The following is a 54,917-nucleotide window of genomic DNA, read 5'->3' as shown; positions in this document are numbered from 1 at the left end:
CGGCGCAGGTCCCGGCCGCGCCGGCGGTCAGCACCCTGTTCGCCCAACGTCCGGTGCGCTGCCGGCGTGTGTCTTCGCGCATCGATGTGCCTCCTGTCTCTGATGGCTGATCATTCGCCCGCGTCCGGTGACCGCGGGTCAGCTCGGACAGGCGGACCGCAGGGCCGCCCAGGTGTAGGTGCCGACGACGCCGTCGATCGACAGGCCGGAGTTGCAGATGCTGCGGTACTCCCGCTGGAACGCCAGGACGGCGTTGTAGGTGCCGTTCCCGAAGATTCCGTCGACGCCTCCCGCGCTGAGGAAGCCGCGGTAGTGGAGCTGGCACTGCACCTCGATCACGCGTGCCCCGGTGTCGCCCTTCTCGGTGAGGGCGGATCCGGAGTAATAGGTCTTGTTGCAGCTGTACACGGTCGCGGGCGCGGCCGTGGAGGCGGAGGCCGTGGACGCGGTGACGGCGAGCCCCGTCATGAGACCCGTCGCGAGGAGCGCGGCGGCGATGGACTTCTTGGCAGCCATGTGACCCTTCCTGGCTTTCGCTGATGAGCGGGGGATGCGGATGTTCATGTGCGCTGGTTTCCGAGGCACGGTGACCGACGGAGCAGGGGGTACGCGCAGCCTCCGCTGCCTGCGGCTGCCGTGGACCGGCCACACGAGCCTTTCGGAGCGGTACGACGGCTGCCACATCTGCCGGGTGTCCCGCGAAATCCCGGGACGTCTCAGCCCGTGACGTGCGGCGACGTAGGCCGTCATACGGTTTCTCGGGACGTCCCGCCGTGTTGTCCGGGCGTGACGGCGGTGGCCGGATTTCCGTCGGCGGCGCGCGGTTCCCGGGCAGAGGGGTCGCAGAGGCGGCCCTGCGTCCAAGAGACTGCTGTCCGGGGGGATGCGATGAGGTGGCGAGAACTTCCCGAGACCTTGGACCCTGACGGCCGGCGACTCGTGCAAGAACTAAGGCGGTTGAAGGACCACAGCGGTCTCACGCTCCACATGCTCCAGGCCAAGACGCCGTTCAGCGGTTCGTCGTGGGAGCGGTATCTCAACGGCAAGGCACTGCCACCCACCGCGGCGGTCGAAGCACTCGCCGGGCTGACGAAAGCGGAGGCCGCACCCTTACTGGCCCTGCAGGGCGCGGCACAGCGGTCTCGCGCCCGCACGGAGTGCCTCCCCGGAGAGCCCGCCGAGGAGTTGAGGGTCCGACGGGCGCCCGTTCCGCCCGACCAGCCGTCGGTTCCTTCCGCGAAGCCGGGGGAGGGCCGGAAGCATGAGCGGGAGCAGAGAGCGATACACGGCGTGGCCCTGTCCCTCGTCGGAGGCGCCCTGGTGCTGGCCGCTGTCGTTGCGGGGTGGTTGATCGCCGATCGCCCGGACTCGGCCGGGCCTCCTGCGGACAGTACGACGGGGGTGGGCAGGTACAGCTGCACGTACGTCCGAGAGGGAGAGCTGATGCTCGCAGGCAACAGCACCACCGACTCCCACACCGTGGGACTGAACAGCACGGGGCCGGACGTGGCGGAGGTGCAATGCCTCCTGCGCCGCCACCAGTTGTCGCCGGGTGATGTGGACGGCTACTTCGGGAAGCGGACGGAAGCACAGGTCAAGAAGCTGCAACAGCAGGACCGTGTTTTCCCCGACGGAATCGTCGGTGAGCGGACGTGGTCCTTGCTTCGCCACGTGGCATGACCGACTTCGGCAGCGGGAATGGAGGAGCGGCGATGAGACCCTCGCACAGGGGCAACCAGTGGAAGGCGCTGCCGCAGACGCTGCCCGCCGCATACCGGGATCTGGTCAATCTCCTGCGCCGACTCAAAGACCGCAGCAGTCTGACCCTGACGGAGCTGAGCCGGGCGATGGCCATCAGCACATCGTCCTGGGAACGCTATCTCAACGGCAAACAGTTCCCACCGCGGCAGGCCGTGCAGGCGCTGTGCGGGGCGACGCAAGCGAGTGAGGCGGACACACTGGCCCTCTGGGAGCGTGCCGACGCGGCATGGAACCGACGCGGAGGAGCCGAGATCGCAAGCGAGCCTCGGCCGGGCCGGAGAGCCGCTGACGGAGACGGACGGGCAACCGACGGGACGTCAAATGCCGCCCGTGGTCTGGGACATCGCATCCTGCTCGCCGCTTCGACTCTCATTACCGCGCGCCCGTGGGTCACGGCGACCGGAGTCCTCGTGCTGTGCGCGGCCATGGTCGTACCCGCCGCGGTCATTCACGCGTCCTACGGGACCGGCCCATCTGCCGCCACGCGGCCGCCCATCTGCCGCCTGCGCTCCTGCGAGGGCCGCGATCCTCTGACGACGGCCTGCGAGGACCCCGTGACCGTGCGCTCGGACACCATGGCGGACGGCACCCGACTGGAGATCCGCTTCAGCCCGAGCTGCCGGACCGGGTGGATACGCGGCTGGCCCACACACGGCGGTTTCCGCATCGCCGTCAGCGGCACCGACGGACCTCCGCAGGCCGTCACCGCGCCACCTGCCGCCCCCTCCACGGCGGGAGGGATGGTCACGACCCCCATGATCGCCGCCGCACACGCCACGGGACTGCGGTGCTGCTACTACCCCTCGGCCGGCCGACCCGGCCGAGAGTGTTTCACCGCGGCTTCCTGACCCAGCCGGCGTCGGTCATCCCTTCAGGAACGTCGTCACTCCCGCGACCAGACGCTCCACGTCCTCGGCGTCGTTGTAGGGCGACAGCCCCACGCGGAGGCCGCCGGTGTCTCCGAGGCCGAGGTGGCGGGAGGCTTCGAGCGCGTAGAAGGATCCCGCCGGCGCGTGCACGCCGAGCGTCCCGAGGAAGGGGTAGGCCTCCGCGGCGGGGCGGTCCCGGAAGGTGAGCAGGAGGGTGGGGGTCCGGTTCGCCGCCCGTGAATGGCAGTTCACCCCGTCGAGGGCGCACAGGGCCGACTCCGCGGCTTCACGGAGCGAGGTCTCGTGGCTCTCGATCGCCGCGTACGCCGACCGGAGCCGCTCCCGCCTGCTGCCCTCGCGGTCGGGAGCGATGTCCGCGATGAAGTCCACGGCCGCGGTGGTCCCGGCCAGTGCTTCGTACGGCAGGGTGCCGAGTTCGAAGCGCTCGGGGACGGCGTCGCTTGAGGGGGCGAGCTTGTCCGGACGCAGAGTGTCCAGGAGGGCGGGATCGGCCGCCAGGACGCCATGGTGGGGGCCGAAGAACTTGTAGGCGGAACACACCAGGAAGTCGGCGCCGAGGTGACGTACGTCGATGGTGTCGTGCGCGGCGAGGTGCACGGCGTCGACGTGGAACAGCGCGCCGGCGTCGTGGACGAGGGACGCGATCGCGGCGAGGTCGGGCCGGGTTCCGATCAGATTGGAGGCGCCGGTCACGGCGACGAGTCGGGTTCGCCGGGTGAGCAGTCCGCCCACGGCCTCCGGCGGCAGCTCACCCGTGGCCGGGTCGAACTCGGCGAAACGGACCACCGCACCGGCCCGTTCCGCGGCCTGCGTCCACGGCCGGATGTTTGCGTCGTGGTCGAGCCGGGAGACGACGACCTCGTCGCCCGGAGTCCACTGCGCGCTGAGGGTGCGTGCGAGGTCGTAGGTGAGCTGGGTGGCGCTGCGGCCGAAGACGATGCCGGCCGGATCGGCGCCCAGGAGATCGGCCATAGCGCGCCGGAAGTCGCCGACGATCCGCTCGGCGTTGATCTCGCCGAGAGCGACCGCGCCTCGCACCGACAGGGGCTCGGCGAGGGCGTCCGCGATGGCCTTGATGACGGGCGCCGGGGTCTGTGTGCCGCCGGGGCCGTCGAAGTGCGCGATGCCTGCTGTGAGGGCAGGGAACTGAGCGCGCAGGGCGCTGACGTCGTAGGTCACCGAGAATCCTCAGGTCGCGGGGCCGGGGCCCCTCCGGTCCAGCGCCGGGGGACCGCCGGTGCGGTGGCGCCCCGGCACGCTGGGAGCGGCCTGGGGCGATCATCGCAGAGGGATTCCCCCGGCGGCAGCCCTCCCCTCTCGGCATCACGACCGCGGCCGCGGTGACGGCGGACAGGCTGCTCGCGTTGTTCCGGAATGCGTAGGAGGCCGCGGGGGCGCCGCCGTGTCCGGATGCGTGGTGGACGCAGAGCGCGGCGAGCACGACGAGGATGCCGGTGACGCCGATGAGCAGGACCCGGTTGACACGGTCGGCGGTCCTGAGCCCGACGACGTTGATGAGGGTGGCGAGGGCCACGTTGATGACCAACCAGGCCCGTTCCGGCACGGCCGGGAACTGGGCGTGCAGGTAGATGGCCTGCAGGAGCCAGGCGACCATCGGCAGGAAAAGAGAGTCGAGCAGGAGGGCCCACCCGGCGAGGAATCCGACGCGGGAGTCGAGTTCCTTGCGGACCTCCCGATCGGCGCCGTCGACGGGACCGCCGTGCACATCGCGATCTGACGGCCGCGCCCCCACCAGGGCGCGCGGCAGCTCATGAGGATCACGAACTCATAGGATGACCGAATCGTCCCCTGGTCTCACCAAGCGGAAGAACAGCAGTCCTTGGGGCGGGGGCGGTAACGGCAGCAGCAACGACTGAGAGTGCGGTAATTCCTTGACCTCGCGCATAGCCCTCGTCGGTGCCGGCCGCATGGGGACACCTCTGTGTGGACGCTTCGTTTCGGCAGGTCACGTGGTGGCCGCTTGCGATCTGCGTCCCGAACGAGAGGCAGTGGTCCGTGCGTTGGGCGCGGAATGGGCGTCCTCCGTGGAGACCGCCGCTACCGGAGCGGATGCCCTGGTCACCGTGGTTCCTGGACCAGACGAGGCCGCGGCCGCCCTGCCGGATGCCGTGTTCGCCGCTCTGGCCCCCGGGGCGGTGTGGATCGACATGACGAGCAATGCTCCAGCCAGGGCCGGGGAGTTGCGGCAACGAGCCGGTGCACACGGCGTCGATGTGCTCGAAGCTCCCATGGGAGGCAGCCCGGCAGACGCCGAACAGGGGCGCCTGCGGCTGTTCGTGGGGGGTCCCGCCGACGTCCTCGACCGGTGCCGACCGCTGTTGGAGGCCGTGACGACGCCGGACCGCATCCGTCACATGGGCGGCCCGGGAACCGGCTACACCGCGAAACTCCTCATCAATCTCCTCTGGTTCGGACAGGCCGCGGCAACCGCCGAGGCACTGCTGCTCGGGCACCGAGCGGGCATCGACCTCACTGCTCTGCACGACACGCTGGCCGACAGCGCGGCAGGCAGCGACTTCATCCGCCGTGACCTGCCGTCCCTGTTCGCCGGGGACTACCTTCGCTCCTACGGGCTCGACCGTATACACGACCAGCTCAGGGTCATCACCGAGCAAGCCCATGACCTCGGCACCCCGCACGAGATGGCCGACACGGTATTGCGCATCCACCGCCAGGCCCTGGAACGCTTCGGCCCCGTGGACGGCGAACTCCTCGCCGTAGCGCTGCTGGAGGAGATCGCCGGTACCCTGCTGCGCCCCTGACCGGTCCGGGACAGGCCTCGGCCCTGGCGGCCGGGGCGCGGAGGCTGGCGTCCGGCCTCCAGACCACCCGGTCGCGACGATCGCGGCGGTCATCTTCACCCGTGCCGCGCGCGGCGCCGCGTGGCCGACGGCGGCGCCTCCCGGCCGGGCGGGCTACGCGAGCGTGGACATGGCTGTCTTCAACTCGCCGAACACCTCTCGCGCGTACTCGACGAGGGTCCGCGGATCCGCCGACGACGTCCACCGGTCGAAGGCGCCGTAGAAGGCACGCGAACCCAGTTCGGCCGCGAGAGCGGCGACGAGTTCCGAGACGCCGCGCGTGCGAAGCGCCTGCGTCATCGCCTCGGAGAGCGCGGCCCGCTTGGAGGCGGAGCGTTCCCGAAGTTCCGCGCTGCTCGCGATGACCGTCCGAAGCCGTCGTCCGATGTCCCGCCGGTCCTCTGTGAACGAGGAGGCGAGTTCGTCCAGCGCCAGGCCGACCATCTCAAGGGGCGTGGCCGATTCGGGCGCCTCGGCGATCGCGTCGCTCGTGATCCGGCCGTGGATCTCCTGCCCGGCGAACAGCACCTCGCGCTTGTCGGTGAAGTGCCGGAAGAACGTGGTCTTGGTCAGCCCACCGGCCCGCTCGGCGATCTCGTTGACCGTCGTCGCCTCGTATCCCTGCTCCGCGAACAGTTCGACCGCGGCGCGGACCAGCCGTTCCCGTGTGTTCGGTTCCCATCGAGCCATGAGAGTCATCTTAGGTGATGTGACTTGGTATCGTCACAGTGCTACGGTGACGATACCAAGTCACATCACTCTCCGGGGAGATTCTCATGCGTGTCTTCGTCACCGGCGCCAGCGGTCACATCGGCTCCGCCGTTGTCCCTGAGCTCATCCACGCAGGTCACGAGGTCGTCGGCCTCGCCCGTTCCGACGAGGCGGCCTCGGCCGTCACGGCGATGGGCGCCGAGGCCTGCCGCGGGAACCTCACCGACCTCGACGGCCTGCGCGCGGCCGCCCGCGACGCCGACGCGGTCGTCCACCTCGGCTTCCAGCACGAGGGCATCGCGTCCGGCCGCTTCGCCGAGGTCGCGGCGCAGGACGAAGAGGTCGTCCACGCGATCTGCGGCGAGCTCGTCGACACGGGCAAGGCCTTCCTCGGCATCGGCATGGGCCGCGTCGAGGACCTCGTGAACCACCCGAATCCCCGCGCCAAGGTCGCGCTGGCCATCCACGGGTACACCGAGCGCGGCGTACGCACCGTCCTGGTCGCGGTTCCCAACGTCACGCACAGCGAGCGCGACCGGAACGGGTTCATCCCGCAGTACCTCCGGATAGCCCGCCAGACCGGCGTCGCCGGCTACGTCGGTGACGGTTCCAACACCTGGGCCGCGGGCCACACCCTCGACGTCGCCCGCGTGTGGGCGCTGGCGGTGGAGAAGGCCCCGGCCGGTTCGCGGGTCACCGGGGCCACCGAGGCCGGCGTCCCGGTCCGTACGATCGCCGAGTCCGTCGCCCGCCACCTGGGCATCGAGGCGGTCGGCATGTCGGCCGAGCAGGCTTCCGAACACTTCAAGGCCTTCCCCTTCATCGGCATCGACGTCAAGATGCCGAACGAGGACACTCGCGAACTCCTCGGCTGGGAGCCGTCCCACCCCACGCTGCTCGCCGACCTCGACGCGGGCTTCTACTTCCAGCGCTGAGCCGCCGGGAGGCATGCCCCGGCGGCTGACCCGCGACAGCCGTCTGACCTCGCCATCGCCGATCTCCCGCTCAACTCGTCCGCCGTGGTGGCGGCCGGCACGGGTGAAACCAGTAACCGGACTGCAAGGCCAGCAGGCGGTGCAGGACGAGACGGCGTTCTGGAGATCTTGCGGGCATCGACTCGACGGGTCGAGTGGGCGCAACGTCTCGCTGAGCGTCGGAACGAAGGCAGCCGTCCTGGCGAGGACGAGCGCGACCCCCAAGGAATCGCACGGTGGCGCACTCGACCCGGCCCGTAAGCGTCCCCCACCTCGGCAGGGCTTTGCCGTGACGGGGTGGGGGCAGGATGGCGGCATGAGCGAGAAGCGCCCTTGGCATCGTGCAGAGTTCACCCAACCGCCCGTCCCCGACTTCGACTTCGAAGCCGCCTCCGACGAGGGGATCCGCTTGTACTGTCTCCGACGGTCGCGGGCCTATCTGGCACGTGCGGAGGCGGCGGACGCGGTGATCGGCAATGACGGCCCGCTGGAGATCGCGGCCCAGTACGCGATCATCGCCCAGGCATTCCGGGAGGATCCGGCCTAGAGACGCCTTGTCGAGCTCTGGTTCTCGTTGCGGCGGTCCGTCCGGCCGTGTTCCCGAAAGTAGGGCGTCGGAGACCGAGGGTCGTAGCTCCCGTCGGCGCCTGACGCCCGGCCGAGCGGGCAGTTGTGGAGGCGGGTGGGCTACATCTACATCAACGCCTACTTCGGCTCCTTCCACCTCGACAGCTTCGCGATCGGCTTCAGTACCTTCGAGCTGATCGTGCGCAGCCTGCGCCTGGCCACGCTGCCCACGTTCGAGGTACTGGCCCTGATCCTGTTGATGCCTGGTCTGTTGCGCCTGCTTGCTCTGCTCCCGGTCCAGGACCGGTATCTGCGCGGAGTGCGGCGCACCGGTCGTGCGATCGCCCGCGCGCACATCGCCGTTGCAGTGTCGGGCGTCCTGCTCATGTTGCTGTGGCGCTGGATCCAGCCCAACGCCTGGGTCGCGCCCTCGCTGGTGGCGGTCGGACTGCTGTTGGGGCGGACGCGGGCCGCGACACCCGTGCGAGCGGCACACGGTCCGGCGTGGGAGCGGACCGGGGCGCTCGTGGTCTCTGGCCTCTTCTTGATCTGGGCCGTCGCGCTGGTGGCCGGACAGTTGGGCCGGCAGGACGCCGGCGGCGACGCCGGCCAGCTCGTGCGGCGGGTCGCCGTGGTCGTCGTCAGTACCGACCGCCTCAGCATGGTCTCGCCCGGGGTCGTCTACGAGGATCTCGGACCGGCACGCGCTACCGCTACCGCTACCGCTACCGCTACCGCTACCGCTACCGCTACAGCGGACTACGCCTGCTGATAGAACGCGACCACCGCTACTACATGGTCTCGCTCGGCTGGCGCAGGGACATCGATCCCACGTTCGTCTTCAAGGACGACGACAGTGTGCGCATCGAACTTCGAGCGGGGACCCAGTCGCCCGGCTGAGGCCGCCTACGTGGGATCGTGCTCGCTCTCCGCTCTCCTCGGCAGTCACGGGTATGACGTTTTCTTCGCGTCTTGGGCGGGTCCCTGGATCGACGTCCCCTGCCTGACGCCAGACTTCGCGGCTGCACCGGAGCGGGCCTCAGCACGACGCTTTGGAGGCTGGGGGACGCATGCACAGGGGGATGCTTGGTAATGAACCTCGAAGAATTCGCAGCCCGCTGTCGATCCGGCATCCGCGCGCGGCTCGACTGGACGGGCCCGGCAGAGGCCTGCGCAGAGATCCGAGTGGAGTACTTTGCGGGGGATGAGGCAGAGACTGTCGGCGTCGGCAGAGGGGCACAGCCGCTCCGCCCGTGACGCGGTCGGCGTCCGATCTGGCCGGGGCGCGGTCATGCGGGATCGGCCCGCCGCGGGATCGCGCGCAGTCGGAAACCCACGCCCCGTTCCGTGGTGAGCAGGGCTGCCGCGCGTGGGCCCAGCTTGCGCCGGATCCGGTGGATGTGCAGATCGACGGAGCGGCTGCGGCTGCCCGCCCACTCTCCCAGCCCCGAGCGCAGGTCCTCCCGGGTGATGACCCGGCCGTTGCCGCGCAGCAGGGCCGTCAGGAGCCGGAACTCCAGCGGGGTGAGGGCGATCGGAGCGCCGTCCACCAGCATGCGCTGTCCGCCCGGGTCGAGGCTGATCGGGGACGGCGTGGACGCCACGTACGAGCCGGGCATCGTGCCGCCGGGCACCACCGGCAGGCCTGCGTCGCGCCACGCCTCGTAGCCGCCGATGATGTCGGTGGCCCGCATGAGGCCGAGGTCGTGCAGTCCCGCGGCGGCCATGCTCGACATGTAGCCCTGGGAGCACATGATGACCGCACGCACGGAGTGGTCGGCGGCCTCCTCGATGCGCCACGCGCTGCACGGGTCGAGCCGCCATTCCAGCACGTTGCGGTCCATGACGAGGGAGCCCGGTATCTCGCCTTCCGCCCGCCGCACCAGGTCCGCGCGGACGTCCACCAGCAGGGCCCCGGCGGCGAGTTCACCCGCCGCGTCCTCGGGGGTGAGCCGGTCGAGGCGGGCGCGGGCCCGGGCCAGCAGGTCGTCGATCGAGGAATGGGCCGGGGGACGGGATAACGGGATGCCGCTCCCGAGGTCAGAGCCCGGCAGGCCTTCGCGTCGGACGTGCGCGGGTGACTGCATCGGGGGCAACTCCTGAGTCGTGCCTCGGGGACGGCCGGTGGTCGTCGGAACCGGGGCGGCGACAGTCGGCCGCGGGGCGGGTGGAGTCGGTCATGCCGGAAGTCTACGAGCGCAATTTTGCGGGCGAGTTTCTCGATTCTGAAACAAGTCCCGCATTGTCCGGCGCCGTTCCACGCTGTTATCAATGACTCGTGACCGCTGACACGTTGCTGACCCGGAGGATCCACGTGGATCTCGCGCGCGTCGCCACGTGCGCCTGTACGCAGCGCTGACTCGTCCGGCCCCGCGCACCGCGCCGCTCCCGTGACGGGCCCAGGCCCTTCCGGCACCTCGCACCACACACCTCACCTCGCGCATCCCACCTCGCACTTCGCCCCGGCACCCAGTCTGCTCCGCCCACGTCCGCGTACAGCTCCCCACGGCTGTGCCGTGCCGTCGGTCATTCCCTGGAGAACCCATGCCTGCATCCGATGACGGCGCGCCGAGCCAGCACTGGCAGGACGTCCTGCCCGCCGGACCCTCCCGACGCGGCTTCCTCACCGTGACCGGAGGCGGCGCCTTGGCCGCCCTGCTCGCGGCCTGCGCCCCCGGCGGCACCGACGACTCGCCGGCCGGAGCGACGGCCGCCGCCACCGGCCCGGCCAGGCGCGGCGGCACACTGCGCGTGGGCACTCCGCCGCCGCCCACCGCCGTCGACCCGGTCACCGCGTACGACGGCACGGCCATCGCGCTCTACCAACTGGTCGCCGAGTACCTGATCTGGCTCGACAAGGACTTCAAGCTGGTGCCGCGGCTGGCCACCAAGTGGACCTCGGACGCGACCGGCCGCGAGTGGACCTTCACCCTGCGCGAGGGCGTCACCTTCTCCGACGGCACGAAACTCGACGCCGCCACCGTGCAGGCGTCGTTCGACCGGCTGCTCGACCCGAAGAGCAAGTCGGCGGCTCTGTCGGCCTTCGACACCGTCCTCAAGGCGGGTGGCGTGCGCGCCCGGGGCGAGTCGACGGTCGTCTTCACCCTGGAGCGGCCGTTCTCCGACTTCCCGTACCTGGTCTCCGCCGGCAACTACAACGCGGTGATCCTGAAGAAGGACTACGACGGGGACTTCACCCGGCACGGCATCGGCACCGGCCCCTTCACCCTGAAGTCCTACGACGTCTCCACGGGCGCCGTCCTCGCCCGCAACCCGGCCTACTGGGACAGCCCCAAGCCCTATCTCGACGGCGTGGACGTCAAGTTCTACGCCGACGACCAGGCCGACCTCGTCGCCCTGCGGTCCGGCGACATCGACGCCCAGTTCCTCAGCAGACCCGCCCTCGTCGAACCCCTCGCGGGCAGCGGGAGCATCGCCGTCGACAAGGTCAGAGGCACCGGCGTCACCGTGCTCACCCTCCGCGTGGACAAGGCGCCCTTCGACCGCAAGGAGGTGCGCCAGGCCGTCGCCTACGCCCTCGACCGGCCCGCCGTCCGCCAGGCCGCCGGCAGCGGACTCGGCGACCTCGGCAACGACCACCTGTTCGCGCCGCTGTTCCCCGCCGCCCCCACCGACATCGCCCAGCGCGCCCGGGACAAGGCCAAGGTCACCGAACTCCTCAGGTCGGCCGGCGTGCAGAACCTGCGCTTCACCCTCACCTTCGACCCGCCCAACAAGGACTACGCGGTCACCGTGCAGAGCCAGTTGAAGGAGGTAGGCATCACCGTCGACCTCGACCAGCGCTCCTCCAAGGAGTTCTACGGCGGCGACCAGACCAAGGACACCCCCTGGCTGTTCACCACCGCCAACCTGGTCGGCTGGGCGGGCCGGCCCGTGCCCAGCCAGTTCATCATCCCCATGGTGAAGACCGGCGGCGTCTGGAACGGCTCTCAATACTCCAACAAGGCCCTCGACGCGGCGGCCGATGCCTACGACGCGGCGACGACCGACACCGAGCGCCGCAAGCAGGCCGAGATCATCGCCCAGGCCCTGCACGAGGACGTGCCGATCGTCGTCGCGTTCTGGGGCGGCGCGGCCCGCGCCTACGACAGCGGCAGATTCCGGGGCGTCCAGGCGCACCCCAGCCAGTACGTCGACTTCAGCACCGTCTCCCGGATCTGACCGATGCCCCGATTCCTGCTGCGCCGCCTCGCGGCCGTCCCCCTGACCCTGCTGGCGGTCTCCCTGCTGGTCTTCCTCGCCACCCAGGTGCTGCCCGGCGACGTGGCCCGCACGGTCCTGGGCCGGGAGGCCACGGACGGATCGGTGCGCGCCCTCAACCACGAACTCGGCCTGGACCGGCCCCTGGTGATCCAGTACGGCAGCTGGCTCGGGCACTTCGCCACCGGCGACTGGGGGACGTCGTACACGCTGCACGTGCCGGTGCGCGAACTGCTCCTGGAACGGCTCGGACACTCCCTGTTCCTCGCGGTGTTCGCGTTCGCGCTGCTGGTCCCGGTCGCCCTCACCCTCGGCGTGATCGCGGGGCTGTACCACGGACGGGTCCTGGACCGGGTGATCACCTCCACGACCCTGGCGCTGGGCGCCACACCGGAGTTCGTGACCGGGGTCGTCCTGCTGGTCGTCTTCTCGGTCCAACTGCGCTGGCTGCCCGCGTCCGCGCAGACCCGGCCCGGCGCCGACGGCCTCGGCCAGACCCTGTGGCACCTGCTGCTGCCCGCGGTCTCCCTCGTCCTGGTCTGCACCGGCTACGTCGCCCGGCACGTGCGCGCCAGCACGGTGGCCGTCGTCGAGGGCTCCTACGTCCGCGCCGCCCGGCTGCGCGGCACCGGCGAGGCGCGGATCGTGCTGCGGCACGTGCTGCGCAACGCGACCGTGCCCGCCACCAGCGCCCTCGGCGTCCAGTTGCAGTACCTGCTCGGCGGCATCGTCGTGGTCGAACTGCTCTTCAACTACCCCGGAGCGGGAGCCCTGCTGCTCCAGTCGGCCCAGGACAAGGACCTGCCGACACTCCAGGCGAGCGCCCTCGTCCTGGGCGCGCTCTACATGCTGGTCGTGCTGCTCGGCGACCTCGTTCACCGGCTGCTGGACCCCCGGATACGGCTCGGAGGAGCGGCGTGAGCACCGTGTCGATCACCCTGCGGCCGCTGGGCCGCTCGGGCCGCCTTCCTCTGGCCTCCGCCGTGGGAGCCGCCGTGATCCTCCTGTGGGCCGCGGTCGCCCTGTTCTGGCCGCACCTGGTGCCCTACGCGCCGGACGTGCAGCGCCCGCAGGACCGGTTCCTGCCGCCGGGCGCCGGACACTGGCTGGGCACCGACCAGTTCGGCCGCGACGTGTTCTCCCGTACCCTCGCCGGGGCGCGCCCCGTCCTCGCGGTGGCACCGGCGGCGACCGCCCTGGCCGTCCTGGCCGGCACCGTGATCGGACTGGTCACCGCAGGGGTGGGCGGCTGGCTGGACGACGTGGTGATGCGGATCGTGGACGCCGTCGTGGTCTTCCCCGCCGTCATCGCCGCGGTGCTGTTCGTGGCCTTCCTCGGCCGGTCCACGACGGTCCTCGTCCTCGTCGTCGCGGCCGCTCTGACCACCCTGGTCGCGCGCAGTGTGCGGGCGGCGACCCTCGTGGAGCGGGGCAAGCCGTACGTCGAGGCCGCCCGGCTCCGCGGCGAGCCCCTGTGGTCGCTGCTGGGCCGCGAGATCCTGCCCAACGTCCGCTCCACGGTGTACGTCGAGGCGACCTCGCGGCTCGGCGACGCGGTGTTCGCGGCCGCCACCCTCTCCTTCCTCGGCCTCGGGCAGCCGCCCGGCTCACCGGAGTGGGGCGCGGCCGTCGCCGACAACCGGGTGTGGCTCGACAACGCGCCCTGGACCGTCCTCGCCCCCGCCCTGGCGATCGTCTCCCTGGTGGTCGGGGTCGCCCTGGTCGCCGACACCTCACGGCGGGCGGCGGGAGGTGCGGCCTCGTGAGCACCGACGAACAGGGGCTGGTGGTCGAGGGATTGAGCGTTGCGTACGACCGCGCCCAGGTTCTGCACGACGTGTCGTTCACCGTCGCGCCGGGCGAGATCTTCGGCCTGGTCGGCGAGTCGGGCTGCGGCAAGTCGACGCTGGCCTACGCGCTGGCCCGCCACTTCGCGCCCGGCGGACAGGTGCTCGGCGGCGGCGTGCGGCTGGACGGAACCGACGTCCTGGCGCTGCGCGGGCGGCGGTTGCGGGAGTGGCGGGCCTCCCGGCTCGCCTTCGTCCACCAGGACGCGGCGGGCTCCCTGGACCCGACCATGCGCGTCGGCCGACAACTCGCCGAGGTGCTGCGCGGCCGGGGCCTCACACGCCGGGAGCGCGGGCGACGCGCCGTCGACCTCCTGCGCACGGTCCGGCTGCCCGACCCGGAGCGCCTCGTGCACCGCTACCCGCACCAGTTGTCCGGCGGCCAGCAGCAGCGCGTCGTGATCGCCGCCGCCCTCGCCGTACAGCCCCGCCTGCTGATCCTGGACGAGCCGACGACCGGCCTCGACGCCTCCGTGGAGCACGAAGTGCTCGGCCTCCTGGCGGAGTTGCGAGGCAGGCTGAACGCGGCGGTGGTCTTCGTCAGCCACGACCTCGGCCTGATCGGCCGGATGTGCGACCGGGTCGGCGTGCTGTACGCGGGACGCCTGGTCGAGACCGGACGGGTCGGCGAGGTCTTGGCCGCCCCCGCCCACCCCTACACCGCCGGTCTGCTGGCGGCCGTCCCCGTCCTCGGGATCACCCGGAGCGAACGTCCGCTGCTGCCGCTGCCGGGCAGGCTGCCGCTGCCCGGCGATACCACCACCGGCTGCGCCTTCGCACCGCGCTGCGCACTGGCCGAGGACGCCTGCCGGACCGCCGAACCCCCGCTGGACACGGGGGCCGTGCCGGGCCGGACGGTGCGCTGCCTGTACCCGGGGCGGGCCGCCGTGACCGCCGTGGCGGCGGCGCTGCCCGGGCCGCCCGGGAGGCCTCGGGAGGCGGCCGCCCTCGTCGAAGTGCACGACCTGGTCCGGACGTTCGGGAGCACCGTCGCCGTCGACCACGTGGACCTGACCGTCCGGGAGGGCGAAGTCCTCGGCCTGGTCGGCGAGTCGGGCAGTGGCAAGACCACCCTCGCCCGTGCCGTCGCGGGCCTGGCCCCCGACGGGGAGGGCTCCCTGCGGCTGCGGGGCACCCCACTGCCCGCCCGGCTCGCCCGCCGCGCCCCGGATCAACGCCCGCGCATCCAGATGGTCTTCCAGAACCCGGACGCCTCCCTCAACCCCAGCCACACCGTCCGCACCATCCTGCGCAGAGCGCTCACCACCCTGGCTGCCCCCTCGGCCGCCTCCCTGGACGCCCTTCTGGACCGCGTCCGCCTCGACACCGACCTCCTGGACCGCAGTCCGGACCGCCTGTCCGGCGGGCAGAAGCAGCGCGTGTCGATCGCCCGCGGCTTTGCGGGCCGCCCCGACCTGGTCATCTGCGACGAGCCGGTGTCCGCGCTTGACGTCAGCGTGCAGGCGGCGGTACTGGAGGTGCTGGCCGGTCAGCGGGACCGCACCGGCACGTCGTACCTGTTCATCTCCCACGACCTCGCGGTCGTCGGCTACCTCGCCGACCGGATCGCCGTCATGTACCGAGGCGTGATCGTCGAGGAGGGACCCGCCGCCGACGTACTGCGCGGCCCGTCGCACCCGTACACGGCCCTGCTGGTCGAGGCGGCCGCGCGTCCGGTGGTGACCGGCACGCCCGACGCGCCGGACGGCGCTCCGGCGCGAGCGGGCGGCTGCCGCTTCGCCGACCGCTGCACCCGCCGGATCGCCGGCCTGTGCGCGGACGTGGCGCCACCGGAGCGCGACCTCGGCGCCGGCCACGTCGTGCGCTGCCACCTCGACCCGTCCGACCTGCCCGCCGGAATCCCCGCCACCGCCGCGCTCGGCGCGGCCGACCCGCTGTGACCCTTCTCCGCCCTGGGAGCCCCCATGACCACCAGCACCGACACCGGCACCGCCGCCGAGGAGTTCGCCGACCTGCCGAACGCCCCCGTCATCCAACGCCGTTGGATGACCGTGGTCACCGGCGGCCACGTCGGCGGCGTCTTCTGGCACCCGCAGAAGCCCGCCCTGGTCCTGCTCCACGACGCCGGTGCCAGCGCCCGCGCCTGGGACGACGTCCTGCTCGCCCTGGACCGACCGGCCGTCGCCCTGGACCTGCCCGGGCACGGCCGCTCCAGCAGGCGCGTCCGGGGCGACTACCGGCCCCGCCGGCTTGCCGCCACGCTGGAGGAGGCCGCCCGGTCGTTCGCGCCGACGGACGCGCCCCTCGTCGGGTTCGGCTTCGGCGCACTGGCCGCGCTCGCCCTCAAGGCCAAGTTCCCGCACAGCGCCGGACGGCTCGTCCTCGTCGACGCCCTGCCCGGCACGCTCTCCCCGGGACTGCGGCTGTGGCCCACGCCCAGTCCCGAGTTCGCCACCCGCGAGGAGGCGGCGGCCTGGCTGGAGGAGCGCGGCGCCGCCGACGCGGCCCGCACGGCCCGGCTGGAGACGGAGCGGGCCGAGGACGGCACCTGGTCCTGGCGCCACCACCTCGGCAGCCTGCCGCCCGACGCACCCACCGACCTCGACGACGAGACCCTCTGGGAACAACTCTCCTCCGTCCCCAGCCCGTTGCTCGTCCGCACCGAGGGCGGCCCGCTGGACGCGGGGGCCCTCGACCGGTTCCGCACCCGGGTACCCGACGGCGACGTCGTCACCGTCCACCCCGGCCCCGGGGCGCTCGCGGACGTCCTGCGCCCCCTGACGCACTGAACCCCGAACCCACGACCACAGGAGTCCCGCCATGTCCGACGACATCCCCGCCATCGACCTCGCCGCCGCCCTCGCCGACGACGCTCCCGAGGAACTGCTCGCCACCGTGCGCCGCGCGGCCGAGACCCTCGGCATCATCCAGGTGGTCAACCACGGCGTGCCCACCGAGGTGATCGCCGGCTTCAACGACGGCTTCCGCCGCGTCCTGGACCTGCCCCGCCCCGAGAAGGAACGCCTGGCCAGCCCCACCGGGCACCCCAACCGGGGCTGGCGCCAGTGGCCCGACGACTTCGGCCGCCTGGAACTCGAACGCTTCAACATCGCCCAGTACGACGACACGCAGGAAGCCGAGGCCGCCGGCCTCTCCCCGGAACACGCCACCCTCTACGAGCACGTCAACGTGTGGCCGCCGCAGGAGCCCGGCCTGCGCGAGGCGACCCACCGCTACCGGGACGCGTTCGTGGACGTCGCCCGCCGCGTCCTCGCCCTGTACGCGCGCGTGCTGGACCTGCCCGCGGACACCTTCCCGCTCGGCGACGACGTCCACACCACGCTCGTCGTCAACAACTACCCCAAGTGGCCCTACGACAGCGCCTCCGACGAGGAGAAGCTGCTCCTGCTCGAACACGCCGACAGCTCCACGGTCACCGTGCTGCACCAGGAGGGCGACTACGCCGGACTCCAGGGCCAGCGCCCCGACGGCACCTGGACGCCGGTCCCGATCCGGCCCGACGCCCTCCAGGTGTTCACCGGCACCCTGCTGACCAACTGGACGGACGGCCGCCTGCGGCCGGGTCGGCACCGCGTGGTGGCCGGCGGCTCGGTGACCCGCCGCTCCTCCGCCGTTTTCGTGCACCCGGGCCTGGACGCGGTCGTGGCGCCGCTGCCGGCCTTCGCCGACCCGGACGGATCCGACTTCGAGCCCGTGTCGGTGTGGGAGCGCGCGAACGGCAACGTGGAAGAGTACCTGCGGGTCTTCGGCCGCCCGGAGCAGCTCGCCGCCTGGCGGGAGAGCCGCCCCTACGTCGCCGAAGTCATCTCTTGAGCGAGCCGAAGGAGAACCGGTCATGACCACGTTCCCCACCGCCCCGGCCGTGCGCACCACCCCCGAGGGGCTCCTGTGGGAGCCCAGCGAGCGCTGGGTGCGCGGCCGCAAGGGCGAGGTGACGGTCGTCGACAGCCGTCACCCCGTCCTCGTCTGGGAGCCGGGCGTCCCCGTCCCGCTGTACGCCTTCCCGCGCGCGGAGGTGCGCGAGGACCTGCTCCGCCCGGCGAAGAACCCTCCGACGGGCACGCACACCGGGTCACAGGTCTTCTACGACCTCGAAGCCGACGGCGAACTGCTGGAGAACGCGGCCTGGACCTTCCCCGCCGAAGACCTCGCCGGTCATATCGCCTTCGAGTGGTTCCGGCGGGTCGGACGCGGTCTCGACCACTGGTACGAGGAGGAGGAAGAGATCTTCGTCCACCCCCGTGACCCGCACAAACGGGTGGACGCCCTCCCCAGCAGCCGCCACCTGGTGGTCGAGATCGACGGCACGGTCGTCGCCGACACCCACCGGCCGGTACTGCTCTTCGAGACCGGCCTGCCCACCCGCTACTACGTCCCGCGCGAGGACGTCCGCCTCGACCTGCTCGAAGCCACCGACCACCACACCGGCTGCCCCTACAAGGGCACCGCCTCGTACTGGTCGTGGCGCGGAACCGCCGACGTCCCGCCCAACCTGGTCTGGAGCTACCCGGAACCGCTGCCGGCGGTCGGCGCCGTCCGGGGACTCCTCGCCTTCTACAACGAGGCCGTCGACATCACCCTCGACGGCGAACGCATCGAACGCCCCGTCACCCACTTCACCCGCGCGCTGTCGGAGCGGCCGCCCACCTGACGGGCCCGGCCACGACGTCCGTGCCGGCGCCACCGGCCATACGCGGCGGCGCCGGCACGGTCCCGGTGGGGCCCGGTGGGGCCGTCAGTTCGCGGGGCGGGGGAGGACGGCGAGGGCGGTGCGGGCGATGTCCGTGAGGGTCTTCTCGTCGGTGCCGGCCTTGGCCAGTGCTTCGATGCCGCGCAGTACGGCGAGCACCAGTGCGGCCAGCTGCCCGGGGTCCGCGTCGGCGTCGAGGTCGCCGTTGCGCTGGCAGGCGGCGATGTCGTCCTCCAGCAGAGTGCGCAGCGTCTCGATGGCTGTGTGCGCGCGCCTGGCCACGACCTTGTCGTGTTCGGCCAGCTCGGCGGTGCCCTTGGCCAGCAGGCATCCGCGCTGGGCGGTGTCCGCGGCCGCGGCCGAGGTCACCGCGTGGATGTGGGCGGACAGCCGCGCGTACGCGTTCTCGTCATCGCCGCGCAGCTGCTGGGCCGTGGCGTCGACGACCGAGGTGCAGTAGTCGTCGAACACGCGGTGGAAGAGGTCCTGCTTGCCGCCGAACGCGCCGTACAGGCTGCCTTTGCCGAGACCCGTCGCCGCGGCGATGTCGTCGATGCGCGTGCCGGCGTACCCATGGGCCCAGAACTGTTCCCGCGCGGTCGCCAGTACCTGCTGTTCGTCGAATTTCCGAGGTCGTGCCATGTACGTCACTCTACGCTTTCTTGACCGGGTCGTCCATAACGGCTAGCGTTATGGACGAAGCAGTCAAGAACTATCGAGGAGTGGCGCGTCATGACGGAAGTACTCGCAGGCAAGGTGGCCGTGGTCACCGGGGCGAACAGCGGCATCGGACTGGCCACGGCGCAGCGCTTCGCCGCCGAAGGCGCGCACGTGGTCATCACCGGCCGGCGCCAGGACGCGCTGGACGCGGCCGCCGCCGAGATCGGCCACGACGTCACCGCCGTCCGCGGAGACATAGCCAGCCCGGCCGATCTCGACCGGCTCTTCTCGGTCATCGCCGAGCAGGGGCGCCGCATCGACGTGCTCTTCGCGAACGCGGGCGGCGGCGAATTCGCGACCCTGGAGGAGGTGACGGAGCAGCACTTCGACGACACGTTCAACATCAACGTCCGTGGGACGCTCTTCACCGTCCAGAAGGCGCTCCCGCTCCTCAACGACGGTGCCTCGGTGATCCTGACCGGTTCCACCGCCGCCACCACCGGCGCGGAGGCGTTCGGCGTCTACGCCGCCTCCAAGGCCGCGATCCGCTCCTTCTCCCGCACCTGGGCCAACGAGCTGCGCGGACGTGGCATCCGGGTCAACACCCTGGTGCCCGGACCGATCAAGACGCCCGGAATCACCGGCCTCGCGCCCAACGAGGAAGAGGCCAAGTCGCTCCGCGCCTTCTTCGCGCAGCAGGTCCCCCTCGGCCGCATGGGCGAGCCCGCCGAAGCGGCCGCCGCCGCTCTGTTCCTCGCCTCCGACCAGAGCAGCTTCGTCACCGGCGCCGAGCTGTACGTCGACGGTGGACTGAACCAGATCTGAGTGATCCGTTCCGCGGCGGGGGCCGGGAGAGCCCTCGCCGCGGGATCTCGTCCTTCATGGTCACGCCGCTGTGACCCCTGCCGCGCACGTCCGTCCACCGGCGCGGCACAGCCGCCGCGCGACGCCGTGGCCCGGGCCGCTCTCGGCCCCCGATCCTTCCAGGAGACAAGCAGCATGAGTGACCACTCCAGCACGGCATCGGTCGTCGGCCGACCGGAACCGCCACGAGCAGAAAGGCGCGCCACACCGTCGCCGCGGGGCGACTGGCCGGCCGTCGCCTCGGTCGCCCTGATGTCCTTCGTGCTGGTGCTCTCGGAGTTCCTGCCGATCGGGCTCCTGCCCGTCATCGGATCCAGCCTCCACGTCTCCGTCGGCACCGTGGGCCTGGTCGTCGTCGTACCCGGCCTGACGGCGGCCGTCACAGCGCCTCTGCTCACCATCGCCTCGGGAAGGCTCGACCGGCGCAAGGTCCTGATCGCACTCGCGGTCTCCTTCACGGCCTCCAACGTCGTGGCGGCACTGGCCCCCGACATGCCGGTGATGGCGGTGGCCAGAATCCTGCTCGGCATCGCCGTCGGCGGATTCTGGGCCATGGGTGCCGGCGTCGCCGCCCGGCTGGTGCCCGCCGAAGCGGTCCACCGCGCCAGTTCGCTGATCACCGCCGGCATCTCCGCCGGCACCGTGGTCAGCCTGCCGCTGGGCGCACTCGTCGGACACCTCGCCGGATGGCGGACCGCGTTCTTCATCGCCGCGGGCGCCGCCCTGCTCGCCCTCCTGGCTCTGGCATGGCGACTTCCCTCCCTGCCGCCCACCGGCGCGATACGCGTGGCCACGCTCACGTCGTCCCTGCGCGTTCCCGCCGCCCGCATCGCCCTGCTGGCCACCGCGCTGATGTTCCTCGGGCACTTCGCCGCCTACACCTACATCACCCCCTACCTGGAGGACCGGGCGCACTTCGGCTCCTCCGCGGTGACGCTGGTGCTCCTCGGATACGGCGTGGCAGGACTGGCCGGCAACTTCGCCGCCGGCGCGATCATCGGCCGCAGCCTGCGCGCGGTCTACGTCACCGCGGCCGTCCTGGTCGCCGCCACGGTCCTTCTGCTCAACACCGTGACGGGCGCCGCACCCGCCGTCGTCGTGCTCGTCATCCTCTGGGGTGCCGCCTTCGGCGCTGTGCCGCTGGCCCTGCAGACATGGATCCTGCACGCGACCCCCGACGCTCCCGAGAGCGGCCTGGCGCTCCTGGTCAGCGTGCTGCAGATCTCACTCGCCGCCGGTTCGCTGATCGGAGGCATGGTCGTCGACGGCTACGGCGCCTCGGCGGCCTTCGCCCTCGGTGGCACGCTCGCCCTGCTCAGCGCGGCCACCCGGATCCTCCCGCGCCCGTCCCGCCGCTGATCGCCGTCGAGGACGGCGTCAGACAGGCCGACGGCTGCCGGTGACCACCGCCGTCGTGACAGCCCGGCGTGATCGTGCGGTGGGGTCAACACGCCCCGAAGCCGTGTCCGTGGGACGTCGGCTCAGCCCGGGAAGCGACCGCTGGACCGCAGGGCCCAGCGGCGTTCGGCGTAGGCCAGGTCGTCGCGCCAGAGGCGACCTGCCGCGTGCCGGACCAGCGGAGCAAGCAGGGGACCGGCGTGGCGCGTGAGGGCGAAGCCCGGGCGTCCGGAGGTGGCCACGACGGCCTCGACCACGGCCGTGCGCGGGATGCCCGTCGCGTCGGGCCCCAGGGGCGTCGCATGCGTCTCGACGACAGAGCCCTCGCCCTCGCCGTCGGTGATCCGCATGACGACGGTCCGCGGTCCGGGTGCGGTGAACTCCGCCCGCACGGGCACCACGAGCCGTCCGGCGACCTTGAAGGACACGTCGACGACGAAGGCGTCCGGCACCGTCCGTCCGTCGGGCGGCCGGGGCGTGTCGACGACCGTGAGGTCGACGAAGGAGTACGGGTGGAACCAGGCGCCGTGCCACGGGTCGAGACGATTGGCCACCACGTCCTCCGGCTCACAGCGCCCGCTCCCCGTGTAGACGGCGACGAGCGCGTGGTCGGGGTCGGGACGGACCGGCACCGTCGGCAGGTCGGTGGGCTCCTCTCCGCCCACCTCGTCCAGGCGCACCCAGAGCAGCACGCCGTCGTCGTGCGCAGGCCAGGGCTCCCAGCCGGCGAACGAGGTGCCGTCCAGGGCCAGTCCGTGCCAGTGGCACACGAGAGTGCCGCAGCGCACCGGGCTGTCGCGCAGCGGCGCGCCCAGGTGAGGGCAGACCCCGGGGCCGGCCACCAGGGTGCCGCGCCGGTCGCGCCAGAGCACCACCTCGAGTCCCTGGACGGTACGGGCCACGGGCCGTTGGGCGCGCAGGTCGCGGGAGGCGCCGACGACGTACCAGTTGCCGCTCGGCCGGGCCTGCGCACGCTTGAGGGCGTCGGCGATCAGCGCGGGCCGTGCCTCGCGCCAGGTGGGGCGCTGACGCTCCCAGGCGACGGGGGCGCGCCGCAGGCGCAGGGGCAGACGGCCGCGCCTGGGCGGTCCGGCGGGTGTCACAGGCTCTCCTTGGCACGGGCGGGCGACGGCGCGACGGTGCCGGGGCTGACCGGCGGCCGTCGGCGGGCGGCGAGGCGGGCCGCCGTGACGCGGAGCAGGCCGCCGGCGGCGGTGAGGGCGCGTCGGCGGCGGGACACGACGGCACGGCGGTGCAGCACCGCCCAGCCGTCGGCGGCGACGGCGTCCAGGATGCCGCGGTAGAGGACGAACGCCGTACGGATACAGGGCCGGGTGACGGGGTCGAGCAGAGGAACGCCGGGGGCCGCGCGGTCGTAGGCGGCGCGGGTGACGGCCTCGAACGCGCGGAACGCGGCGACGACGCGGCTGTCGGTGCGGCCGGTGTCCCGGCAGTGGCGCAGCAGGTCGCGGTCGACGCCGTGGGCGGCCAGCAGGTCCCGCGGGACGTAGATCCGCCCCCGGTCGAGGTCCTCCCCGACGTCCCGCAGGAAGTTCGTCAGCTGGAAGGCGACGCCGAGTTCGGCCGCGTACGGCGCGGCCTCTTCCTGGGAGGCCACGGTGCCGAGCACGGGGAGCATCTGGAGGCCGATCACGGCCGCCGAACCGTGCATGTACGCGCGCAGGGCCGCGTAGTCGGCGTACTCGGTGACGGTCAGGTCGCCGCGCATGGATCCGAGGAAGTCGGTGAAGTGACGGTGGTCGATGCCGTAGCGGCGGCTGGTGTCGGCGAGGGCGAGGGTGACCGGCGCCGCGCCGGTGCCGCCCGCCAGGCCGAGGGCGAGGTCGTCGGCCAGCCGGTCCAGGGCGGCGGCCCGGCGTTCCGTCCCGGTGTCGGCGAGTCGGCGCAGGTCGCCGTCGCAGACGTCGACGATGTCGTCCGCGTGGCGCGCGAAGCCGTACAGGGCGTGCACGGCGGGGCGCCGCTCGGGCGGGAGCAGCCGGGTGGCGAGGAAGTAGGTGCGGCCATGGCGTGCGTTGAGCCGGCGGCAGTGGGTGTAGGCGTCACGCAGTCGCGGCTCCGTGATGCCGGCGGCGTCCAGTTCGCGGGCCGTCATCGTCGGGCTCCTCGCGTCGCAGGGGTGGACCGGACGGCGGTGGCGGCCCGTGCGCGCGGCCCGGTGATACGGGCGGCCGCCAGCTTTCCCGACAGCAGGACGGGGGGTACGCCGACGCCGGGGGTGGTGCCGCACCCGGCGAGGACGGCGTTGGCGGTGCCGCGTACCAGGTTGCGGGGGCGGAACGGCCCGGTCTGGCCGAAGGTGTGCGCGGCGGAGAACGGCGTCCCCGCCGCGTGTCCGAGCCCGCTCCAGTCGGCGGGGGTGACCAGGCATTCGGTGGCGATGGCCGAGGCGATGCCGGTCAGCCCTCTGCGGTCCAGTTCGCGCAGCAGGCTGTCGCGGTAGCGGGGAGCCAGGTCGGGCCAGTCGACGGCGGCGGGGCCGATGTCGGTGTTGGGGCAGGGCGCGAGGACGTAGTGCAGGTGACGGCCGGGCGGGGCGAGGCCGGGATCGGTCGCGGTGGGCCGGGTGATCAGCAGCGAGGGGTCGCTCATCAGCTCGCCGGTGCGGGTGAGCTGGCGGAAGGTGCCGCGCCAGGCGTGTCCGAAGGACAGGGTGTGGTGGGCCAGTTCGGGCCAGGTGCGGTCGCAGCCGGCGTGCAGGACGACGGCGGACGGTGCGTGCCGCAGGCGCAGGGGGCGGCGCGGGGCACGGCCCAGCAGACGGTACGTCACCGGCAGGTCGGGGGTGAGGACGACGGCGTCGCACGGGATGCGGTCGTCGGCGGTGAGGACGGCCGAGATCCGGTCGCCGGTCCGTTCCAGGCCGGTCACCCCCTGCCCGTACCGGAACTCCGCGCCCGCCTCGGCGGCGGCCTCGGCCATCGCCCGGGGCAGCGCGTACATGCCGCCGCGCGGGAAGTACACCCCCGCGATGGTGTCCATGAACGCGATCACGGCGTAGGCGGCCAGGGCTCGTTCGGGTGGGACGCCGGCGTAGAGAGCCTGGAAGGAGAAGACGCGGCGCAGTCGTTCGTCGTGCAGATGGCGTGCGATGCGTGCCTCCCAGCGGCCGAAGCCGCCGAGCGCGGCGAGCCGCAGCAGGTCGGGGGTGAGGAGCTGGAACGGGGAGTCGAAGTCGGCGTCGAGGAAGCGGCCGCGCTCGGTGCGGTACAGCTCGCCCAGCCAGTGCCGCAGCCGGTGGTAGCGGGCCGCTTCGGCGCCGCCGGCGAACCGTTCGATCTCCGCTTCCATGGCCGCCGCGTCGGTGTGCACGTCGAGGGTGCTGCCGTCGGCGAACCGGGCCCGGTAGGCGGGATGGAGGGGGATGAGGTCGACGCGGTCGCGCAGCGAGGTGCCGACGGCGGCGAACGCCTCGTCGGCGATGTCCGGCATGGTCAGCACGGTGGGGCCGGTGTCGATGAGGTAGCCGCCGAGTTCCAGGCGTCCGGCCCGGCCGCCCGGCCGCGGGTCGCGTTCGACGACGGTCACCCGGCGGCCCGCGCCGAGCAGGTGCAGGGTGGTGGAGAGGCCGGCCAGCCCGGCGCCGACGACCACGACGTGGTCGGTGGGTCCCGTCACCGTCCTGGTCACTTGGCCGCCTCCGATCCCGCCGCGGTGGCGGGGGAGGGGCCCGACAGGGGGCCGTCGGGGGGCGGGCCCGGCCGGGGGGTGCCGGTGCCGGTGATCTCTGCCAGCAGGGCGCGCAGCCGGTCCGCGGGCCGGGGTTCGAGGGTCGCCTCGGCGAGATGGCGCAGGGACTGCCGGGCCAGCCGCCCGATCTTGGACTCCACCAGGTCGCGGGCGCCGGTGGCCTCCAGCACGTTCCGCACGTCGGCCAGCTCACGTGGCGTCAGGTCCGCCCGGCCCACGGCGTGTTCGAGCACGCTGAGCGCGGCCCGGTCCTTGGCGGTGGTGGCTCGTGCCCGGGCCACCGCCAGGAGGTAGGTGGGTTTGCCCTCGCGCACGTCGCCGCCGCTCACCTTGCCGGTGGTGGCGGGGTCCGCGAAGACGTCGTCGAGATCGTCCCTGAGCTGGAAGGCCAGACCGGCCGAGCGTCCGGCGAGACACAGCGTCCCGGTGGTGGCCGGGTCGGCGCCGGCCAGCACCGCTCCGAGTTCCAGAGGACGTTCCACGGTGTAGAGGGCGCTCTTGAGGCAGGCGGCGCGCAGCGCGCGGCCGACGGTCAGGGCGGAGGTGGCCTGGCCTTGGACGTCGAGGTACTGCCCGGCGACCATCTCGGTGCGCAGCGTGCGCCAGACCTCGCCCAGACGGTGCGCGGTGCCCCGCGGGAGTCCGGGGTCCAGCACGAGCCGGCCGAGCTCGTCGTCCGCCCAGGCGAGCGCGAGGTCGCCGGCGAGCAGCGCCGCGGACACGCCGAGCCGCTGGGCGGCGGGCCCCGGCGCCGTGCCGGTGTACTGGGCGGTCACGTCGACGTGCAGCGCGGGTGCGCCACGACGGGTGGACGCCTCGTCCATCAGGTCGTCGTGGACCAAGGCACAGGTCTGGATGAGTTCGAGCGCGGCGGCCGTGCGCAGCGCCGCGCGGACCTGGACGGAGTCCTCGCCGCCGCAGGCGCGCATCGACCACCACACGAGCCGGGCGCGGAACCGGCGGCCGCCGCGCCGGGTGAAGCGGGCGACGCGCTCGGCGATGTCGTCGGCGAACACCGGGTCGAGCGCGCGGCAGTCCGCGAGGCGGCCGGTGAGCAGGTCCCGCAGCTCCCTGCCGACGGCGCCCGGCACGTCGGCGTCGACGGTGCCCGCGTCGTCCACGGTGCCCGAGTCGTCCACGGCGTCCGGATTCCTGGTCTCGACCGGGTCGGGAGGCGTGCGGGGTGCGGCTGCCGGGAGGCGGCCGAGCACCTGGGTGGAACGCATCGTGGATCCTCTCGCAGTCCGGAGAGCGGGACCGCTCGCCCCGGGCTCGCCTGTCCGTTCTCCTGTGTCGTCTTTCGTCTCTCGCTGTCACACATTCCGCTTCGTCGTGACACATTCCGCGCGGATCGCCGCGCCGGATGCGCCGTTCGGTGGACATGTCGACGCGGGGGGCGGCTGACGGCACGACACGCTCACGGCTGCATCCACGGGGGCGGTACGGCGGGAAGACTGGTCGGGTCAACGCGCCGGGGAAGGAGCCGCCGTGAGGGTCGAGTCGGACGTCGCGGTGGTCGGCGCGGGCGCCGCCGGCCTCTCGCTCGCCCTGCTGCTGGCCCGGCCCCCCGCGGGGGCGCGACCCGTGACGGCGGTGGTGCTGGCGGCACCGCCGGGACCGTTGCGCGCACCGCGCCGCACCTGGTGCTACTGGGAGGCCGGCGAAGGACCTTACGACGGGGCGCTGACGGCCTCCTGGCAGCGGCTGCGGGTGCGGCCGGGCGACGGGCGGCCGGTGACCGCCACGATCGAGCCCTGGCGGTACAAGATGCTCGGCTCGGACGCGTTCGAGGAACTGGCGGGCCGGGCACTGCGCGTGAGCCCGTGGGTGACGACGGTCGAGGCGGTCGTCGAGAGCGTCACGGCCGTACCGGACGGTGCCCTGGTGCGGGCCCGCCGGGCCGACGGCCGCGAGGTGGACGTCCTGGCCCGCTGGGTGTTCGACTCGCGTCCCCCGCCCCGGCTGCCACCGGCCCGCACGACGCTGCTCCAGCACTTCCGCGGCTGGTTCGTGCGCACCCGGCGGCCGGTGTTCGACCCCGCCACCGTCGAGTTGATGGACTTCCGCACCCCGCAGCCGGCGCACGGCCTCTCGTTCGGCTACGTCCTGCCGACCGGCCCGCACGAGGCACTCGTGGAGTACACGGAGTTCTCCCGGCACCTGCTGGACGCCGACGCGTACGACCGTGCGCTGCGCGACTACACGAGCCGGATCCTGCGGATCGGCGCGCACGAGGTCACCGCCTGCGAGCAGGGCGTGATCCCGATGACGGACGCGCGCTTCCCCCGGCGGGCCGCGGCGTCGGTGTTCCGGATCGGAGCTGCGGCCGGGGCCACCCGGCCCGCGACGGGCTACACCTTCAGCACGGTGCAGCGGCAGGCGGGCGCCGTCGCGGCCGCCCTGCACGCCGGGCGCCACCCGCTTCCGCCGCGCCCGCACTCGGGGCGCTCCCGGCTGATGGACGCCGCGCTGCTGCACGCCCTCGACCACGGCCGCGTCGACGGGCCCGCCTTCTTCACCCGCCTGTTCGGCCGAGTCTCCGCGCCCCGGCTGCTGCGGTTCCTCGACGGTCGCACCACCCTGCCGGAGGACCTGTCGATCGGCCTGCACGTGCCCGTCACCGCGATGCTCGGCTCGGTCCTCGCCCTGCCGTTCACCCCGCGCCGAAGCCTCCCACCGGCATGAAGTCCGCCCCGGACCGGTCCGACCGTACGCCCCCGCCCCGACGACCCCCACGGAGATGGCATGCCCGTGCTGCGTGACGCCGACCTGGCCAGCGCGTTCAACCACGCCGCCCGCAGTTACGACACGCTCGTGGCGGCCAACCCCGGCTACCACGCCCATCTGCGCCGCTCCGCCCGGCGGCTCGGTTTGCCCCCCGGTGGCCCGGCCTCGCGCGTCCTGGACCTGGGGTGCGGCACGGGTGCCTCCACGGCAGCGCTGGCCGCGGTGCTGCCGGGCGCGGACATCACCGCCGTCGACGCGTCCGCCGGCATGCTGCGGCGTGCGGCCGGTCGCCAGTGGCCACGGCCGGTGCGGTTCGTGCACGCGCCCGTGGAGGGGCTGGCCGAGGCGGGGGTGCACGGCCCCTTCGACGCGGTCTTCGCCGCCTACCTGCTGCGCAACACCGCCGACCCGGACGGGGTTCTGGCCGGCGCCTACCGGATGCTCGCCCCGGGCGGCCGGCTGGCGGTGCACGAGTACGCGCTGAGCGGGCGGGCGGCTCATCGCGCGGTGTGGAACGCGGTCTGCGGCGGACTGGTGCTGCCGGTCGCCACGCTGCTCGGTGACGGGCCGCTCTACCGGCATCTCTGGCGCAGCGTCGTCACCTTCGACACGGCGACCCAACTCGCGCACCGGGTACGGCGAGCCGGTTTCGAGCGGGTGCGGGTGCTGCCGCTGCCGGGCTGGCAGACCGGCATCACCCACACCGTGCTCGCCCGCCGTCCGTCGGCCGACCCGGAAGGGACGGGACGATGACCGCCCCGCGCGCTGGGGGCCGCACGCCTTTCCCCGGCCGGGACCGGCTGGCGAGACTGCTGCCCGCACCGCCCGGCGCCGCTCGCGCGGAGGGGACCGGCGCACCACGCGCGGCGGTCGTCGGCGGCGGCGTCGCCGGCCTGACGGCGGCCACCGCCCTGGCCGAACGCGGCATCCGGGTCACCCTGTACGAACGCGACCCCCAACTCGGCGGCCGGCTGGCCGGGTGGCGGACACGGCTGGCGGACGGGTCCCCGGCCACGATGAGCCGCGGCTTCCACGCCTTCTTCCGGCAGTACTACAACCTGCGGTCCCTGCTGCGACGCACCGACCCCGCCCTGTCCGGTCTGACCGCCCTGCCGGACTACCCGTTGCGGCACGGCAGCGGCCGCCGGGACAGCTTCCGCCACGTGCCGCGCACGCCCCCGTGGAGCGCGCTCGGGTTCGTGGCGCTGAGCGAGTCGTTCTCCGTGCGCGACCTGCCCCGGATCCGGCCGCGCGCCGCGCTGCCGCTGCTGGACGTGCGGGTCCCTGACGTGTACGAGCGACTGGACCACGTCAGCGCCCACGACCTGCTGGAGGCGATCCGTTTCCCCGAGGCCGCCCGGCATCTGGCGTTCGAGGTGTTCTCGCGCAGCTTCTTCGCCGATCCGCGCGGGCTGTCGGCCGCGGAGATGGCGCTGATGTTCCACGTCTACTTCCTCGGTTCGTCCGAGGGCCTGCTGTTCGACGTGCCCCGGGAGCCGTTTCCGCAGGCTCTGTGGGACCCCCTGGCCGCACGGCTCGACCGGCTCGGCGCCCAGGTGCGCACGGACACGGCGGTCGACGAGATCTCAGTGACGCCCGCGAGGGGTTTCACCGTGACCGCCGCGAGCGGCGCCGAGCCGTACGACGCCGTGGTCCTCGCCCTGGACCCGGCCGGGCTGCGTTCGCTGGTGGCCCGCTCGGCCGGGCTCGGCGACGCGCGATGGCGCGAGCGGATCGCGCGGCTGCGCAACGCGCCGCCCTTCCTGGTCTCCCGCCTCTGGCTGGACCGCCCGGTACGCGCGGACCGGCCGGGGTTCCTGGGGACCAGCGGGTACGGCGCCCTGGACAACGTGAGCGTGCTCAGCGCCTGGGAGGGCGAGGCCGCCCGCTGGGCCGCCCGCTCGGGCGGCTCGGTGCTCGAACTGCACGCGTACGCCCAGCCCGAGGACGCGGACCGGGAGACCGTCGGCAAGGAACTGCTCGGCGAACTGCACCGCCTGTATCCGGAGACCCGGCAGGCCCGGGTGGTCGACGCCCGCCACGAATGGCGGGCCGACTGCCCGCTGTTCCCGGTCGGCGGCCACGGCGACCGGCCGACGGTGAACACGTCCGTGCCCGGCCTGGTCGTCGCCGGCGACACCGTCCGCACCGGTCTGCCGGTCGCCCTGATGGAACGGGCAGCCACCAGCGGCTTCCTCGCCGCCAACACCCTGCTCGGCCGCTGGGGACTGCGCGGCCACGACCTGTGGACGGTACCCGGCCAGGGCCGCTCCGCCGGACTGCGGCTGGCGGCACGCCGGTTCGGCGCCGCGCCCGGAGCCGACGGGCAGCGGAACCCGGGCCGCGGAGGCGCGGAAGCGACACGTCGGTAGGCGGGCCCGCTGGCCGCACCTGGACCGCCTGCCCGACGGCGGGTTCGTCGTGGCCGCGTCCCGCGTCCGCGGGCACGGGGACGCGCACCAGCTCCAGGTCTCGACCCGCTCGCCTGACGCAAGCGCGACGCCGGAGCGACCGCCGTGGCGGCCTGCCGCGGGCCGTCCCTACTTTCCCGCGGTCCGCTGCGGGCGCAACGAGGCGAACGCGGCGCGGAGTTCCTGCGTGAAGACGCCCGGGACCTCCCAGGCCGCGAAGTGCCCGCCGCTGCCGGCCCTGTGGTAGTAGAAGAGGTCGTGGTAGGCGCGGGACGCCCAGCTGTGCGGGGCCTGGTAGATCTCGCCGGGGAACACCGTGATGGCGGCCGGGATGGAGACCGAGACGGCGTTGAAGTTGTTGGCGTTGTTCTCCCAGTAGAGCCGGGAGGATGAGACCGCGGTGTCGGTCACCCAGTAGAGGGTGATGTCGTCGAGCATCTCGTCCCTGGTCAGCACGCGTTCCGGGTGGCCGTCGCTGTACGTCCACGCCGCGAACTTGTCGTACATCCAGGCGGCCAGTCCGGCGGGGGAGTCCGTCAGCCCGTATCCCTCGGTCTGGGGCCGGGTGACCATCATGGCCGAGTAGCCGGATCCGGTCTTGTAGAAGGCGGCGAGCTTGTCGTACGCGGCCTTCTCGTCGGCGTCGAGACCGGTCGGCGCCGGGTAGCCGCACTGGAGCCGCGGCGCGATGTCCGGGGGGACGGTGGCCGGGAAGTTGACGTGGATGCCGAGCAGCCCCGGGGGCTTCTGGACGGCCATCTTGTCCGAGATCACGGCGCCCCAGTCGCCGCCCTGGGAGACGTAGTGCTCGTATCCCAGACGCTCCATCAGCACGGCCCAGGCGCGAGCGATGCGGTCGGGGTTCCAGCCGGTGGTCGTCGGCCGCTCCGAGAAGCCGTAGCCGGGCATGGACGGGATGACGAGGTGGAAGGCGTCCTCGGCTCGGCCTCCGTGGGCCGTCGGGTCGCTGAGCGGCTCGATGACCTTCAGGAACTCCAGGATGGAGCCGGGCCAGCCGTGGGTCAGGATGATCGGGAGGGCGTTCGCGTGGCGGGAGCGGACGTGGATGAACTGGATGTCGAGTCCGTCGATCTCCGTGACGTACATCGGCAGGGAGTTGAGGGTGTCCTCGACGTTCCGCCAGTCGTATGTCGTGGCCCAGTACCGGGTGAGGTCCTTCATCGTCGCCAACTGGACGCCCTGGGACCGGTCGTGGACCGTCTCGCGGTCGGGCCAGCGGGTCGCCCGTATCCGGCGGTGCAGCTCGGTCAGGTCCTGCTCCGGAACGTGCACGCGAAAGGGCCGGACGCTCTGTCTCTCGCTCGCGGAGGCCGGTTTGGCCGGTCGCTCCCAGGCCCGCATGCCGGCCGCTCCGGCCGTGGCCCCGGTCGCCGCGACGGTCATGGCCGTGGCGGACGTGGAGAGGAACGTCCGGCGGGAGTGCGAGCGCGGGAGTGCGGGCATCACGGATCTCCTTGCTGCGTGTCCGGGGACCGGAGTCGCGGCGCGGGGTGCGCGGAGGGGCGTCTGATCGACCCGCGCCTGGCGACTGGGCTGTTTCCGGTCTGCGAAGTCCGCTTCCGGCGCGCCGGCTGCTGCACGGTGGGAGAGCCGGCGTGGGCCGGGACCCTCGAAGCCGAGTGACTACTAAGAGTAACGATATATCGCCGAGTGTGAGTGTGCAACTCGAATGGAGTCGGCCCTGACCGTCCCGGCTGTCGCGTGACCTGCCATGACCTCGCCCCTTACCCGTCTCAATGGCCGAGACGGGTGTTTGACATTAGGCGATCTTATGGCGGATAAAGTACTTGCTTTGGCCACGTTATGACTTTCCGTGGCGGTCCAGCCCTGCTAGCCGAATGAGTACCGACGTGTCCGACTCCTCCGCCTCCCCGGCCCCCGTCGACCCGCGACAGGAGTGGGACGCCTGGTGTGCCGGGCGCCGTCGGGCGCTCACCTCGCCGACCGGCAACCTCGCCCTCGTCGAGACCCGCTGGCTCCCGGCCGGGGAGAAGCCCGACGCCGACGCCGCCCGCGCAGGGCAGCCGGCCGGCGTGACGGTCACCACGTTGAGCCGCACCGACCTCGTCACCGGCGAGCCCGAGCACGGCCTGCGTTTCTGGGACGCCGACGCGCCCGCCATCGGTCACTTCGAGGGCGTCGACACCTTCCCGTACGACCCCGCCTGGGTCCTGGAAGCCGCCTACACCCCCGTCCCGGGCGCCCGCCGGATCGCCTTCGAGCACATCCGGGACAACGGCGGCAGCCGCGACCTCGTCGTCCCCGGCGACATCACGCTCACCGTCGACGGCCGCGCCTACACCCTCAGCGCCTTCGACGACGACGGCACCCTGCTGCTCGTCTTCGGCGACCCGACCAACGGTGACACCACCTACGGCGCCGGCCGCTTCCTGTTCGTCGAGCGCACCGCCGACGAGAGCCGGGTCGTCCTCGACTTCAACCGGGCCTTCGTGCCGCCCTGCGGCTTCTCCGATCAGTACAACTGTCCGATGCCGCCGCGGCAGAACCGCTTCCACCTGCCCGTCGAGGCCGGCGAGAAGCGCCCCGTCTTCCGCGACGGCTTCGCCGCACAGCACTGATCGTCCGCAGCCCCCTCCCGTATCCCGCAGCACGAAAGCGCACCCACGCCATGAGACTGAACAAGCCCGCCCTGTACGCCGCCGCGACCACCGCGACCCTCGCACTCGTCCTCACCGCCTGCGGCGGCTCGGCGACCAGCGCCTCCGGCGGCACCTGGGACAAGAACGCCACCGTCAACATCGGCTCCCTGTACGAGCCGCAGAACCTCGACAACACCGCGGGCGGCGGCCAGGGCGTCACCGAGGCCCTCAACGGCAACGTCTACGAGGGACTCTTCCGGCTCACCGACGACGGCAAGGTCGACAAGCTCCTCGCGAAGGACTACAAGGCCAGCGCCGACGGCCTCACCTACACCTTCACCCTGCGCAGCGGCGTGAAGTTCCACAGCGGCAGGGAACTCACCAGCGCCGACGTCAAGTACAGCCTGGAGAAGGTCCTCGCGGACGACTCGCAGTCCGCCCGCAAGAGCAACCTCGAAGTCGTCAAGGACATCGCCACCCCCGACGCGCACACCGTCAAGGTCACGCTGTCCCAGCGGTCGATCTCCTTCGTCTACAACCTCTCCTACGTCTGGATCATCAACTCCCAGGCGAAGAACCTGAAGACCAGCGAGGACGGCACCGGCCCCTACACCCTCGGCAAGTGGACCCGCGGCTCCGCGCTGAGCCTGAACCGGTTCACCGGCTACTGGGGCGACAAGGCCGCCAACAAGCAGGTCGTCTTCCACTACTTCAAGGACGCCACCGCCCTCAACAACGCCCTGCTGACCAACGCCGTCGACGTGGTCACCGGCGAACAGTCGCCGGACGCCCTCGACCAGTTCAAGAGCAACCAGAGCTACAAGGTCAACGACGGCAACTCCACCACCAAGCTGCTGCTCGCCTTCAACGACAAGGCCAAGCCCTTCACGAACGTGAAGGTGCGGCAGGCCGTCTCCGCCGCCATCGACGACAAGAAGCTCCTGGAGTCCGTCTGGGGCGGCTACGGCAAGCTCATCGGCTCGATGGTGCCGCCCACCGACCCCTGGTACGAGGACCTCACCAAGGTCAACGCCTACGACGTCACCAAGGCCAAGCAGCTGCTCGCCGAGGCCGGTTACGCCAAGGGCTTCTCCTTCACCCTCGACACCCCCAACTACGACCCGCACCCCACGGCCGCGACCTTCATCAAGGCGCAGCTCGCCAAGGTCGGCATCGACGTCAAGATCAACACGATCACGCCCGACGAGTGGTACACCAAGGTCTACAAGAACCACGACTTCACGGCGACGCTCCAGGAGCACGTCAACGACCGTGACCTGGTCTGGTACGGCAACCCCGACTTCTACTGGGGCTACGACAACAAGCAGGTCACGAAGTGGGTCGCGCAGGCCGAGGAGGCCACCTCGACCGCGCAGCAGACCGACCTGCTGAAGAAGGTCAACCGCCAGACCGCCGAGGACGCGGCCAGTGACTGGCTCTACCTGTACCCGCAGATCGTGGTCGCGAGCTCCAAGCTCTCCGGCTACCCGCTCAACGGCCTGAACTCCCAGTTCTACGCCTACGACATCAAGAAGAAGGACTGATGGGGCGCTACCTCCTCAGACGCCTCGCCTTCCTCGTGGTGTCGCTGGTGATGGCGAGCGTGGTGCTGTTCGTCCTGCTGCGCCTGCTGCCCGGCGACCCGGCCAACGCGCTCACCTCGGTGGGCGCCAGCCCGGAGCAGATCGCCGCGGCCCGCCACTCGATCGGCTCCGACCGCCCGCTGCCCGAACAGTTCACCCACTGGCTCGGGCAGCTGGCGAGCGGCGACCTCGGCACCTCCTTCGTCAGCTCGCTGCCGGTCGGACCCGAGGTGACCGCTCGCCTGAACGTCACCGTCCCGCTGACGCTGGCCGCGTTCGTCCTGGCCGTCCTCGTCGCCGTACCCGTCGGCTTCGTCGCCGCCCACAAGCGGCACACCTGGTACGGAGCCCTGCTCAGCGGGGTCTCCCAACTGGGCATGGCGGTACCGGTGTTCTGGCTCGGCATGATCCTCATCGCGGTGTTCGCACTGAACGCGGGCTGGCTGCCCTCCGGCGGCTTCCCGCAGGACGGCTGGGCCGCGCCCGCCGACGCCGTCCGCTCCCTGGTCCTGCCGGTCGTGACCATCGCCCTGGTGATGAGCGCCTCCCTGATCCGCTACGTCCGCTCGGCCACCCTCGACGTCCTCGGCAGCGACCACCTGCGCACCGCCCGCGCCCTCGGCGCGTCCTTCCCGGCCGCCATGTGGCGGCACGGGCTGCGCAACGCCTCCGTACCGGTGATCTCCGTGCTCGGCATCGAACTCGCCTCCACCCTGCTCGGCGCGGTCGTCGTGGAGTCCGTGTACGCGCTGCCCGGCCTCGGCTCGCTGCTCGCCACCGGCATCGCCCAGCACGACTACCCGGTGATCCAGGGCGTGCTGTTCGTCTCCACCCTCGCCGTCCTGCTGATCGGGTTCGTCGCCGACCTCGTGCAGCGGATCGTCGACCCGCGGCTGCGCGGCCGGCTGTCGGGAGGAGCCCGATGACCACGACCGACGTCCTGGACAAGGCACCGCCGGCCGGGCCCGTCCGCGGCCGCCGCCGCTCGGCGACACTGCTCGCCGGCTGCACCCTCACCGCGCTGGTCGCGCTGCTCGCGCTCGTCTCGCTGGTCTGGCTGCCGTACGCCACCGACGACACCTCCGGCGGCCGGCTAGCGGGTCCGGGCGACGGACATCTGCTCGGCACCGACAAGCTGGGCCGGGACCTGTTCACCCAGCTGATGACCGGCTCGCGGATCGCCGTCGAGGCCGGTCTCGGCTCGGTGCTGATCGCCGCGCTGATCGGCGTCACGCTCGGAGTGCTCGCCGCGTTCGCGCAAGGATGGCTCGACGACACCCTCGCCGCCTTCCTCGACATCCTGATCGCCTTCCCGACGCTGCTCCTCGCCATGCTCGTCGTCGCCGCCCGCTCGGCCACCCTCGGCTCCGCCGTCCTCGCCATCGGCCTGGCCCAGAGCGCCGTCGTCGCCCGGCTGGTGCGCATCCTGGTCAAGCGGGTCCTCGCGCAGGACTACATCACCGCCGCCCGCACCTCGGGAACCTCCTGGCCCCGCACCGTCGCCGGGCACGTGCTGCCCAACATCTGGCCCACCCTCGTGGTCAACCTGGCCCTCCAGTTCGGCCTCGCCGTGCTGGCCGAGGCCGGCCTGTCCTACCTCGGTCTCGGCGCACCGCCGCCCAACGCCTCCTGGGGCCGCATGCTCCAGGAGGCCCAGGCCACCTTCACCACCGCCCCGGCCGGAGCACTGGCCCCCGGCATCCTGCTGGTCCTGCTGGTCGTCGGCGTCAACCTGATCGCCGACGGGCTCCGCGACACCCTCGACCCGGCGACCCGACAGAGGCGGTCATGACCCTCCTCGACGTAGACGGCCTGACCGTGCGCACCTCCGACGGGCGCACCCTGGTGGACGACGTCTCCTTTGGGATCGACGCGGGCGAACGGCTCGGCCTGATCGGCGAGTCCGGCTCCGGCAAGTCCCTGACCACCCTCGCCCTGCTGGGTCTGCTGCCCGACGGGATGCGCGCCGAGGGGAGCGTGACGCTGGCCGGCACACAGGTCGTCGGCGCCACCGAGAAGCAGCTCACCGCCGTCCGCGGACGCCGGGCGGCCGTGGTCTTCCAGGAGCCGCTGACCGCGCTCGATCCCCTGATGCGGGTGGGCCGTCAGATCGCCGAGCCGCTCGCCCGCCGCACCGGCCTCAAGGGCAGACAGCTGCGAGACGCCGTGGGGGAGGCCCTGGACCGCGTCCGGCTGCCCGAACCGGGCCGGATCGCCCGCGCCTTCCCGCACGAGATCTCCGGCGGCCAGCGCCAGCGGGTCGCCCTCGCCATGGCCCTCGCCTGCGAGCCCGACCTGCTCATCGCCGACGAACCCACCACCGCCCTCGACGTGTCCGTGCAGGCCGAGGTGCTCGACCTGCTCGACACGCTGGTGCGCGAGCGCGGGATGGCCGTGCTGTTCGTCAGCCACGACCTCGCCGTCGTCGCGAAGATCACCGACCGGGCCCTCGTCCTCAAGGACGGCAGGGCCGTCGAGGAGGGGCCGGTCCTCGACGTGATCGGCACGCCGACCGCCGAGTACACCCGGACGCTCGTCGCCGGTGCCCGCAAGCTGGAGGCCGCCCTGGACCTGAGGAGCGCCCGATGACCCCCGTCCTCGAACTCGACGACGTGGCCGTCCGCTACCGCGGCGCCGCCACCGACGTCGTCCAGGGCGTGTCCCTCGCCGTCGAACCGGGACAGTCGCTCGCACTGGTCGGCGAGTCCGGCGCAGGCAAGACCACCCTGCTGCGTCTCCTGCTCGGCCTCGCCCGCCCCACCCGCGGCACGGTCCGCTTCGACGGCGAGCCCCTCGCCCCCGGCGACCGGCGGCAGCTGCGCCGCTTCCGGCGAGGCGTGCAGTGCGTCTTCCAGGACCCCTACTCCTCCCTGGACCCGCGCCGCCGCGTGGCCGCCATCGTCGCCGAACCGCTGCGCTCCCTCGGCCTGGACAGCCGTACGACCGCCGCGCCGAAGGTGGCCGCCGCCCTGGAGCGGGTGGGGCTGCCCGCCGACGCGGCCGACCGCTACCCGCACGAGTTCTCCGGCGGCCAGCGCCAGCGCATCGCCATCGCCCGGGCCATCGTGTGCGACCCGCGCGTGCTGCTCGCCGACGAACCCGTGAGCGCGCTCGACCTCACGACCCGGGTCAAGATCGTCGACCTGCTCGCCGAACTGAAGCAGGAGCGCGACCTCACCCTGGTCATGGTCAGCCACGACCTGTCGGTGGTCGCCTCCCTGTGCGAGCGCACGGCGGTGCTGGAGAGCGGCCGGCTGGTCGAACAGGGAACCACCGACCGGGTACTGGGCGCCCCGGAGCACCCGTACACCCGCCGGCTGATCGACAGCGTGCCCCGGCTGCCCGCCTGAGTCGGTCCTTGTTGCGAGGACGAAGATCTGTGGCTGTGTGCCGGGGCCGACGGCGGAGGCTGGGCAGCGCCGCCTGCCCCCGTGCACTGCCTACCTGAACGCGGCGGGGTTCGCGGCAGGTTCTGCGCCTAGCACTTGGGCAGCCAGAGGATGTCGTTGCGGAATCCCTCGTCGTCGAGGTAGACGTCGCTCACGTACACGTTGTGGTTCCCGAAGTCGTCGTCCGTCTTGAGCCAGACCGAACTCTGGTGGCCGCGGTCCGAGTACGTGAGGCCGTAGGTGTAGCAGAGGAAGTAGTTGCTGCCCGCGAAGAGCGTGCCCGCGTGGGAGGAGTCGTGCCAGTCGGGGGTCCAGTGCGTCCACTGGTCGACCACCGTGGTCATGTAGACCCGAGACGCGGACTGCGACACCGCGGCCGTCGTCCCTGAACCGGACTGCGCCGAGGCGGCGTTGGCGGTGCCCGCGAGCATTCCGGCCGCGGCCAGCGCGGCGAGGAGTCCGTAGCGCAGCGTACGTGTGGGCATGGATGGTCCCCCTGGGTTCCCTGGTCCGTTGCTGCGACGAGGTGTGCCGCGGCAGTTCGTTCGTGCTGACGTGCAGCACCGTAGGTCCCGGCGGCGTGGCGCCCTCAACACTTCGAACGGGTTCCAAGTGTGGCTGGCTCCCGCGCACGAAGGCCGGCGACAGCCACCACACGGACACATGACCTACAAGACAACGGACCGGTAAAAGCAGGCAACGAAGTGGGGTCCGTCGCGGTCTAATTCGCCATGAAGATCTCGTTCCTGCTCCACAACGCCTACGGGATCGGAGGCACGATCACCACCACGTTCAACCTGGCCCAGGCACTCGCCGACCGGAACGAGGTGGAGATCGTCTCCGTACTCCGGCACCGCGAACGCCCGACCTTCGCCCTGGACCCGCGCGTGTCCTTGAGGGCGCTGGTGGACCTGCGACACGAGAAGGAACATCCGCTGCATCTCCAGCCGGCACGGGTGTTCCCCGCCGCCGAGATCCGCTACGGGCAGTACAGCGAACTGACCGACCTGCGGATCGGCGCGTGTCTGGCGCAGACCGACGCCGAGGTCGTCATCGGCACCCGGCCGGGGCTCAACGTGCACCTCGCACGCCAGGCGCCGGAGCACGTCGTCCGCATCGGGCAGGAACACCTCACCCTCGACAGCCACTCACCCCGGCTGCGCATCGCGCTGCGCCGGGCCTACCGCCGGCTCGACGTGCTGACCACCGTCACCGAGGCGGACGCCGTCTCCTACCGGCGCAAGATGCGCCTGCCCGGCGTCCGGGTGACGGCCCTCCCGAACAGTGTCCCCGCCCCGGTGCTGCCCGCCGCGGACGGCTCCTCGAAGGTGATCGTCGCCGCCGGCCGACTGGTCCCGGTGAAGCGCTACGACCTCCTCGTCGAGGCGTTCGCCCCGGTCGCCGCCGCCCACCCGGACTGGCGACTGCGCATCTACGGCAGGGGCGGGGAACATGCGCGGCTGCGGCAGCTCATCGAGGACCTAGGCCTGAGCGACCACGCCTTCCTGATGGGAGCGGCCGCGCCCATGGAGGCGGAGTGGGTCAAGGGATCGATCGGCGCGACCGCGGCCGACTTCGAAGCGTTCGGCATGACCATCGTGGAGGCGATGCGCTGCGGTCTGCCGGTCGTCAGCACCGACTGCCCGTACGGACCCGGCGAGATCATCGAGGACGGCGCCGACGGCCTGCTCGTCCCCGTCGACGACCGCGAGGCGTTGAGCGCCGCACTACTGGAACTCGTACAGGACGACGAGCGACGCCGGCACATGGGCCGCATGGCACGGCAGAACGCGCGACGGTTCGACCCCGAAGCGATCGTGGAGCGGGTCGAGCGCCTGATCGACGAGGCGGTGGCCGCACGGGGGTCCGGGCGAGGAGCGGCGGGGGAACGCGGACGGGTACAACGGGCCCTGGTCAGCGAGGGCTTCGCCGCACGCGACCTCGCGAGGGTGGTGGCGTCCGGTGCGCTGCACACGGTACGGAGGGGAAAGCGATGACCACCGAACAGGGCACGACGACCATGGCCGACCTCCAGACCGACTGCACGGCAAGCCCGGACGGCCGCCTCACCTTCGCGCTGCGGGCGCCGTCGGCAACGGGCCGTCTGCTGCTGCGACTTCGCCCCAGGAAGGGGCAGTCCGAAGAGGTCCTCCACGTTCTCGACCTGAAACCGGCCACGGACGGTCGACCGTCCGCCGTCCTGCAGCCGGAACCCACGCTCGCCGAGGGCCGGTGGGACGTCTACCTGATCCCCGGACCAGGCGCACCACGGCTGCGACTGCGCCCGGGGCTGCGGGACCTTCGAGCCCTCGTCGACGGCCACCTGCGCGAGAGACCGTCACCGGTGGCCGTGCGCGTCCCGTACGTCACCAGGGACGGCTATCTGGCGGTGCGGGCGTGGCTGCGCACCGCCCACGCGGAGGTCGAAGGCGTCCACGTCACGGACCGCTCGATGACCGTCAAGGCACGGCTGCACGGCGCCACCCTCGGCGAGGCTCCGGCCGTACGGCTGCGCGTGCGGAGCGGGAGCGGCACCGAGCGGACCGTCGTGCCGACGGCCGAGAAGGACGGCCACCGGTTCTCCTTCACCGTGGACTACGCGGAGTTGGCCGGTGACGCCGGTACCGGGAACCGTGTCTGGGACCTGTCCGTCAGGATCGACGGTGAGACCTCCGTCCGGATCGGCCGCCTCCTCGACGACGTCGCGGAGCGCAAGGACATCTTCGTCCTCCCCACGGCCTTGATCGGCGGCACGGTCGTCCGCCCTTACTACACGGCCGACAACGATCTCTCCGTGCGTACGGAAAGTACCCGACCGTAAATCCACCCGGGCAGTGGTGCCATGACACCTTGTGGGGTGACCCGCGAGACGCAAGCTGGTTGATGTAGCCGGGGTCGAAGAGGCCGTAGGACGGGTCGTGAGTGATGTCGCCGTCGTGCGGGTCCGTCGGCGGGGTCGCGTGGGTGCCGGGCATCCGGAAGGCGTTGGGGAGCGCTCCTGAGAAGGCACCGGCGTCGGCGTGGAGGACAACGGTCACCCGGACCGTCATGAGAGGCCCCGGCACGCCTGTCGCGCGCAGCGTGTGGGAGCCGGGTGTGCCGCCCCGGCTCCGCGACCCCGACAGTGGCCTGGGCTGCGGTCCGCGGTGCGAACTCGCGCAGGACGTTGTCGGCGTCCCGCGGAACGCAGGACGCCGGGCAGCGGGCAGCGCCGATCTGGCCTACTGAGCGGTGAGTGTGAAGGACTGGGCGGCGCCGCCGGAGCAGCTCCACTGCTGGAGCCGGGCGCCGTCGGCGGTGGAGACATCGGTGACGTCCAGGCACTGGGAGGAACTGCTGCGTGGCGTCAGGGTGTAGGTGCCGCCTGCCCCAGGTACCGGCTTCCACTGCTGGTTGGTGCCGCCGCCGTAGGCCCAGAGCTGGATCTTCGCGCCGTTGCCGGCGCCCGTTCCTCCGGTGACGTCCCAGACGGCGCCGGCCGCGTTGCGGCTGACGACCTTGTAGTAGCCGCTGTCGGTGGGCTGGAACTGCCACTGCTGGTTGGTGCTGCCGGGCACGCAGGTCCACTGCTGCACGGCGGCGCCGTTGGCGGTCGAACCGGCCGTGTCGTCGACGCACTTGCCGCTGTTGGTGTTGGTGACCGTGTACCACTTCGTCGGGTCGACGGGCCCGGTGCTGCCACCGCCGACGTCGGGCCAGATGTACGTGCCCACCGTCTTGGCGGGCAGTGTGCTGCTGATCTGCTGGCCGTTGGCGCGCAGGGTGAAGGGCTGGTTGGAGGCCGTCTGGTTGACCACGACGGTCACCAGGCTGCCGTCCGGGTTGAGGAAGGCGACGTTGGTGACACTGCCGCTGGTGCCGTTGTTCGTCTCGACCCGGGTGGCGCCGCGTGCGATGAACTTCGAGAACTGGCCGACGATGTAGTACTCGGGCAGTGCCCAGTACGTGTCCGGATTGCCCGGCGACTGGATGAACATGGTCGGGTCGGGTGCGCCGGACCACTGCTCAGGGCTGCGGTTCTGGTCGAGCATGGTGACCCAGTCCTGGTACATGATCGACTGGTTGCGGAAGTACTGGACGATCCGGTCCGCGCCGGCGGTGCCCCACACGGCACGCTCGGTCATGGCCACGTCCTTGGTCGGGTAGCTCGACCTGACCTGTCCCATGGCGGTCGGATCGCCGCCGTAGTCGTGGAAGGCGATGCCGTCGACCGAGTTGAACGCGCTGCTGGGCGAGCCGGGATTGCCGAGGACCCCGGCCGTGTAGCTCGGGCCGTCGCCGAAGTTGTGGTCGAAGGCCCAGATCTTGGTGGCCGACGCGCCGTTGCCGTTCAGCTCGGTGCGCAGCGCGGTGGCGATCCTGCGTTCCTGGTCGGCGGTGAGCGTCATGCCCGGGTAGTCCGGCGGTGAGAACAGCGGCTCGTTCTGCATCGTGACGGCGTACAACGGCAGTCCCTGCCCCGCGTAGGCGGTGACGGCCTTGCGCAAGTAGGTCGCGAGGACGGGGATGTTCGCGTCGGGAAGGGTGCCGCCGATCAGACTGTTGTTGTTCTTCATCCAGGCAGGCGGGCTCCACACGCTGCCGAACAACAGCAGGTTGGGGTTGATCGCCTTTGCCTCCTTGAGGACCGAGATGATGTGGTAGTCGATGTCCTTCTGGAGGGAGAACCGCGACAGGCTCGGGTCGGCCGCGCCGTCGTCGTAGGTGTAGAACTGCCGTGCGGTGAAGTCGCTCGAACCCAGCGGGATCCGGGCGATGTTGAATCCGGCGCCGTTGACCGGGTCGACGAGCTTGCGCAGCGCCGCGGTACGCGCGGAGGCGCTCATCCGGGACAGGTTGTAGATCGTCGACTCCTCCAGCGAGGAGCCGACCCCGAGGACCGACTGGTAACGGGTGGCCGTGTCGGCGGTGATGGTGGCCGTGCCCGAGGCGGTGGCCGTGGTGAGGTCGGACTGCCGCGACAGCTGGTACCGGGTCGAGGCGAGCCCCGTCGCCGGGTTGGTGAACCAGTTCGCGTTGGCCGGGCCGAACCCCGAGGCGGTCGACTCCGAGCTGAAGTACACCTGAACGGAAGCGCCGGCCGCCTGGGCCGCCGGCGCGTTCACTGCGGTCAGAGCGACGGGCGCGAGCAGCGCGCCGACCGCCGTCGCCGTCAGCGCGAGCGTGGCCCGACGGCCGCGCGCCGCGGGGTCGGCGGTCCGGGAGCGCGGTCGCCACCAGTGGGGGTGTCTCAGAGGCACGGGAACTCCTGATCGGGTGGGGGGTGTCGCCTGCCGCCCGGCGGGAGCAGGCGGGATCCGCTCGTCCGACGCCGGGCGAGCGGTACGGGTGCGCTGGATCGGGCGGGCGTTCCGAAGGCGGGGGCTGATGCGACCGCGGTGGACGACCAGTGAGGTGACACACAGGGTTCACCTCTTTTTATAAGCCGTGAACTTAGAGGGGGTGCCGAAGCACCGTCAACCCACTCGTCGCCACGGGCGCATCAGCTCGTGTACGGCCTCGTCCGGTCGGGCTCCGGCGGGGACATGCGGCCGTACACACTTCGATGATGTTCGCGGGTGTGGCTTGGGCCGGGGCTCGGTCGCCGAGGGTGTGGGCTGGTGTCGGGTTCCGGGCCCGTGGGAGGCTTCGGGGACAACCAGCCTGGTCTGGTGGGAGACCCTGCGTTCTCTTCGAGGCCATCACGATGGCCGGGGCGGGATGCGGGTTGTTTCGCTCGGCTGTGCGCGGCCCGCGTCGCGCGCTTGATGCCCCTTCGTCGGGGGTGTGATGGGCTCGACCTCGGATTCGAGGCGAACCATGAAGAACCTCACCGTGAACACTCGGCAGTACCCTGACCGGACGGTGGTCACCGTGGCCGGGGAGTTGGACCTGACCACCTGCCCCGTACTCGGGGAAGCCACACTCGTCATCCCGCTCGGCGGCAGAACGCTCCACCTGGACCTGTCCGGGGTGACGTTCATGGACTCCAGCGGACTCAACCTCATGCTGCAACTGCGCAGACGCCTGCTCGCCGAAGGCGGCCAGGTCGTGGTCGGCGGGCTCCATCCCCGGGTCGAGCACGTCCTGCGTCTGACGGAGACCTACGAGCTCCTGACCGCCGATCCCCTCGGCAAGGCGGCGTGAAGCCCGCGAACGTCCCCGTGGATCGAGAGCGACGGCTGCAGGAAGGCGGGGGCGTCGACGCGGGCGGCGACCAGGCGGTCTCCAACGTCCCGCCCGGCCGGCCCTAGACGTCCGGGCCTGCGCAGCGTGCGTGCCAACGCTGGCCGAGGCCCCCGAGGGGGCAGAGGATGGCTTCTGTGAGGGGCATCCCGACACCACGGCCGGCGGGAGGAGCGACGCCATGAGCCCAGCGCGGCAGGCACCGGATGATGACTGCCCCGAGGGCGTGGGGTCGGACCCGAGCGCGTTGATCGATCTGCTGGGGGTCGCCGCGGTGCTGTTGGAGGCCGACGGCCGGATCGACATGTGGAGTCCGCAGGCCGATGACCTGTTCGGCTACACCCGGGAAGAGGCGGTGGGGCAGTACGCGGCGCAGCTCCTGCTCGACCCCAGTCACCGGGACGCGGCGATCGCGCTGTTCGCCGAGGTGATGATGACAGGCCGGTCGTGGGCCGGGCCGTTTCCCGTCCGGCACAAGGATGGCAGCACGCGCCTGGTGGAGTTCCGCAACATGCGGCTGACGGACCACCTGGGCGATCACTACGCGCTGGGGCTGGCCAGCGACCGGTCCACGCTACTGCAGCTGGAACGGAAACTGGCCCTGTCCGATCGGTTGGTCAGTCAGGCGCCGATCGGGCTGTCCGTCCTGGACGTCGACCTGCGATATCTGGCTGTCAACCCGGCCCTCGCGGCCATGCACGAGGTGTCGGAGGCCGATCATCTCGGCCGGCGGTTCGGGGAGGTCCTGCCCGGAGAACCGTTCCTCAGCGCCGAGAACAGCATGCGGGAGGTCCTGGAGACCGGTGTCCCGGTGGTGGACCGACAGGTGGTGAGCCAGGCTCCCGGCAGCCCGGACGAGGTGCGCGCGTGGACGATGTCGTTGTTCCGCCTGGAGGACCGGGGAGGGCATGTTCTCGGCATCGCCAACGTCGTCGTGGACATCACCGACCGCTACCGGGCGGCGCAGGAGGCCGACCGCGCACAGCAACGGCTGCGGCTGATCGCCGGCAGTTCGGCCCGGATCGGCAGGACCCTCGAGGTGGACACCACGGCCCAGGACCTGGCTGACGTCGTCGTCCCCGACCTGGCCGACATGGTCGCCGTGGACCTGCTGGATTCCTTCCTGCAGACGGGCCGCACGGACCTCGGGGACGGTCCGGCGGTCTTCCGCGCCCTCGCGGTGAAGACGGCCTATCCGACCGGCGCCGCCGAGGCGATCGTGGCTCCCGGCCGCCTGACCTCGTACCACGTTCACCACCCGGCGACGCACTGTGTCCGCACCGGGGAACCGGTGCTCATCGCCCGTCTGAACAGCGGCGACACCTCACGCATCGCCGAGAACGACCACGCCGCCCGCCTCCTCGCGCAGGCCGGCGTCCACACCGACATGGCCGTTCCTCTCATCGCTCGGGGCCAGATCATCGGCGTCATGGCGATGGCACGGGCGCGCAACCCCCACCCCTTCGACGAGGACGACCTCGCCCTCGCCTGCGAGCTGGCCTCGTCGGCCGCCCTCAGCATCGACAATGCCGTACTGCACCAGCACATCCGCAGCACTGCCGAGACGCTCCAGCGCACTCTGCTGCCGCAGCTCTCCCCCCGGCATCCGGGACTGGAGGTCGCCGCCCGCTACCGGCCCGCACAAGCCTTCAGCGAGGTGGGAGGCGATTGGTTCGACGTCATCCCTCTCGATGGTGAGCGGACGGCCCTCGTGGTGGGTGACGTCATGGGCAGCGGCATCTCCGCGGCGACCACCATGGGCCGCCTGCGCACAGCGACCTCGACACTCGCCGACCTCGGCCTCGACCCCGCCCGGATCCTCACCCACCTCGACAAGATCATCCAGGGGCTGGATCCGTACCTCGCCACCTGCGTCTACGCCATCTACGACCCGCAGGACCGCCGCCTGCACGTCGCCTGCGCGGGCCACCTCCCGCCGGTCCTCAAGCGGGCCGGCGGCAGCCCCGAACTTCTCGAGCTGCCCACGGGCACACCGCTGGGAGTCGGCGGCGTCCCGTTCGAGACCACGACCATCGGCCTGCACCCCGGCGACCAGCTGATCCTCTACACCGACGGACTGGTCGAGACACGCGAGGACCCCATCGACGAGCGCCTCGACGACCTCCTCCGGCTGCTGTCGCCGCCAGACCTGTCCATCGAGGACACCTGTGACCGCCTGCTCCAGGAACTCCGGGCCCCCTCCAGTCACGACGACGTGGCTCTGCTGATCGCCCGCACACAGTCACTGACGAACGGACGTGACTAGACTCTGAGCGGAATTCACCGTTTGCCGCGGTGAAACTCGCCGAAGCCGCTCAGCTGCGCGGCGTCACCGGAAGCGAGGGCGAACCATGTCCCCGCGGCGAGTGGAAAAGGATCTGGCCCAAAGCCCGGAAGCGATGCGGTCGACATGATTTTCGCGATGGCATGTGCCGTGCTTGCCGCCGGCAGCAACGCCTGGGGCACCGTTCTGCAAAGGCGCGCTGCGACGACCACTCCCGAGTCTCGTTCTCCCTTCGCGCTCGCCCTCGCGCTGGTGCGCAATCCCCTCTGGCTCGGAGGCATCCTCGGGGTCGTCGGCTCGGCCCTGTTCCAGGCGCTCGCGCTCAATTTCGGCAGCCTGGCCGCCGTCCAGCCGATCTTCATCCTCGAACTGCCGCTCGCCCTGCTCTTCGGCAGCATGGTCTTCCACGTCCAGGTCTCCCGGAAGGCGTGGGGATCCGTCGTCGCCATCTTCGCGGGGCTCGCGATCAGTCTCTTCTCCGCCGCGCCCACCGGTGGCCGGGAGCAGGTTCCCGGCATGTGGTGGATCCCGACGATCCTCGCGGTCGCCGCGGTGGAGGCCGTCCTCATCGGCATCGGCCTGCGTCGCCCGCACGGCGTGGCCCGTGCCGCCTGCCTCGCCGCGGCGGCCGCCGTCGGCAATGCCCTCACGGCGGCGTTCGTGAAGTCCGCGACCCACATCCTGTCCCGGCAGGGAACCGCCGCCTTCTTCCTGGCCTGGCAGACCTACGCCTTCGCGGTCGTCGGGTCGCTCTCGATCATCCTGCTCGGCTACGCCATGCAAGGCGGCCCGCTCATCGCCTCGCAGCCCGCGCTCACCCTCGGGGACGCCGTGGTCAGCTTCTGCCTCGGCGTCACCCTCTTCGCGGAGTCACCCCGCCGCGGTCTGTGGCTCATACCCGCTCTCCTGGGGGTCGCCCTGCTCTCGTACGGCGTCTTCACGCTCTCCCGTACCCGCTGCCTGGCGAAGTGCGTCGACCGGGACGAGACGGGGGAGGACCAGGCGCGGCAATCGACGGCGGCGGCGACGGTCCGGTAGCGGACCGCCGGCCAGGCCCACCGGCGGATCTGGCCGGGATCGCCGGACAGACCCGCGTACGCGACCTTCAGCCGCCGCAGGCGCAGCCCGGAGCCGACGGCGCGACTCCGGGCTCCGGCAGGCCGGCACAGCAGGCGTCTCCGCCTTCGAGCGCGGGGCTCCTGCCCATGTGGTCGGCGTCGGCCTTGACCACGTACACCTCCCATGGCTCCTTGCCGGGACCGTGGACCCAGACCTTGTCCTGGAGGGCGTAGCAGCAGGAGGTGTCGCTCTCCTCGAACGTCGCGAGCCCGGCTTTCTTGAGGCGGTCCGTGGCGGCGGTGACCGTCCGGGTGGATTCGACCTCGACGCCGAGGTGGTCCAGGCGGGTGTCCTGGCCGGGCTCGCCCTCGATCAGTACGAGCTTGAGCGGAGGCTCAGTGATCGCGAAGTTGGCGTAGCCGGGACGGCGCTTGGCCGGTTCGACGCCGAACAGCTTGGAGTAGAAGGTCACCGAGGCTTCGAGGTCGGCGACGTTGAGCGCGAGCTGGACACGGGACACGGCAGCACTCCCGATCGGGTTGATTCGATGACTGTCGATGCAACCTTGCGTCCTGGATCGAGAAACGTCAACATAGACGCATGTCGAAACAAGAGGTCGCGATGCTCGGTCAGGCCGGCGGCGAGGGGTGCTGCCCGACGCTGCTGACCGCCCCGCTGGACGAGGAGCAGGCAGTCGATCTGGCGAGGGTGTTCAAGGCGCTGGGGGACCCGGTACGGCTGCGCCTGCTGTCGATGATCGCGTCCCGCGCGGGCGGTGAGGTCTGCGTCTGCGATCTCACACCGGCCTTCGACCTGTCGCAGCCGACGATCTCCCACCACCTGAAGCTGCTGAAACAGACCGGGCTCATCGACTCGGAGCGCCGGGGCACCTGGGTGTACTACCGCCTGCTGCCGCAGACGACCGACCGGCTCGCCGCGCTCCTCACCCGCCCGGCCGAACAGCCACCGGCCGCGACCGCCGGAGCCGCCTCGTGAGCACGGACACGGCCGCCGCGCGGGCGTCGGCGCCGGCCGCACCGGTCGCCGGGCGGCTGTCGTTCCTCGACCGCTTCCTCGCCGTGTGGATCCTGCTCGCGATGGCGGCGGGGCTCGGCCTCGGCCGTCTCGTGCCCGGCCTCGGGAACGCGCTGGCCACGGTGACCCTCACCGGGGTCTCCCTGCCCATCGCGCTGGGCCTGCTCGTGATGATGTACCCCGTACTGGCCAAGGTCCGCTACGACCGCCTCGACACCGTCACTCGCGACCGCCGCCTGCTCGTGACGTCCCTGGTCCTGAACTGGCTCGTCGGACCGGCCCTGATGTTCGCGCTCGCCTGGACCTTCTTGCCGGACCTGCCCGAGTACCGCACCGGCCTGATCATCGTCGGACTCGCGCGGTGCATCGCCATGGTGGTCATCTGGAACGACCTCGCGTGCGGGGACCGTGAGGCCGCCGCCGTTCTGGTCGCCCTGAACTCGCTCTTCCAGGTGCTCGCCTTCGCCGCGCTGGGCTGGTTCTACCTCACCGTCCTGCCCGGCTGGCTCGGGCTGGAGCAGACCGCGCTGGATGTCTCGGTGTGGGAGATCGCCCGTTCCGTCCTGATCTTCCTCGGGATCCCTCTGCTGGCCGGGTTCCTCACCCGGCGCCTCGGCGAGCAGGCCAGGGGGCGCACCTGGTACGAGACGAAGCTGATCCCTCGGATCGGGCCGTTCGCCCTGTACGGGCTGCTGTTCACCGTTGTCGTCCTCTTCGCCCTCCAGGGAGACGCCATCACCTCCCAGCCGCTGGACGTCGCCCGGATCGCGGTGCCGCTGCTGGTGTACTTCACGCTCATGTGGGCCGGATCCATGGCCGTCGGCCGCGCCGTCGGTCTGGACCACCCGAAGGCGACGACACTGGCGTTCACCGCCGCCGGCAACAACTTCGAACTCGCCATCGCCGTCACCATCGCGACCTTCGGTGCCACCAGCGGCCAAGCCCTCGCCGGAGTCGTCGGCCCTCTCATCGAGGTTCCCGTCCTGATCGGCCTGGTCCACGTCGCCCTCGCCGTCCGCCGCTCCTTTCCCCGACCCTCGCCCGCGGCCGACCCGGCCGCCACCCCGGAAAGCTCCCACCGTGCCTGAAACCAAGCCGTCCGTCCTGTTCGTGTGCGTCCACAACGCCGGCCGCTCGCAGATGGCCGCTGCTTTCCTCACCCACCTCTCCGACGGCCTTGTCGAGGTCCGCTCCGCCGGGTCCGCGCCCGCGGCCTCGGTCAACCCGGTCGCCGTCCAGGCCATGGCGGAAGCCGGCATCGACCTCTCCGCCGAGACTCCGAAGGTGCTGACCATGGAAGCCGTACAGGCCTCCGACGTGGTGGTGACCATGGGATGCGGGGACACCTGCCCCGTCTTCCCCGGCAAGCAGTACCTCGACTGGTCGCTCGAAGACCCGGCCGGCCAGGGGATCGAGGCCGTCAGGCCGATCCGCGACCAGATCGAGCGGCACGTCCGCGGTCTGCTCGCCGAACTCCTGCCGCGCTGATCCTCCTGTCGGGAGGCGTGAGGCACCCGGTGACGTGTCGGCGGCCCGCCTGGCCGCACGGGAGCGGACCACGGGATCCATCCGGGCAGCAGCCGGGTGACCCGGACGCAGCCCCTGGGCGTGCTGCCCCGCCTGTCCCGGCCCGATCTCAGGGGCCGTCTTCGCGTGGCAGGACGGTGCCGCCGCCGGCCCGCACCGCTTCCACCACCGTCTGGTGCAGGGTGCGGCTCTCCGGCCCGGAGGGGCACGGCACCGGGCTGCCGGTGAGGGTGAACCACTTCGACGTGCCGCTGTACTGGACCTTCACCTCCGCCTGCCCACTGTCCCAGGCGGTGTGCACGGTCAGCTCCCCGGTGAGGGTCCCGCCCTCATCCGTACGAACGCCTCCCGGCCCCGTGAACACACCTGCTGTCGTCCATGAGGTCTGGACCATGGCGTCTTCTGCCTCTCCTGATGGGTGCCGCGGACGGCCGTCCCTCGGCTGCTCGTTCCCCGGTCACGCCAGTCACGTCGGATCGCGCCGGACGGAGCGCGACGGGCGGTCCACGGCTCGTGCGGTCCCTGTGAACACCGTCGCACCTTCGCCGGTACGGCGCGACACACCAGCGGCCTCGGCCGGACGGCCGGCGGAAACGGGCTACCCGCCGGCCGTGGCGACCTGCTGAGGATCTTCCTGCGCTCCGACGACGCCATCCGCCAGGAGATCACCCGGGATCTGCTGCGGGCGACGCTGAGGCTCGAACCGGCGGGCGTGGACGTGCGAGTGCGTTCCGGGCACGTCGGACTCACCGGCACGGTGGAGTACCGAAGCCTGGGTCCCGTCGTCGAGCAGGTGTGCCGGGGCGTGGACGGGGCGGTCCCGGTCGCCGGGAACCTGACCTGGCGAAAGGACGACGCCCGGCCGTCCCCCTCCGGATCCTGAGGACGCGTGCGCACGGGGTATATCCGCGCCACGCGCGAGGGCGAGGCCGACGATGTGAGTCGGGGCCGGGCAGCACCCGGTCTTCCTTCGGGCTGGGCCGAACGGCACACGAGCGGGGGAAAGTTCCGTCCGTCGGGACGCGGCCGGGTCCGGTCGGGGAAAGGTCGAGGAGGATGTGACCGGACCCGGCGAGTGGAGGAGGGGACACGATGGACCACCCGGTGCTGGCGGGCGTTGACGGATCCGAGCACGGTCTCGCCGCGGCCGAGTGGGCGGCGGGAGAAGCGGAGCGGAGGGGTGTTCCCCTCCGGCTCGTGCACGCAGCCCCTCCGCTTCCGGGTGACCCCTCCGCCGGACCCGCAGGCGAGACGTTGCGGCGCGTGGGCGAACATCTCGTCCAGGAGGCGGTCGCGGACCTGCGCGTGCGCCACCCGGACCTGCGGGTGTCGGGCCGGCAGAGTGCCGACGCCCCGGCCGGGGCGCTCCTGTCCGAGGCGCACGCTGCCGGGCTCCTCGTGGTGGGTGCGCGGGGTTCGGGTGGCTTCGCGGGGCTGGCGGTCGGCTCGGTGGCACTCCGGGTGGCCGCCGCGGCCACCTGCCCCGTCGTGGTGGTTCCCGGCCGGCGCCCCGGCGACTTCGGGAACGGAACGCGCGCGGCGGACGGCTCCGACGTCGTGGTGGGCTTCGACGCGCACCGGCCGGTCGACGAGGTGGCGGACTTCGCGTTCAAGACGGCCAGGACGCGTGGGGCGCTGCTCCGGGTGGTGCAGGCCTGGGCCTTCCCCGTCGAGGCGGTGTCGCCCCGGACGCTGTTCGTCACCGAGGAGGACCGAGCCACCTGGGAGGACCAGGAGGTGCTGCGACTGTCCGACGCGGTGGGTGTCCGGCAGGAAAAGTACCCGGAGGTGACGGTTCGTACGGATGTGGTGCTGCTCCACCCCGCGGAGGCGCTGCTGAACGCCTCCCGGACGGCGGCCCTGCTGGTGGTGGGCCGCCGTACTGGCAGGCCGGACGGCGAAGGACGCCTCGGGCCCGTCACGCACGCTGTGCTGCACCACGCCGGCTGCCCCGTGGCGGTCGTACCGCACGCCCGCTGACACACGCGACGCAGGGACCGGCGAGAGGTCCGCTCCGTCTGCCGTGCAGCGCGTGGGTCCGGGTCGTGGATCAGCCGAAGAACATCTCGAATTATCAGCCGAAGAAGACCTCGAACTCGTCGTAGAGCGACGGATCGACCACCTTGGTCCTCGACTCGGCACCGGGGATGGGCACCCGTACGATGCCGGTGCCCCGCAGGGCGACCATGGTTCCGAACGCGCCCTCCCTGACCGCGTCCACGGCGTGCAGCCCGAAGCGGGTGGCCAGCCAGCGGTCGAAGGCACTCGGCGTGCCGCCGCGCTGGACGTGACCGAGGACCGTCGTGCGGGCGTCCGTGCCGGTGCGCCGCGAGATCTCGCGCGCCAGCCACTCGCCGATCCCGGACAGCCGCACGTGGCCGTACTCGTCCACCGACCGGTCCTTGAGGACCATCTGGCCCTCCTTGGGCACGGCACCCTCCGCGGTCACCACGATGGGCGCGTAATGGAACTCGAAGCGGCTCTTCACCCAGGCGCAGACCTGCTCGATGTCGAACGGCCGCTCCGGGACGAGGATCACGTTCGCGCCGCCCGCGACACCCGCGTGCAGGGCGATCCATCCGGAGTGGCGGCCCATCACCTCGACGACCAGGGTGCGCATGTGCGACTCGGCGGTGGTGTGGAGGCGGTCGATGGCCTCGGTAGCGATGCCCACGGCCGTGTCGAAGCCGAAGGTGTAGTCGGTGCCGGGAACGTCGTTGTCGATCGTCTTGGGCACGCCGACCAGAGGAATACCCTGCCGGCTCAGTTCGGCCGCCGCCCCGAGCGTGTCCTCGCCTCCGATGACCACGAGGGCGTCGATGCCGTGCGCGGCGAGGGTGTCCTTGATGCGCCGCACGCCGTTCTCGTGCTTGAACGGGTTGGTCCGCGACGAGCCGAGAATGGTCCCGCCGAGCGGCAGGATGCCCCGCACCTCGGGGATGCCCAGTGGTCTCACGTCGTCCCGGAGCGCGCCGAGCCAGCCGTCCCGCAGGCCGGCGAACTCGAACCCGTACTCCTGGACGCCCTTGCGGACCACACCGCGGATCACGGCGTTGAGACCGGGGCAGTCGCCGCCGCCGGTCAGCACTCCTACCTTCATGGCTCCTCCCCCTGTCGCCCGGGTGAGGTTCTGTGACCGCGGGACGGCCACCGTGACACCCATTCTGAGTGACGGGACCCGCACCTGCGACTCGCTCCGCTCCGAAGACGGTGTGGTGCCGCGGGTTCCCGGAGCCCGGCCGGCCCCGCGACCAGGCCTCCTCCGGAAATCAGACAGGCCATCCGGCTGTCTGCCGGTCGGGCGGCCGGGTCCCGGCCGCGGCCCGGACGTCCCGGTCGGCCGTGGTGAGCAGCTGCCTGCCGAGATCGGTCATCGCCCTGCCCACCGCCAGTTCGTCGCCGATCTCCGGGACGTTCGTGTCCGCCGGATTGCAGTGCGCGGTTCCCCTGCCGGACAGTTCCGTGACGCCGGTGTCCAGGACCACGTGCGCCTTGGTCGTCCCGTCGTCCTCCTCGAAGAGGTGGAGGCGTACCTTCCACTCGCCTGTGTGTGACATCGCGTGCTCCTCACCGCGGTTCGGATCGGCTCGGCGCCGGCCGTCACTTCCACGATCGGACGGAATCGGCTCCCGGCCCAGGGCCGAAGGTCCCCGCACGACCGACGCCCGGCCCGGGGCGAGCCCGTGACCGCCGGACGGACGCTGACACCGGACAGCGACGGCCTCACCCCGGCCTACTGATCGTCGCGCCACTTCCGGTACGCGTCGACCGTGGTGGGGAGCGTGGGGAAGATCAGATCCGCGCCGACGGAGTCCGCCAGGCCGTGCGCCCTGAGGTCGTCGAGGAGGTCCTGTTTGACGCGGGCGAGGGCGAACACGACGCCACGGCGGGCCAGTTCCCGACGCACGGTGTCGACCGCGTCGAGGGCGGTGATGTCGACCTCCACATTCGCCTCCGCGTTGAGGACGAACCAGCGGACGGGCTCGCTCTGTTCGTCGACGGCGGCCAGCGCGCGGCGCCGGAAGTCCTCGGCGTTGGCGAAGAACAACGGGGAGTCGTAGCGGTAGACGAGGAGGCCCGGGATCGTGCGGGCCGTGGGGTAGTCGTCGATGTCGTGCATGCCCGCGAGGCCGGGGACCAGGCCCTCGACAGCGTCGTGCGGGCGGGCCACGCGGGTGAGGAGTTCCGCCACCGAGAGCCCGACGGCCACCAGGACGCCGTAGAGGATGTCGAGCGCGAGGACACCGGCAAGACAGCCGAGCGCGAGCAGGACCTCCCGGCGCCGGAAGGCCGCCAGGCGGCGGAATCCGGCGACGTCCACCATGCGGACGGCCGCGTACACGACGAGCGCGCCGAGGACGGCGGACGGCGTCCGGGCGAGCAGAGGGCTGAGGAAGAGCAGGACGGCCAGCACCACACCCCCCGCCACCAGGGAGTACACCTGACTCATGGCACCCGCCGAGGCGGCCAGCGCGGTACGGCTCGCGCTGCTGCTCACCGGAAAGCCGTGCAGGACGCCCGCGCCGAGGTTCGCGGCGCCCAGCGACAGGAACTCCTGGTCCGCGTCGAGCCCCGGGCTTTCGGCGTCGCCCTGTCCGGCGAACGCGCGGGCTGTGAGGACGAAGTCGGTGTACGCGACGATGAGTACGCCGAGAGCCGGCAGGACCAGGCCCGGCAACTCGCCCAGCTCCGGCATCGCGAACGAGGGCAGCCCGGACGGTACCTCGCCGATGACCTTGACGCCGTAGGTGCCGTCGAGGTCGAACACCACCACGGCGGACGTGGCGAGGACCACGGCCAGCAGCGGACCCGGCACGGCACGGACGTACCGGAACACCGCGAAGAGGAACACGAGCACCGCGGTGGACAGGGCCACGGTGGCCCACTGGACTTCGGACAAGTGGGTGACGAACGACAGCAGTTGAGGGAAGAACCTGGAGCCGGCCGTCCGCACGCCGGTGAGCTTCGGCAACTGGTCCACCGTCATGATCATTGCCACGCCCGCCATGTAGCCGATC

The 54,917-nt window shown here is 71.9% G+C and carries 54 protein-coding genes (2 of these 54 cut by a window edge); 36 read left to right on the top strand and 18 right to left on the bottom strand.

Going from position 1 to position 54,917, the window contains the following annotated elements:
- Positions 1–82 carry the 5' portion of a hypothetical protein gene (locus ACIRQ9_RS33200; RefSeq protein WP_404181949.1) on the bottom strand. It extends 383 nt beyond the left edge of the window, so 82 of the gene's 465 nt are visible here — the first part of the coding sequence; its start codon is at positions 80–82; the stop codon falls past the left edge of the window.
- A 56-nt stretch (positions 83–138) separates the two neighbouring features.
- The gene (locus ACIRQ9_RS33195) at positions 139–516 is read right to left on the bottom strand and encodes a peptidoglycan-binding protein (RefSeq protein ID WP_404181946.1); all 378 of its coding nucleotides are present in this window, start codon (positions 514–516) and stop codon (positions 139–141) included.
- Between the two features lie 372 nt (positions 517–888).
- Here ACIRQ9_RS33195 and ACIRQ9_RS33190 point away from each other — a divergent pair, with 372 nt between their 5' ends.
- Complete coding sequence (locus ACIRQ9_RS33190; RefSeq protein WP_404181943.1) at positions 889–1,680, top strand: peptidoglycan-binding protein; 792 nt, start codon at positions 889–891, stop codon at positions 1,678–1,680.
- Between the two features lie 32 nt (positions 1,681–1,712).
- Entirely contained in the window at positions 1,713–2,609 is an 897-nt protein-coding gene (locus tag ACIRQ9_RS33185) for a DUF2690 domain-containing protein (protein WP_404181940.1), read from the top strand.
- Positions 2,610–2,624: 15 nt separating this feature from the next.
- On the opposite strand, the gene ACIRQ9_RS33180 is transcribed toward ACIRQ9_RS33185, so the two are convergent.
- Positions 2,625–3,830 carry a cysteine desulfurase-like protein gene (locus tag ACIRQ9_RS33180; RefSeq protein ID WP_404181937.1) on the bottom strand — a complete coding sequence of 402 codons (1,206 nt, stop codon included), beginning with the start codon at positions 3,828–3,830 and terminating at the stop codon, positions 2,625–2,627.
- Between the two features lie 238 nt (positions 3,831–4,068).
- On the opposite strand from ACIRQ9_RS33180, the gene ACIRQ9_RS33175 reads away from it, so the two are divergent.
- Both ACIRQ9_RS33175 and ACIRQ9_RS33170 read left to right on the top strand, forming a co-directional pair.
- A complete protein-coding gene (locus tag ACIRQ9_RS33175; protein ID WP_404181934.1) occupies positions 4,069–4,389 on the top strand; it encodes a hypothetical protein in 321 nt (106 codons plus the stop codon).
- Positions 4,390–4,543: 154 nt separating this feature from the next.
- The gene (locus tag ACIRQ9_RS33170) at positions 4,544–5,434 is read left to right on the top strand and encodes an NAD(P)-dependent oxidoreductase (protein WP_404181931.1); all 891 of its coding nucleotides are present in this window, start codon (positions 4,544–4,546) and stop codon (positions 5,432–5,434) included.
- Positions 5,435–5,587: 153 nt separating this feature from the next.
- Here the strand turns inward: ACIRQ9_RS33170 and ACIRQ9_RS33165 are convergent, their stop codons facing one another.
- The gene (locus ACIRQ9_RS33165; RefSeq protein ID WP_404181928.1) at positions 5,588–6,163 is read right to left on the bottom strand and encodes a TetR/AcrR family transcriptional regulator; all 576 of its coding nucleotides are present in this window, start codon (positions 6,161–6,163) and stop codon (positions 5,588–5,590) included.
- Between the two features lie 86 nt (positions 6,164–6,249).
- Between ACIRQ9_RS33165 and ACIRQ9_RS33160 the strand changes: the two genes are divergently transcribed.
- The 3 genes from ACIRQ9_RS33160 (at position 6,250) to ACIRQ9_RS33150 (ending at position 8,497) form a co-directional block, all read left to right on the top strand.
- Entirely contained in the window at positions 6,250–7,119 is an 870-nt protein-coding gene (locus ACIRQ9_RS33160; protein ID WP_404181925.1) for an NAD-dependent epimerase/dehydratase family protein, read from the top strand.
- Between the two features lie 355 nt (positions 7,120–7,474).
- A complete protein-coding gene (locus tag ACIRQ9_RS33155; protein ID WP_404181922.1) occupies positions 7,475–7,705 on the top strand; it encodes a hypothetical protein in 231 nt (76 codons plus the stop codon).
- A 135-nt stretch (positions 7,706–7,840) separates the two neighbouring features.
- Complete coding sequence (locus ACIRQ9_RS33150; RefSeq protein ID WP_404181920.1) at positions 7,841–8,497, top strand: hypothetical protein; 657 nt, start codon at positions 7,841–7,843, stop codon at positions 8,495–8,497.
- A 517-nt stretch (positions 8,498–9,014) separates the two neighbouring features.
- Here the strand turns inward: ACIRQ9_RS33150 and ACIRQ9_RS33145 are convergent.
- Positions 9,015–9,812: a winged helix-turn-helix domain-containing protein gene (locus ACIRQ9_RS33145; protein ID WP_404181917.1), complete on the bottom strand. Its 798-nt coding sequence runs from the start codon at positions 9,810–9,812 to the stop codon at positions 9,015–9,017.
- A gap of 191 nt (positions 9,813–10,003) precedes the next feature.
- Between ACIRQ9_RS33145 and ACIRQ9_RS33140 the strand changes: the two genes are divergently transcribed.
- The 8 genes from ACIRQ9_RS33140 to ACIRQ9_RS33105 all read left to right on the top strand — a co-directional run bounded on the left by ACIRQ9_RS33140 (position 10,004) and on the right by ACIRQ9_RS33105 (position 18,426).
- On the top strand, positions 10,004–10,084 hold the full coding sequence (locus ACIRQ9_RS33140; RefSeq protein ID WP_351327225.1) for a putative leader peptide: 81 nt from the start codon (positions 10,004–10,006) through the stop codon (positions 10,082–10,084).
- Positions 10,085–10,269: 185 nt separating this feature from the next.
- Positions 10,270–11,907: an ABC transporter substrate-binding protein gene (locus tag ACIRQ9_RS33135; protein WP_404181914.1), complete on the top strand. Its 1,638-nt coding sequence runs from the start codon at positions 10,270–10,272 to the stop codon at positions 11,905–11,907.
- A 3-nt stretch (positions 11,908–11,910) separates the two neighbouring features.
- Positions 11,911–12,867, top strand: coding sequence for an ABC transporter permease (locus ACIRQ9_RS33130; protein WP_404181911.1), 957 nt, complete (start codon positions 11,911–11,913; stop codon positions 12,865–12,867).
- Positions 12,864–13,712, top strand: coding sequence for an ABC transporter permease (locus ACIRQ9_RS33125; protein ID WP_404181908.1), 849 nt, complete (start codon positions 12,864–12,866; stop codon positions 13,710–13,712). Before ACIRQ9_RS33130 ends, ACIRQ9_RS33125 begins: the two co-directional genes overlap by 4 nt.
- On the top strand, positions 13,709–15,694 hold the full coding sequence (locus ACIRQ9_RS33120) for a dipeptide ABC transporter ATP-binding protein (protein WP_404181905.1): 1,986 nt from the start codon (positions 13,709–13,711) through the stop codon (positions 15,692–15,694). Before ACIRQ9_RS33125 ends, ACIRQ9_RS33120 begins: the two co-directional genes overlap by 4 nt.
- Positions 15,695–15,718: 24 nt before the next feature.
- Positions 15,719–16,543: an alpha/beta fold hydrolase gene (locus ACIRQ9_RS33115; RefSeq protein WP_404181902.1), complete on the top strand. Its 825-nt coding sequence runs from the start codon at positions 15,719–15,721 to the stop codon at positions 16,541–16,543.
- A 31-nt stretch (positions 16,544–16,574) separates the two neighbouring features.
- Positions 16,575–17,588 (top strand): 2-oxoglutarate and iron-dependent oxygenase domain-containing protein, encoded by a 1,014-nt coding sequence (locus ACIRQ9_RS33110; protein ID WP_404181899.1) that lies wholly within the window; start codon positions 16,575–16,577, stop codon positions 17,586–17,588.
- Positions 17,589–17,610: 22 nt separating this feature from the next.
- Positions 17,611–18,426, top strand: a complete 816-nt coding sequence (locus tag ACIRQ9_RS33105; protein WP_404181896.1) for a DUF427 domain-containing protein — start codon at positions 17,611–17,613, stop codon at positions 18,424–18,426.
- 84 nt (positions 18,427–18,510) lie between these two features.
- Here ACIRQ9_RS33105 and ACIRQ9_RS33100 read toward each other — a convergent pair whose 3' ends face one another.
- Positions 18,511–19,107 (bottom strand): TetR/AcrR family transcriptional regulator, encoded by a 597-nt coding sequence (locus tag ACIRQ9_RS33100; protein ID WP_404181893.1) that lies wholly within the window; start codon positions 19,105–19,107, stop codon positions 18,511–18,513.
- Positions 19,108–19,197: 90 nt separating this feature from the next.
- Between ACIRQ9_RS33100 and ACIRQ9_RS33095 the strand changes: the two genes are divergently transcribed.
- Together ACIRQ9_RS33095 and ACIRQ9_RS33090 are read left to right on the top strand one after the other, a co-directional pair.
- Positions 19,198–19,950: an SDR family oxidoreductase gene (locus ACIRQ9_RS33095; protein ID WP_404181890.1), complete on the top strand. Its 753-nt coding sequence runs from the start codon at positions 19,198–19,200 to the stop codon at positions 19,948–19,950.
- 174 nt (positions 19,951–20,124) lie between these two features.
- Positions 20,125–21,348: an MFS transporter gene (locus ACIRQ9_RS33090; protein WP_404181887.1), complete on the top strand. Its 1,224-nt coding sequence runs from the start codon at positions 20,125–20,127 to the stop codon at positions 21,346–21,348.
- A 122-nt stretch (positions 21,349–21,470) separates the two neighbouring features.
- Here the strand turns inward: ACIRQ9_RS33090 and ACIRQ9_RS33085 are convergent, their stop codons facing one another.
- The 4 genes from ACIRQ9_RS33085 to ACIRQ9_RS33070 are packed head-to-tail and all read right to left on the bottom strand — an operon-like array spanning position 21,471 to position 26,324.
- Positions 21,471–22,490 carry a DUF5914 domain-containing protein gene (locus tag ACIRQ9_RS33085; protein WP_404181884.1) on the bottom strand — a complete coding sequence of 340 codons (1,020 nt, stop codon included), beginning with the start codon at positions 22,488–22,490 and terminating at the stop codon, positions 21,471–21,473.
- Positions 22,487–23,503 (bottom strand): phytoene/squalene synthase family protein, encoded by a 1,017-nt coding sequence (locus ACIRQ9_RS33080; RefSeq protein WP_404181881.1) that lies wholly within the window; start codon positions 23,501–23,503, stop codon positions 22,487–22,489. Before ACIRQ9_RS33080 ends, ACIRQ9_RS33085 begins: the two co-directional genes overlap by 4 nt.
- Positions 23,500–25,038 carry a phytoene desaturase family protein gene (gene crtI, locus ACIRQ9_RS33075; protein WP_404181878.1) on the bottom strand — a complete coding sequence of 513 codons (1,539 nt, stop codon included), beginning with the start codon at positions 25,036–25,038 and terminating at the stop codon, positions 23,500–23,502. The genes ACIRQ9_RS33080 and crtI overlap by 4 nt, the downstream gene beginning before the upstream one ends.
- Positions 25,035–26,324, bottom strand: coding sequence for a polyprenyl synthetase family protein (locus ACIRQ9_RS33070; RefSeq protein WP_404181875.1), 1,290 nt, complete (start codon positions 26,322–26,324; stop codon positions 25,035–25,037). The genes crtI and ACIRQ9_RS33070 overlap by 4 nt, the downstream gene beginning before the upstream one ends.
- Before the next feature lie 262 nt (positions 26,325–26,586).
- Between ACIRQ9_RS33070 and ACIRQ9_RS33065 the strand changes: the two genes are divergently transcribed.
- Genes ACIRQ9_RS33065 through ACIRQ9_RS33055 form a run of 3 tightly spaced genes read left to right on the top strand, consistent with a single transcriptional unit; the run spans position 26,587 to position 30,197 of the window.
- A complete protein-coding gene (locus tag ACIRQ9_RS33065; protein ID WP_404181872.1) occupies positions 26,587–27,783 on the top strand; it encodes a lycopene cyclase family protein in 1,197 nt (398 codons plus the stop codon).
- 60 nt (positions 27,784–27,843) lie between these two features.
- On the top strand, positions 27,844–28,578 hold the full coding sequence (locus ACIRQ9_RS33060) for a class I SAM-dependent DNA methyltransferase (protein ID WP_404181869.1): 735 nt from the start codon (positions 27,844–27,846) through the stop codon (positions 28,576–28,578).
- Complete coding sequence (locus ACIRQ9_RS33055) at positions 28,575–30,197, top strand: FAD-dependent oxidoreductase (protein WP_404181866.1); 1,623 nt, start codon at positions 28,575–28,577, stop codon at positions 30,195–30,197. Before ACIRQ9_RS33060 ends, ACIRQ9_RS33055 begins: the two co-directional genes overlap by 4 nt.
- A gap of 168 nt (positions 30,198–30,365) precedes the next feature.
- Here the strand turns inward: ACIRQ9_RS33055 and ACIRQ9_RS33050 are convergent, their stop codons facing one another.
- Positions 30,366–31,700 carry an epoxide hydrolase family protein gene (locus tag ACIRQ9_RS33050; RefSeq protein WP_404181863.1) on the bottom strand — a complete coding sequence of 445 codons (1,335 nt, stop codon included), beginning with the start codon at positions 31,698–31,700 and terminating at the stop codon, positions 30,366–30,368.
- A gap of 395 nt (positions 31,701–32,095) precedes the next feature.
- On the opposite strand from ACIRQ9_RS33050, the gene ACIRQ9_RS33045 reads away from it, so the two are divergent.
- From ACIRQ9_RS33045 to ACIRQ9_RS33020, 6 genes are read left to right on the top strand one after another with little or no spacing between them, the layout of a single operon-like run.
- Positions 32,096–32,836, top strand: coding sequence for a DUF1684 domain-containing protein (locus tag ACIRQ9_RS33045; RefSeq protein ID WP_404181860.1), 741 nt, complete (start codon positions 32,096–32,098; stop codon positions 32,834–32,836).
- 50 nt (positions 32,837–32,886) lie between these two features.
- A complete protein-coding gene (locus ACIRQ9_RS33040; protein ID WP_404181857.1) occupies positions 32,887–34,401 on the top strand; it encodes an ABC transporter substrate-binding protein in 1,515 nt (504 codons plus the stop codon).
- Positions 34,401–35,366: an ABC transporter permease gene (locus ACIRQ9_RS33035; RefSeq protein ID WP_404181854.1), complete on the top strand. Its 966-nt coding sequence runs from the start codon at positions 34,401–34,403 to the stop codon at positions 35,364–35,366. The genes ACIRQ9_RS33040 and ACIRQ9_RS33035 overlap by 1 nt, the downstream gene beginning before the upstream one ends.
- On the top strand, positions 35,363–36,232 hold the full coding sequence (locus ACIRQ9_RS33030) for an ABC transporter permease (protein ID WP_404181851.1): 870 nt from the start codon (positions 35,363–35,365) through the stop codon (positions 36,230–36,232). The genes ACIRQ9_RS33035 and ACIRQ9_RS33030 overlap by 4 nt, the downstream gene beginning before the upstream one ends.
- On the top strand, positions 36,229–37,029 hold the full coding sequence (locus ACIRQ9_RS33025) for an ATP-binding cassette domain-containing protein (protein ID WP_404181848.1): 801 nt from the start codon (positions 36,229–36,231) through the stop codon (positions 37,027–37,029). Before ACIRQ9_RS33030 ends, ACIRQ9_RS33025 begins: the two co-directional genes overlap by 4 nt.
- Positions 37,026–37,790, top strand: a complete 765-nt coding sequence (locus tag ACIRQ9_RS33020) for an ABC transporter ATP-binding protein (protein WP_404181845.1) — start codon at positions 37,026–37,028, stop codon at positions 37,788–37,790. The genes ACIRQ9_RS33025 and ACIRQ9_RS33020 overlap by 4 nt, the downstream gene beginning before the upstream one ends.
- A 128-nt stretch (positions 37,791–37,918) precedes the next feature.
- On the opposite strand, the gene ACIRQ9_RS33015 is transcribed toward ACIRQ9_RS33020, so the two are convergent.
- Positions 37,919–38,314 (bottom strand): hypothetical protein, encoded by a 396-nt coding sequence (locus tag ACIRQ9_RS33015; protein ID WP_404181842.1) that lies wholly within the window; start codon positions 38,312–38,314, stop codon positions 37,919–37,921.
- 246 nt (positions 38,315–38,560) lie between these two features.
- Between ACIRQ9_RS33015 and ACIRQ9_RS33010 the strand changes: the two genes are divergently transcribed.
- Positions 38,561–39,826 carry a glycosyltransferase family 4 protein gene (locus tag ACIRQ9_RS33010; RefSeq protein ID WP_404181839.1) on the top strand — a complete coding sequence of 422 codons (1,266 nt, stop codon included), beginning with the start codon at positions 38,561–38,563 and terminating at the stop codon, positions 39,824–39,826.
- Positions 39,823–40,650: a transferase gene (locus ACIRQ9_RS33005; RefSeq protein ID WP_404181836.1), complete on the top strand. Its 828-nt coding sequence runs from the start codon at positions 39,823–39,825 to the stop codon at positions 40,648–40,650. The genes ACIRQ9_RS33010 and ACIRQ9_RS33005 overlap by 4 nt, the downstream gene beginning before the upstream one ends.
- Before the next feature lie 400 nt (positions 40,651–41,050).
- Here the strand turns inward: ACIRQ9_RS33005 and ACIRQ9_RS33000 are convergent, their stop codons facing one another.
- Positions 41,051–43,069, bottom strand: coding sequence for an RICIN domain-containing protein (locus tag ACIRQ9_RS33000; RefSeq protein WP_404181833.1), 2,019 nt, complete (start codon positions 43,067–43,069; stop codon positions 41,051–41,053).
- 574 nt (positions 43,070–43,643) lie between these two features.
- On the opposite strand from ACIRQ9_RS33000, the gene ACIRQ9_RS32995 reads away from it, so the two are divergent.
- From ACIRQ9_RS32995 to ACIRQ9_RS32985, 3 genes are all read left to right on the top strand, one after another.
- Positions 43,644–43,955, top strand: a complete 312-nt coding sequence (locus tag ACIRQ9_RS32995) for an STAS domain-containing protein (protein WP_404181830.1) — start codon at positions 43,644–43,646, stop codon at positions 43,953–43,955.
- Between the two features lie 220 nt (positions 43,956–44,175).
- Positions 44,176–46,260 (top strand): SpoIIE family protein phosphatase, encoded by a 2,085-nt coding sequence (locus ACIRQ9_RS32990; RefSeq protein ID WP_404181827.1) that lies wholly within the window; start codon positions 44,176–44,178, stop codon positions 46,258–46,260.
- Positions 46,261–46,404: 144 nt separating this feature from the next.
- On the top strand, positions 46,405–47,316 hold the full coding sequence (locus ACIRQ9_RS32985) for a DMT family transporter (protein ID WP_404181824.1): 912 nt from the start codon (positions 46,405–46,407) through the stop codon (positions 47,314–47,316).
- A gap of 67 nt (positions 47,317–47,383) precedes the next feature.
- Here ACIRQ9_RS32985 and ACIRQ9_RS32980 read toward each other — a convergent pair whose 3' ends face one another.
- Positions 47,384–47,857 (bottom strand): ArsI/CadI family heavy metal resistance metalloenzyme, encoded by a 474-nt coding sequence (locus tag ACIRQ9_RS32980; RefSeq protein WP_404181822.1) that lies wholly within the window; start codon positions 47,855–47,857, stop codon positions 47,384–47,386.
- 80 nt (positions 47,858–47,937) lie between these two features.
- Between ACIRQ9_RS32980 and ACIRQ9_RS32975 the strand changes: the two genes are divergently transcribed.
- Genes ACIRQ9_RS32975 through ACIRQ9_RS32965 form a run of 3 tightly spaced genes read left to right on the top strand, consistent with a single transcriptional unit; the run spans position 47,938 to position 49,860 of the window.
- Positions 47,938–48,333 (top strand): ArsR/SmtB family transcription factor, encoded by a 396-nt coding sequence (locus ACIRQ9_RS32975; protein WP_404181819.1) that lies wholly within the window; start codon positions 47,938–47,940, stop codon positions 48,331–48,333.
- Positions 48,330–49,460 carry an ACR3 family arsenite efflux transporter gene (arsB, locus tag ACIRQ9_RS32970; RefSeq protein WP_404181816.1) on the top strand — a complete coding sequence of 377 codons (1,131 nt, stop codon included), beginning with the start codon at positions 48,330–48,332 and terminating at the stop codon, positions 49,458–49,460. Before ACIRQ9_RS32975 ends, arsB begins: the two co-directional genes overlap by 4 nt.
- Entirely contained in the window at positions 49,453–49,860 is a 408-nt protein-coding gene (locus tag ACIRQ9_RS32965) for an arsenate reductase ArsC (protein WP_404181813.1), read from the top strand. The genes arsB and ACIRQ9_RS32965 overlap by 8 nt, the downstream gene beginning before the upstream one ends.
- Positions 49,861–50,008: 148 nt before the next feature.
- Here ACIRQ9_RS32965 and ACIRQ9_RS32960 read toward each other — a convergent pair whose 3' ends face one another.
- On the bottom strand, positions 50,009–50,293 hold the full coding sequence (locus ACIRQ9_RS32960; protein WP_404181811.1) for a hypothetical protein: 285 nt from the start codon (positions 50,291–50,293) through the stop codon (positions 50,009–50,011).
- A 24-nt stretch (positions 50,294–50,317) separates the two neighbouring features.
- Here ACIRQ9_RS32960 and ACIRQ9_RS32955 point away from each other — a divergent pair, with 24 nt between their 5' ends.
- Both ACIRQ9_RS32955 and ACIRQ9_RS32950 read left to right on the top strand, forming a co-directional pair.
- On the top strand, positions 50,318–50,782 hold the full coding sequence (locus ACIRQ9_RS32955; RefSeq protein ID WP_404181808.1) for a BON domain-containing protein: 465 nt from the start codon (positions 50,318–50,320) through the stop codon (positions 50,780–50,782).
- Positions 50,783–50,991: 209 nt separating this feature from the next.
- Positions 50,992–51,879 (top strand): universal stress protein, encoded by an 888-nt coding sequence (locus tag ACIRQ9_RS32950; RefSeq protein ID WP_404181805.1) that lies wholly within the window; start codon positions 50,992–50,994, stop codon positions 51,877–51,879.
- 94 nt (positions 51,880–51,973) lie between these two features.
- Here the strand turns inward: ACIRQ9_RS32950 and ACIRQ9_RS32945 are convergent, their stop codons facing one another.
- From ACIRQ9_RS32945 to ACIRQ9_RS32935, 3 genes are all read right to left on the bottom strand, one after another.
- A complete protein-coding gene (locus ACIRQ9_RS32945; protein WP_404181802.1) occupies positions 51,974–52,999 on the bottom strand; it encodes a 6-phosphofructokinase in 1,026 nt (341 codons plus the stop codon).
- Between the two features lie 169 nt (positions 53,000–53,168).
- Positions 53,169–53,456 (bottom strand): DUF1876 domain-containing protein, encoded by a 288-nt coding sequence (locus tag ACIRQ9_RS32940; protein ID WP_404181799.1) that lies wholly within the window; start codon positions 53,454–53,456, stop codon positions 53,169–53,171.
- Between the two features lie 176 nt (positions 53,457–53,632).
- Positions 53,633–54,917 carry the 3' portion of a SulP family inorganic anion transporter gene (locus tag ACIRQ9_RS32935; RefSeq protein WP_404181796.1) on the bottom strand. It continues 431 nt past the right edge of the window, so 1,285 of the gene's 1,716 nt are visible here — the last part of the coding sequence; its start codon lies beyond the right edge, outside the window; it ends in the stop codon at positions 53,633–53,635.

The sequence above is a fragment of the Streptomyces sp. NPDC101237 genome, assembly GCF_044767465.1.
Lineage (GTDB): Bacteria > Actinomycetota > Actinomycetes > Streptomycetales > Streptomycetaceae > Streptomyces > Streptomyces gramineus.
Note: the sequence above shows the minus strand (reverse complement) of the source record. Positions and strands in the feature narration are given on the sequence as shown.

Excerpts from the sequence above, each read along its gene's own strand:
- ACIRQ9_RS33165 (WP_404181928.1), bottom strand. The coding sequence starts at position 6,163 with ATGGCTCGATGGGAACCGAACACACGGGAACGGCTGGTCCGCGCCGCG.
- ACIRQ9_RS33045 (WP_404181860.1), top strand. The coding sequence starts at position 32,096 with ATGAGTACCGACGTGTCCGACTCCTCCGCCTCCCCGGCCCCCGTCGAC.
- ACIRQ9_RS32960 (WP_404181811.1), bottom strand. The coding sequence starts at position 50,293 with ATGGTCCAGACCTCATGGACGACAGCAGGTGTGTTCACGGGGCCGGGA.
- ACIRQ9_RS33190 (WP_404181943.1), top strand. The coding sequence starts at position 889 with ATGAGGTGGCGAGAACTTCCCGAGACCTTGGACCCTGACGGCCGGCGA.
- ACIRQ9_RS33080 (WP_404181881.1), bottom strand. The coding sequence starts at position 23,503 with ATGACGGCCCGCGAACTGGACGCCGCCGGCATCACGGAGCCGCGACTG.
- ACIRQ9_RS33055 (WP_404181866.1), top strand. The coding sequence starts at position 28,575 with ATGACCGCCCCGCGCGCTGGGGGCCGCACGCCTTTCCCCGGCCGGGAC.
- ACIRQ9_RS32945 (WP_404181802.1), bottom strand. The coding sequence starts at position 52,999 with ATGAAGGTAGGAGTGCTGACCGGCGGCGGCGACTGCCCCGGTCTCAAC.
- ACIRQ9_RS33020 (WP_404181845.1), top strand. The coding sequence starts at position 37,026 with ATGACCCCCGTCCTCGAACTCGACGACGTGGCCGTCCGCTACCGCGGC.
- ACIRQ9_RS32950 (WP_404181805.1), top strand. The coding sequence starts at position 50,992 with ATGGACCACCCGGTGCTGGCGGGCGTTGACGGATCCGAGCACGGTCTC.
- ACIRQ9_RS33035 (WP_404181854.1), top strand. The coding sequence starts at position 34,401 with ATGGGGCGCTACCTCCTCAGACGCCTCGCCTTCCTCGTGGTGTCGCTG.
- ACIRQ9_RS33005 (WP_404181836.1), top strand. The coding sequence starts at position 39,823 with ATGACCACCGAACAGGGCACGACGACCATGGCCGACCTCCAGACCGAC.
- ACIRQ9_RS32985 (WP_404181824.1), top strand. The coding sequence starts at position 46,405 with ATGATTTTCGCGATGGCATGTGCCGTGCTTGCCGCCGGCAGCAACGCC.
- ACIRQ9_RS33130 (WP_404181911.1), top strand. The coding sequence starts at position 11,911 with ATGCCCCGATTCCTGCTGCGCCGCCTCGCGGCCGTCCCCCTGACCCTG.
- ACIRQ9_RS33010 (WP_404181839.1), top strand. The coding sequence starts at position 38,561 with ATGAAGATCTCGTTCCTGCTCCACAACGCCTACGGGATCGGAGGCACG.
- ACIRQ9_RS33115 (WP_404181902.1), top strand. The coding sequence starts at position 15,719 with ATGACCACCAGCACCGACACCGGCACCGCCGCCGAGGAGTTCGCCGAC.
- ACIRQ9_RS33015 (WP_404181842.1), bottom strand. The coding sequence starts at position 38,314 with ATGCCCACACGTACGCTGCGCTACGGACTCCTCGCCGCGCTGGCCGCG.
- ACIRQ9_RS33145 (WP_404181917.1), bottom strand. The coding sequence starts at position 9,812 with ATGCAGTCACCCGCGCACGTCCGACGCGAAGGCCTGCCGGGCTCTGAC.
- ACIRQ9_RS33105 (WP_404181896.1), top strand. The coding sequence starts at position 17,611 with ATGACCACGTTCCCCACCGCCCCGGCCGTGCGCACCACCCCCGAGGGG.
- ACIRQ9_RS33195 (WP_404181946.1), bottom strand. The coding sequence starts at position 516 with ATGGCTGCCAAGAAGTCCATCGCCGCCGCGCTCCTCGCGACGGGTCTC.
- ACIRQ9_RS33050 (WP_404181863.1), bottom strand. The coding sequence starts at position 31,700 with ATGCCCGCACTCCCGCGCTCGCACTCCCGCCGGACGTTCCTCTCCACG.
- ACIRQ9_RS33110 (WP_404181899.1), top strand. The coding sequence starts at position 16,575 with ATGTCCGACGACATCCCCGCCATCGACCTCGCCGCCGCCCTCGCCGAC.
- ACIRQ9_RS33025 (WP_404181848.1), top strand. The coding sequence starts at position 36,229 with ATGACCCTCCTCGACGTAGACGGCCTGACCGTGCGCACCTCCGACGGG.
- ACIRQ9_RS33040 (WP_404181857.1), top strand. The coding sequence starts at position 32,887 with ATGAGACTGAACAAGCCCGCCCTGTACGCCGCCGCGACCACCGCGACC.
- ACIRQ9_RS33030 (WP_404181851.1), top strand. The coding sequence starts at position 35,363 with ATGACCACGACCGACGTCCTGGACAAGGCACCGCCGGCCGGGCCCGTC.
- ACIRQ9_RS32975 (WP_404181819.1), top strand. The coding sequence starts at position 47,938 with ATGTCGAAACAAGAGGTCGCGATGCTCGGTCAGGCCGGCGGCGAGGGG.
- ACIRQ9_RS33160 (WP_404181925.1), top strand. The coding sequence starts at position 6,250 with ATGCGTGTCTTCGTCACCGGCGCCAGCGGTCACATCGGCTCCGCCGTT.
- ACIRQ9_RS32990 (WP_404181827.1), top strand. The coding sequence starts at position 44,176 with ATGAGCCCAGCGCGGCAGGCACCGGATGATGACTGCCCCGAGGGCGTG.
- ACIRQ9_RS33095 (WP_404181890.1), top strand. The coding sequence starts at position 19,198 with ATGACGGAAGTACTCGCAGGCAAGGTGGCCGTGGTCACCGGGGCGAAC.
- ACIRQ9_RS32940 (WP_404181799.1), bottom strand. The coding sequence starts at position 53,456 with ATGTCACACACAGGCGAGTGGAAGGTACGCCTCCACCTCTTCGAGGAG.
- ACIRQ9_RS33060 (WP_404181869.1), top strand. The coding sequence starts at position 27,844 with ATGCCCGTGCTGCGTGACGCCGACCTGGCCAGCGCGTTCAACCACGCC.
- ACIRQ9_RS33155 (WP_404181922.1), top strand. The coding sequence starts at position 7,475 with ATGAGCGAGAAGCGCCCTTGGCATCGTGCAGAGTTCACCCAACCGCCC.
- ACIRQ9_RS33135 (WP_404181914.1), top strand. The coding sequence starts at position 10,270 with ATGCCTGCATCCGATGACGGCGCGCCGAGCCAGCACTGGCAGGACGTC.
- ACIRQ9_RS33185 (WP_404181940.1), top strand. The coding sequence starts at position 1,713 with ATGAGACCCTCGCACAGGGGCAACCAGTGGAAGGCGCTGCCGCAGACG.
- ACIRQ9_RS33070 (WP_404181875.1), bottom strand. The coding sequence starts at position 26,324 with ATGCGTTCCACCCAGGTGCTCGGCCGCCTCCCGGCAGCCGCACCCCGC.
- ACIRQ9_RS33100 (WP_404181893.1), bottom strand. The coding sequence starts at position 19,107 with ATGGCACGACCTCGGAAATTCGACGAACAGCAGGTACTGGCGACCGCG.
- ACIRQ9_RS33090 (WP_404181887.1), top strand. The coding sequence starts at position 20,125 with ATGAGTGACCACTCCAGCACGGCATCGGTCGTCGGCCGACCGGAACCG.